The organism is Methylobacterium sp. 13MFTsu3.1M2, from assembly GCF_900112625.1.
GTDB lineage: Bacteria > Pseudomonadota > Alphaproteobacteria > Rhizobiales > Beijerinckiaceae > Methylobacterium.
Genome location: NZ_FOMM01000016.1, coordinates 110,035 through 165,871 on the forward strand (window position 1 = coordinate 110,035; position 55,837 = coordinate 165,871).

At 72.3% G+C, this 55,837-nt stretch carries 50 protein-coding genes and 1 other RNA gene (2 of these 51 running past the window's edge); 12 read left to right on the forward strand and 39 right to left on the reverse strand.

Going from position 1 to position 55,837, the window contains the following annotated elements; all coding sequences use genetic code 11:
* Positions 1-875, reverse strand: partial view of a molybdenum ABC transporter ATP-binding protein gene (gene modC / locus BM314_RS17145; RefSeq protein ID WP_020094154.1) — the 5' portion only. The gene continues 229 nt to the left of window position 1, outside the view; the window shows 875 of its 1,104 coding nt (coding positions 1-875); its start codon is at positions 873-875; its stop codon lies beyond the left edge, outside the window.
* A 62-nt stretch (positions 876-937) separates the two neighbouring features.
* On the opposite strand from modC, the gene BM314_RS17150 reads away from it, so the two are divergent.
* Positions 938-1,594, forward strand: a complete 657-nt coding sequence (locus BM314_RS17150; RefSeq protein WP_091927087.1) for a glutathione S-transferase — start codon at positions 938-940, stop codon at positions 1,592-1,594.
* Between the two features lie 30 nt (positions 1,595-1,624).
* On the opposite strand, the gene modB is transcribed toward BM314_RS17150, so the two are convergent.
* The 4 genes from modB to BM314_RS30640 form a co-directional block, all read right to left on the reverse strand.
* Positions 1,625-2,317 (reverse strand): molybdate ABC transporter permease subunit, encoded by a 693-nt coding sequence (gene modB / locus BM314_RS17155; protein WP_020094152.1) that lies wholly within the window; start codon positions 2,315-2,317, stop codon positions 1,625-1,627.
* 15 nt (positions 2,318-2,332) lie between these two features.
* Entirely contained in the window at positions 2,333-3,148 is an 816-nt protein-coding gene (gene modA / locus BM314_RS17160; RefSeq protein WP_091979166.1) for a molybdate ABC transporter substrate-binding protein, read from the reverse strand.
* 108 nt (positions 3,149-3,256) lie between these two features.
* A complete protein-coding gene (locus BM314_RS17165; protein WP_234082796.1) occupies positions 3,257-3,397 on the reverse strand; it encodes a hypothetical protein in 141 nt (46 codons plus the stop codon).
* A 213-nt stretch (positions 3,398-3,610) separates the two neighbouring features.
* Positions 3,611-3,754 (reverse strand): hypothetical protein, encoded by a 144-nt coding sequence (locus tag BM314_RS30640; RefSeq protein ID WP_020094149.1) that lies wholly within the window; start codon positions 3,752-3,754, stop codon positions 3,611-3,613.
* Positions 3,755-4,045: 291 nt separating this feature from the next.
* Between BM314_RS30640 and BM314_RS17170 the strand changes: the two genes are divergently transcribed.
* The gene (locus BM314_RS17170) at positions 4,046-4,966 is read left to right on the forward strand and encodes a 50S ribosomal protein L11 methyltransferase (protein ID WP_091979168.1); all 921 of its coding nucleotides are present in this window, start codon (positions 4,046-4,048) and stop codon (positions 4,964-4,966) included.
* Between the two features lie 50 nt (positions 4,967-5,016).
* Positions 5,017-5,205 carry a ribosome modulation factor gene (locus BM314_RS17175; protein ID WP_091979170.1) on the forward strand — a complete coding sequence of 63 codons (189 nt, stop codon included), beginning with the start codon at positions 5,017-5,019 and terminating at the stop codon, positions 5,203-5,205.
* Here BM314_RS17175 and BM314_RS17180 read toward each other — a convergent pair whose 3' ends face one another.
* Positions 5,206-5,460, reverse strand: a complete 255-nt coding sequence (locus tag BM314_RS17180) for a hypothetical protein (RefSeq protein ID WP_056534027.1) — start codon at positions 5,458-5,460, stop codon at positions 5,206-5,208.
* A 138-nt stretch (positions 5,461-5,598) separates the two neighbouring features.
* On the opposite strand from BM314_RS17180, the gene BM314_RS17185 reads away from it, so the two are divergent.
* Positions 5,599-7,437 (forward strand): aminopeptidase P family protein, encoded by a 1,839-nt coding sequence (locus BM314_RS17185; RefSeq protein WP_091979172.1) that lies wholly within the window; start codon positions 5,599-5,601, stop codon positions 7,435-7,437.
* Positions 7,438-7,592: 155 nt separating this feature from the next.
* Positions 7,593-9,749: a protein-disulfide reductase DsbD family protein gene (locus BM314_RS17190; protein WP_170868132.1), complete on the forward strand. Its 2,157-nt coding sequence runs from the start codon at positions 7,593-7,595 to the stop codon at positions 9,747-9,749.
* A gap of 179 nt (positions 9,750-9,928) precedes the next feature.
* Here the strand turns inward: BM314_RS17190 and phoB are convergent, their stop codons facing one another.
* From phoB to pstS, 6 genes are all read right to left on the reverse strand, one after another.
* Positions 9,929-10,624 (reverse strand): phosphate regulon transcriptional regulator PhoB, encoded by a 696-nt coding sequence (gene phoB, locus BM314_RS17195; protein ID WP_042671704.1) that lies wholly within the window; start codon positions 10,622-10,624, stop codon positions 9,929-9,931.
* A gap of 122 nt (positions 10,625-10,746) precedes the next feature.
* Complete coding sequence (phoU, locus tag BM314_RS17200; protein ID WP_020094142.1) at positions 10,747-11,466, reverse strand: phosphate signaling complex protein PhoU; 720 nt, start codon at positions 11,464-11,466, stop codon at positions 10,747-10,749.
* A gap of 109 nt (positions 11,467-11,575) precedes the next feature.
* Positions 11,576-12,391 (reverse strand): phosphate ABC transporter ATP-binding protein PstB, encoded by an 816-nt coding sequence (gene pstB / locus BM314_RS17205; RefSeq protein WP_020094141.1) that lies wholly within the window; start codon positions 12,389-12,391, stop codon positions 11,576-11,578.
* Between the two features lie 22 nt (positions 12,392-12,413).
* Positions 12,414-13,304, reverse strand: a complete 891-nt coding sequence (gene pstA, locus BM314_RS17210; RefSeq protein WP_091927092.1) for a phosphate ABC transporter permease PstA — start codon at positions 13,302-13,304, stop codon at positions 12,414-12,416.
* A gap of 12 nt (positions 13,305-13,316) precedes the next feature.
* Positions 13,317-14,294: a phosphate ABC transporter permease subunit PstC gene (gene pstC, locus BM314_RS17215; protein ID WP_026605081.1), complete on the reverse strand. Its 978-nt coding sequence runs from the start codon at positions 14,292-14,294 to the stop codon at positions 13,317-13,319.
* An 85-nt stretch (positions 14,295-14,379) separates the two neighbouring features.
* Positions 14,380-15,420: a phosphate ABC transporter substrate-binding protein PstS gene (gene pstS / locus BM314_RS17220; RefSeq protein ID WP_020094138.1), complete on the reverse strand. Its 1,041-nt coding sequence runs from the start codon at positions 15,418-15,420 to the stop codon at positions 14,380-14,382.
* A 278-nt stretch (positions 15,421-15,698) separates the two neighbouring features.
* On the opposite strand from pstS, the gene BM314_RS17225 reads away from it, so the two are divergent.
* Positions 15,699-15,944, forward strand: coding sequence for a hypothetical protein (locus BM314_RS17225; RefSeq protein ID WP_020094137.1), 246 nt, complete (start codon positions 15,699-15,701; stop codon positions 15,942-15,944).
* A gap of 15 nt (positions 15,945-15,959) precedes the next feature.
* Here BM314_RS17225 and BM314_RS17230 read toward each other — a convergent pair whose 3' ends face one another.
* From BM314_RS17230 to BM314_RS17285, 12 genes are all read right to left on the reverse strand, one after another.
* Positions 15,960-16,160, reverse strand: coding sequence for a hypothetical protein (locus BM314_RS17230; RefSeq protein ID WP_020094136.1), 201 nt, complete (start codon positions 16,158-16,160; stop codon positions 15,960-15,962).
* Between the two features lie 115 nt (positions 16,161-16,275).
* Positions 16,276-17,949: a DNA repair protein RecN gene (gene recN, locus BM314_RS17235; protein ID WP_056534038.1), complete on the reverse strand. Its 1,674-nt coding sequence runs from the start codon at positions 17,947-17,949 to the stop codon at positions 16,276-16,278.
* Between the two features lie 183 nt (positions 17,950-18,132).
* Entirely contained in the window at positions 18,133-19,014 is an 882-nt protein-coding gene (locus tag BM314_RS17240; RefSeq protein ID WP_091979221.1) for an outer membrane protein assembly factor BamD, read from the reverse strand.
* Positions 19,015-19,201: 187 nt separating this feature from the next.
* Positions 19,202-20,149: a UDP-3-O-acyl-N-acetylglucosamine deacetylase gene (gene lpxC / locus BM314_RS17245; RefSeq protein WP_020094133.1), complete on the reverse strand. Its 948-nt coding sequence runs from the start codon at positions 20,147-20,149 to the stop codon at positions 19,202-19,204.
* Between the two features lie 436 nt (positions 20,150-20,585).
* Complete coding sequence (gene ftsZ, locus BM314_RS17250; RefSeq protein ID WP_091979174.1) at positions 20,586-22,361, reverse strand: cell division protein FtsZ; 1,776 nt, start codon at positions 22,359-22,361, stop codon at positions 20,586-20,588.
* A 91-nt stretch (positions 22,362-22,452) separates the two neighbouring features.
* Positions 22,453-23,775 (reverse strand): cell division protein FtsA, encoded by a 1,323-nt coding sequence (gene ftsA, locus BM314_RS17255; RefSeq protein WP_012319319.1) that lies wholly within the window; start codon positions 23,773-23,775, stop codon positions 22,453-22,455.
* Positions 23,776-23,827: 52 nt separating this feature from the next.
* Positions 23,828-24,781: a cell division protein FtsQ/DivIB gene (locus tag BM314_RS17260; RefSeq protein WP_091979176.1), complete on the reverse strand. Its 954-nt coding sequence runs from the start codon at positions 24,779-24,781 to the stop codon at positions 23,828-23,830.
* Positions 24,748-25,671, reverse strand: coding sequence for a D-alanine--D-alanine ligase (locus tag BM314_RS17265; protein WP_020094130.1), 924 nt, complete (start codon positions 25,669-25,671; stop codon positions 24,748-24,750). The genes BM314_RS17260 and BM314_RS17265 overlap by 34 nt, the downstream gene beginning before the upstream one ends.
* 67 nt (positions 25,672-25,738) lie before the next feature.
* Positions 25,739-26,665, reverse strand: coding sequence for a UDP-N-acetylmuramate dehydrogenase (gene murB, locus BM314_RS17270; RefSeq protein ID WP_020094129.1), 927 nt, complete (start codon positions 26,663-26,665; stop codon positions 25,739-25,741).
* Positions 26,666-26,864: 199 nt separating this feature from the next.
* A complete protein-coding gene (murC, locus tag BM314_RS17275) occupies positions 26,865-28,271 on the reverse strand; it encodes a UDP-N-acetylmuramate--L-alanine ligase (RefSeq protein WP_091979178.1) in 1,407 nt (468 codons plus the stop codon).
* Between the two features lie 50 nt (positions 28,272-28,321).
* A complete protein-coding gene (gene murG / locus BM314_RS17280; protein ID WP_091979179.1) occupies positions 28,322-29,431 on the reverse strand; it encodes an undecaprenyldiphospho-muramoylpentapeptide beta-N-acetylglucosaminyltransferase in 1,110 nt (369 codons plus the stop codon).
* Positions 29,428-30,594, reverse strand: coding sequence for an FtsW/RodA/SpoVE family cell cycle protein (locus BM314_RS17285; protein WP_020094126.1), 1,167 nt, complete (start codon positions 30,592-30,594; stop codon positions 29,428-29,430). Before BM314_RS17285 ends, murG begins: the two co-directional genes overlap by 4 nt.
* Positions 30,595-30,879: 285 nt before the next feature.
* Between BM314_RS17285 and BM314_RS17290 the strand changes: the two genes are divergently transcribed.
* A complete protein-coding gene (locus BM314_RS17290; RefSeq protein WP_020094125.1) occupies positions 30,880-32,355 on the forward strand; it encodes a methyl-accepting chemotaxis protein in 1,476 nt (491 codons plus the stop codon).
* Between the two features lie 28 nt (positions 32,356-32,383).
* Here the strand turns inward: BM314_RS17290 and murD are convergent, their stop codons facing one another.
* The 9 genes from murD to BM314_RS17335 form a co-directional block, all read right to left on the reverse strand.
* Positions 32,384-33,748 carry a UDP-N-acetylmuramoyl-L-alanine--D-glutamate ligase gene (murD, locus tag BM314_RS17295; RefSeq protein WP_091979181.1) on the reverse strand — a complete coding sequence of 455 codons (1,365 nt, stop codon included), beginning with the start codon at positions 33,746-33,748 and terminating at the stop codon, positions 32,384-32,386.
* A gap of 205 nt (positions 33,749-33,953) precedes the next feature.
* The gene (gene mraY / locus BM314_RS17300) at positions 33,954-35,039 is read right to left on the reverse strand and encodes a phospho-N-acetylmuramoyl-pentapeptide-transferase (protein WP_020094123.1); all 1,086 of its coding nucleotides are present in this window, start codon (positions 35,037-35,039) and stop codon (positions 33,954-33,956) included.
* 68 nt (positions 35,040-35,107) lie between these two features.
* Positions 35,108-36,556 carry a UDP-N-acetylmuramoylalanyl-D-glutamyl-2,6-diaminopimelate--D-alanyl-D-alanine ligase gene (locus tag BM314_RS17305; RefSeq protein ID WP_091979183.1) on the reverse strand — a complete coding sequence of 483 codons (1,449 nt, stop codon included), beginning with the start codon at positions 36,554-36,556 and terminating at the stop codon, positions 35,108-35,110.
* Between the two features lie 19 nt (positions 36,557-36,575).
* Positions 36,576-38,033 carry a UDP-N-acetylmuramoyl-L-alanyl-D-glutamate--2,6-diaminopimelate ligase gene (locus tag BM314_RS17310; protein WP_091979184.1) on the reverse strand — a complete coding sequence of 486 codons (1,458 nt, stop codon included), beginning with the start codon at positions 38,031-38,033 and terminating at the stop codon, positions 36,576-36,578.
* A gap of 24 nt (positions 38,034-38,057) precedes the next feature.
* Positions 38,058-39,950 (reverse strand): peptidoglycan D,D-transpeptidase FtsI family protein, encoded by a 1,893-nt coding sequence (locus BM314_RS17315; RefSeq protein ID WP_020094120.1) that lies wholly within the window; start codon positions 39,948-39,950, stop codon positions 38,058-38,060.
* Between the two features lie 6 nt (positions 39,951-39,956).
* Positions 39,957-40,370, reverse strand: a complete 414-nt coding sequence (locus BM314_RS17320; protein ID WP_012319332.1) for a cell division protein FtsL — start codon at positions 40,368-40,370, stop codon at positions 39,957-39,959.
* The gene (rsmH, locus tag BM314_RS17325; RefSeq protein ID WP_091979186.1) at positions 40,367-41,431 is read right to left on the reverse strand and encodes a 16S rRNA (cytosine(1402)-N(4))-methyltransferase RsmH; all 1,065 of its coding nucleotides are present in this window, start codon (positions 41,429-41,431) and stop codon (positions 40,367-40,369) included. The genes BM314_RS17320 and rsmH overlap by 4 nt, the downstream gene beginning before the upstream one ends.
* Positions 41,432-41,858: 427 nt before the next feature.
* Positions 41,859-42,257: RNase P RNA component class A (gene rnpB, locus BM314_RS17330), an RNA gene on the reverse strand.
* A 51-nt stretch (positions 42,258-42,308) separates the two neighbouring features.
* A complete protein-coding gene (locus BM314_RS17335) occupies positions 42,309-42,749 on the reverse strand; it encodes a VOC family protein (RefSeq protein ID WP_056534063.1) in 441 nt (146 codons plus the stop codon).
* Between the two features lie 419 nt (positions 42,750-43,168).
* On the opposite strand from BM314_RS17335, the gene BM314_RS17340 reads away from it, so the two are divergent.
* From BM314_RS17340 to BM314_RS17350, 3 genes are all read left to right on the forward strand, one after another.
* Entirely contained in the window at positions 43,169-44,296 is a 1,128-nt protein-coding gene (locus BM314_RS17340; RefSeq protein ID WP_244539965.1) for an acyltransferase family protein, read from the forward strand.
* A 105-nt stretch (positions 44,297-44,401) separates the two neighbouring features.
* On the forward strand, positions 44,402-47,026 hold the full coding sequence (gene pepN / locus BM314_RS17345) for an aminopeptidase N (RefSeq protein ID WP_091979189.1): 2,625 nt from the start codon (positions 44,402-44,404) through the stop codon (positions 47,024-47,026).
* Positions 47,027-47,279: 253 nt separating this feature from the next.
* Positions 47,280-49,577: a PAS domain-containing sensor histidine kinase gene (locus tag BM314_RS17350; RefSeq protein ID WP_244539966.1), complete on the forward strand. Its 2,298-nt coding sequence runs from the start codon at positions 47,280-47,282 to the stop codon at positions 49,575-49,577.
* Positions 49,578-49,587: 10 nt separating this feature from the next.
* Here the strand turns inward: BM314_RS17350 and BM314_RS17355 are convergent, their stop codons facing one another.
* Positions 49,588-49,842 carry a hypothetical protein gene (locus BM314_RS17355; RefSeq protein ID WP_026605077.1) on the reverse strand — a complete coding sequence of 85 codons (255 nt, stop codon included), beginning with the start codon at positions 49,840-49,842 and terminating at the stop codon, positions 49,588-49,590.
* A 169-nt stretch (positions 49,843-50,011) separates the two neighbouring features.
* Between BM314_RS17355 and BM314_RS17360 the strand changes: the two genes are divergently transcribed.
* Positions 50,012-50,296 (forward strand): hypothetical protein, encoded by a 285-nt coding sequence (locus tag BM314_RS17360; RefSeq protein WP_020094113.1) that lies wholly within the window; start codon positions 50,012-50,014, stop codon positions 50,294-50,296.
* Between the two features lie 306 nt (positions 50,297-50,602).
* On the opposite strand, the gene BM314_RS17365 is transcribed toward BM314_RS17360, so the two are convergent.
* From BM314_RS17365 to BM314_RS17380, 4 genes are read right to left on the reverse strand one after another with little or no spacing between them, the layout of a single operon-like run.
* Positions 50,603-51,742, reverse strand: coding sequence for a GNAT family N-acetyltransferase (locus BM314_RS17365; RefSeq protein WP_091979192.1), 1,140 nt, complete (start codon positions 51,740-51,742; stop codon positions 50,603-50,605).
* A complete protein-coding gene (locus tag BM314_RS17370) occupies positions 51,739-53,079 on the reverse strand; it encodes a lipopolysaccharide biosynthesis protein (protein ID WP_091979194.1) in 1,341 nt (446 codons plus the stop codon). Before BM314_RS17370 ends, BM314_RS17365 begins: the two co-directional genes overlap by 4 nt.
* 56 nt (positions 53,080-53,135) lie before the next feature.
* Positions 53,136-54,008, reverse strand: coding sequence for an SGNH/GDSL hydrolase family protein (locus tag BM314_RS17375; protein ID WP_091979195.1), 873 nt, complete (start codon positions 54,006-54,008; stop codon positions 53,136-53,138).
* Entirely contained in the window at positions 53,969-55,066 is a 1,098-nt protein-coding gene (locus BM314_RS17380) for an OpgC family protein (protein ID WP_091979197.1), read from the reverse strand. Before BM314_RS17380 ends, BM314_RS17375 begins: the two co-directional genes overlap by 40 nt.
* Positions 55,067-55,235: 169 nt before the next feature.
* On the opposite strand from BM314_RS17380, the gene BM314_RS17385 reads away from it, so the two are divergent.
* Complete coding sequence (locus BM314_RS17385) at positions 55,236-55,502, forward strand: hypothetical protein (protein ID WP_020094108.1); 267 nt, start codon at positions 55,236-55,238, stop codon at positions 55,500-55,502.
* A gap of 42 nt (positions 55,503-55,544) precedes the next feature.
* Here the strand turns inward: BM314_RS17385 and rfbA are convergent, their stop codons facing one another.
* A protein-coding gene (rfbA, locus tag BM314_RS17390; protein WP_056534087.1) for a glucose-1-phosphate thymidylyltransferase RfbA crosses the window boundary here: on the reverse strand, positions 55,545-55,837 show its final stretch. 607 nt of this gene lie beyond the right edge of the window; 293 of the gene's 900 nt are visible here — the last part of the coding sequence; the start codon falls outside the window, past its right edge — the gene reads right to left on this strand; the stop codon is at positions 55,545-55,547.

The following is a 55,837-nucleotide window of genomic DNA, read 5'->3' on the forward strand; positions in this document are numbered from 1 at the left end:
CCGCGGGGAGGCTCGGTGGCGACGAGCACGTCGCGGGCGGGGATGCGCACCCGCAGCCGCGTCCCGGCCGGGCGCGACAGGCCCGGCACCAGCAGGCTCCCGGCGGCGCCCGTCAGGCGCGTGAGCCCGGTGGCGGCGTCGAGGGCCTCGACGACCATGTCGAGGAGCGCGCCGGCCTCGGCCTCGTGGATCGGCACGAGATCGGCGCGGCGCAGGATCGTCTCCGCGGGGCCGGCGGCGGCCACCCGCCCGGCCTCCAGCACGATCACCGTGTTGGCGAGCCGGGCCACCTCGGAGACGGCGTGGCTGACGTAGAGGATCGGCACGCCGGCCTCGTCGCGCAGGCGCTCGATGTAGGGAAGGATCTCGGCCTTGCGGGCCTCGTCCAGGGCCGCGAGGGGCTCGTCCATCAGCAGGAGGCGCGGCCTCGCCAGCAGCGCTCGGCCGATCGCCACCCGCTGGCGCTCGCCGCCCGAGAGACCGGCGGGCCGCCGGTCGAGGAGATGGTCGATGCCGAGCATGTCGGTCACGGCCGCGAAGGCCGCCGGGTCGGCGCGGCGCCGCGCGAAGACCCGGCCGTAGCCGAGATTGGTCCGGACGCTGAGATGCGGGAACAGCCGCGCGTCCTGGAACACCACGCCGACGTGGCGCCGGTGCGACGGCAGCACCAGGCCGGACGCGGTGTCGACCCACGGGGTGCCGCCGACGACGATCCGGCCCCGGTCCGGCCGCGCGAGGCCGGCGATCAGGTCGATCAGCGTGGTCTTCCCCGAGCCCGAGCGCCCGAACAGGGCGGTCAGCCCCGGCCCGGCCTCGAAGGCGGCCGCGAGCGCGAAGGCGCCGCGCCGGAGCTGGACGTCGACCTGGATGCTCACGCGGACAGACTCGCGTAACAGGAGCCCCGGCGCGTCCCGACGCCGGCCCGGACTTGCCCGCGATGATCACGGTCCACCACCTCGAGAACAGCCGCTCGCAGCGCGTGCTCTGGCTGCTGGAGGAACTGGAGCTGCCCTACCGCGTGATCCGCCACGCCCGCGACCCGCGGACCCTGCGCGCGCCGGCCGAACTCCTGGCCGTCCACCCGCTGGGCAAGGCGCCGGTGATCACCGACGGCGGGACGGTGGTCGCCGAGACCGGCGCGATCGTCGCCTACCTGACGGATCTGGCCGGCGCGCGGCTGGTGCCCGGGCCCGGGACGGAGGAGCGGCGGCGCTACGTCTACTGGTCGCACTACGCCGAGGGCTCGGCGATGCCGCCGCTGCTGCTGAAGCTGGTCTTCGGGCGGCTGGCGCCGGGCAGTCCCTGGCCGCTGCGGCCCCTCGTCCGGCGGATCGCCGACACGGTGCTGCGGGGCTTCGTCGATCCGGACCTGCGCCGGCACGCGGCCTTCTGGGAGACGGAACTCGCCGGCCGCCCGTATTTCTGCGGCGCCGATTTCACCGCGGCCGACATCCTGATGAGCTTCCCGCTGGAGGCCTTCGCGGCGCGCGGCACGGGCGCGGGCCCGCGCGTCGCGGACTGGCTCGCGCGCATCCACGCCCGTCCGGCCTACCAGAGGGCCCTGCAGCAGGGCGGGCCCTACGCGTATGCCTGAGCGGGCGTCCCGCCCCGGATCGGTCGCCATTCAGCCCGCCCCCAGGCGCCGACCGGCCCGCCGCGCCAGGAATTCCGACACCAGCAGGGCCGCGACCGACAGCGCGATCGAGATCAGGGTGAGGCGCAGGGCCGGCCCCTCCCCGCCCGGAACCTGCGTCAGCGTGTAGATCGCCGACGGCAGGGTCTGGGTCTCGCCCGGGATGTTCGAGACGAACGTGATGGTCGCGCCGAACTCCCCCATCGCCTTGGCGAAGGCCAGCACGGCGCCCGCGAGGCACCCGGGCAGGCTGAGGGGCAGCGTGATCGTCAGGAACACCGCGAAGGGGTTCGCGCCCAGCGTCCCGGCCGCCTGCTCCAGGCGCCGGTCCACGGCCTCGATCGACAGCCGCATCGCCCGCACCATGAGCGGGAAGCCCATCACCGCGCAGGCCAGCGCCGCCCCGGTCCAGCGGAAGGAGAAGACCACGCCGATCTCGGCGAGGGGCGCGCCGAGCGGGCCGCGCCGGCCGAAGGCCAGCAGCAGCAGGTAGCCGGTCACGACCGGGGGCAGGATCAGCGGCAGGTGGACCAGCCCGTCCAGCAGGGCGCGGCCGGGAAACCGGCGCCGCGCCAGCAGCCACGCCACGGCGAGGCCGGGCACGAGGCTCGCGAGCGTCGCCACCGTCGCCACCCGCAGGCTCAGGCCGACGGCGGTCCACTCGTCCGGCGTGAGCCCGAGCAAGGGGGCGGCGCGCCGCTACTGGCTGGCGCCGGGCTGCGCGACCACCGTGAAGCCCTGGCGCTCGAAGGAGCCCCGGGCCTCCGGGCCGCGCAGGTAGCCGAGCAGCGTCCCGGCATCCGGGTTGCGCGACTCCCGGGTCACCGCCGCCGGATAGACGATCGGCGGGTGGCTGTCGGCCGGGAAGGTCGCCACAACGTGGACGCTCGGGTCCGCGGCCGCGTCGGTGGCGTAGACGATGCCGAGCGGCGCCTCGCCCCGGGCGACCAGCAGGAGGGCGGCGCGCACGTTCTCGGCCTGGGCGACCTGCCCCTTCACGGCATCCCAGGCGCCGAGCTTCTCCAGGGCGGCCTTGCCGTACTTGCCGGCGGGAACGGCGTCGATCGTCGCCATCGCCAGCCGCCCGCCGCCGAGCATCCGCGTCAGCGTGGTGCCGAGGTTCGGCGCCAGGGCCACCTGCGGATCCGCGGCGCTGTCCTTCGGCCCCGGGGCGATCAGCACCAGGGCGTTGCGCAGGAGGTCGATCCGCGAGCCGGCCTTCAGCAGCCCGGCCCGGTCGACGTAATCCATCCACGCGAGGTCGGCCGAGATGAACAGGTCTGCCGGCGCCCCCGCCTCGATCTGCTTCGCGAGGGCGTTCGAGCCGGCGTAGGAGATCCGCGCGGTCTTGCCGGTCGCCTTCGTCCAGGCTGCCGCGGCGTCGTCGAGGGCGTTCTTGAGGCTCGCGGCCGCGAACACGACGACCGGCTCGTCCGCCCGCGCGGCCCTGTCGGTCGGCGCGAGAACCAGCGCCGCGAGCCCGCAGGCGACCAGGATCCGTCGAGGCAGGGGCATCACGCAGATCTCTCCGGTCGCGACCCGCTATATACGGCGGGGAACGACGGGGATCATAGGCGCGCGCGGGCGGTCGGCCAAGGCCCGGCCGACCCGGGTGACCGCGCGTCAGCCGAGCTTGGCCTCCGGCCGGTCCTTGGGCTCGGCCTCGGCCCGGTGGAGGCGGCTCAGCAGGACGAGGAGATGGCCCGGGAGCGGCCCGTCCGGTGCGGGACCGCCGAAGATACGCTCGCGTGGTCGGGCAGGCACGGCCGCGCCGTTGACGACCACAGGCCCGCGGGGGCCGGAACGCCGAGACTTGGTCACGCTGTACGCACCTTGCTCAATCGTGATTCACGTAAAAAGCCGGCAAAAACGCCGCGCAAGTCGGCCAGTTCCGCAGCTGCCGTACATCATTTGGTTAACGCGCGAACAACCTGCCTCATTCCTGGGCGCCCGCTCGCGCGAATCGGTGTCGCGCCGTCACCAGGTCCGGATGTCGTGCCGCTCGGTCGGGCGCGCCTCCGGCATGCCGTTCATGCCGTTCGCGACCAGCAAGGCCCAGAGCGTGGCGGCGCCAGCGGTCACGGCCGCGAAGGCGACGCTGATGAGGAGAGGCGCGGTCATGGCAGCACGATCGTCTGTCAAAACAGGCGCGCCGCTCCGGGAAGTGCGGCGCGCCCGAGTTGAGGGTCCGGCCTTGGGTAAGCCGAGATTGTTTAAGCACACGCGATGGCTGTGGACACTGGTTTGAGTCGCGCAGAAGATAAGTATTGGCGCTTGTGACCGTCCGGCAACAACGGGCGGGGCCGCCGGTCCGCTCCGCCGCCCTGCCCCGCGGCCCCACCCTTGCCGGGCCCGGATTTTTTCGCGCCAGCCCCTGGGCTGCGGCGCGCCCCGGCGTTACAGCCGGGCACCATGCTCGAAGGCCTGCCGCCCCATCGCCCGTCCCACGTCCTGCGTCTGCTGACCGACGAACGCTCGGCCCGCGCGATGACCGACCTCCTCGGAGAGATGTTCGATCCCACGGAGACCGCGGTGGCGGCCTTCGAGGACGAGGACGGGCGCACGTGGCGGCTTGAGGCCTACTTCGCGGACGCCCCCGACGAGGATTACGTCCGCGAGTTGATCCGCCCGGTCATCGGCGACGCGGCCGACGCGGCGGAGTTCCGCACGATCGACCAGCAGGACTGGGTGCGCGCGTCGCTGGAGGGCCTGAAGCCGGTCCGGGCCGGCCGGTTCCTCGTCCACGGCTCGCACGACCGCGACTCGGTCCGGGGCAACGATCTGGCCATCGAGATCGAGGCCGCCCTCGCCTTCGGGACCGGGCATCACGGAACGACGCTGGGCTGCCTCCGCGCCCTGGTCTCGGAACTCAAGCGCTGGCGCCCGGTCCACGTCCTCGACGTCGGCACGGGAACCGGGATCCTCGCCTTCGCGGCCGCCAAGGCCCTGCGGCAGCCGGTGGTGGCCGGCGACCTCGACGCGGAGGCCGTGCGCACGGCCCGCGAGAACGCCCGCGCCAACGGGCTCGGCCCCTATCTCAAGCTCTACGAGGGGCCCGGGGTCCGCCACCGCCTCGCCGACCGACCGCGCCATTTCGATCTCGTCTTCGCCAACATCCTGGCCCGGCCACTCAGGCTCCTGGCGCCGACCCTGGCGCGGGTCGTCGCCACCGAGGGTGTGTTGGTCCTGTCCGGCCTGATCGAGCGCGACGTGCCGGGCGTGCTCTCCGCCTACCGTCTCCAGGGCTTCTCCCTCGTGCGGCGCGGCGTGATCGAGGGGTGGGTCGCCCTGGTCCTGGCGCGCGGTGGTGCGGCGCAGCGTCCGCGGCGCTGACCCGCGCGGCATCGCCCCGAACTCCCCGCGCGCCGGCGTGTTGTCCGGCCATGAGCCAGACGTCGCTCCACGATCCGCCCGCTGACCCCATCGCCGAGGGCGCCCGCGCCCGGGCGCAGGGGCGGCCCAAGGATGCCTGCCCCTATCCGGCCGACTCGCCCGCGCGCCGGGCTTGGATCGAGGGCTACGACGGGGCACCCGCGGACCGGGCGCCGGACCTGCCGATCACGAACGGCTGATCAGCGCGCGGTGCGCAGCCGGCCCGGCCGGTCCGGCGCGCCCGCGGTCTCGGCCGGCGACCCCGGTGCGTCCGCCTGCGACACCGGCGCGCCGAGCGCCGCCATCAGCGCGCGCAGGCCGTCGATCCACTCTTCGAGTTCGGCGAGCGAATCGAAGCCGTCGCGGCGGACGACCGTGTCGGGCTCGATCGTCACGACGGCGTCGAAGCGGCCGTCGGGTCTGTCGCTGATCCGGTAGTAAACGCGGCGTGGCATGTCTGAGTAATAAGCGAGAATCCGCGGCGTGATAAGATTGCTAACGATCTTTAAGCACCGCAACCGACCTCCCACCAACCTCTTTCTCATGACAACAGGGTGTTGCGACGCGGGAGCGGCGGGCGCTAGGCTCGCCACATGACCGAGACCCGTCCGTCCCGACAGCGCCAGCGCTTCCAGAGCTTCGACGACCCGAGCCACCGGAAGGGCGCCGAGCGGATCGAGGCCCTCCGGGCGGCGCTGCGCGAGACCGGACTCGACGGCTTCGTCGTGCCGCGGGCCGACGAGCACCAGTCGGAATACGTTCCCGCCGACGCCGAGCGGCTGGCCTGGCTCACCGGCTTCACCGGCTCGGCCGGCACGGCCGTGATCCTGATGGAGCCCGCGGCGCTGGTCGTCGACGGGCGCTACACCCTGCAGGCGCCCGAGCAGGTCGATACCGGTCTCGTCACGGTGGTGCCGCTCGCCGAATCGACGCCGGAGGCCTGGGTCGGGGCCAACCTGCGGCGGGATCAGGTGCTCGGCTACGATCCCTGGCTGCACACCCCGGACGGTCTGGCGCGCCTGGAGCGGGCCGTGACCCGCGCCGGCGGGACCGTGCGGGCGGTGCCGAACCTCGTCGACGCGGTCTGGGCCGGTCGGCCGCGGCCGCCGGCCGGTCCGGTGGTGGTCCATCCGGACGCGCTGTGCGGCGAGGCGTCCGCCGACAAGCTCGCCCGGATCCGGGCGGCGCTCGCCGAGGGCGGCTGCGATGCCCTGGTGATCTCCGACCCGCACAACCTGGCCTGGGCCTTCAACCTGCGCGGGTCCGACGTCGCCCACACGCCCCTGGCGCTGGGTTACGCCATCCTGCCGCGCGAGGGACGGGCCCGGCTGTACCTCGTCTCTCCGAACGTTGATCCGGCCCTGCGGGCGGAACTCGCGCCGATCGCCGAGATCCTGCCGCGGGCGGACCTGGACGACGGGCTGGCATCCCTGGCGGGCGCGCGCGTCCGCCTCGACGCGGCCACCGGCGCCGTCGCCGTGAAGGAGAAGATCGAGGCTGCCGGCGGCACGGCCGATGTCGGCAAGGACCCGATAACCGGCATGAAGGCGGTCAAGAACGCCGCCGAGATCGCGGGCGCCCGCGCCGCCCATGTCCGGGACGGGGCGAGCGTCGCGCGCTTCCTCGCCTGGCTCGACGGTGCGGCCGTGGCCGGCGGCCTCACCGAGATCGCCGCCGTCGAGGCCCTAGAAGATTTCCGGGCCGCCGGCGGCGACCTGCGCGAGGTCTCGTTCCCCACGATCTCGGGTTCCGGACCGAACGGCGCGATCGTCCACTACCGGGTGAGCCGCGCCACGGACCGGGCGGTCCAGTCGGGCGAGCTGTTCCTGATCGATTCGGGAGCGCAGTACCCGGACGGCACCACCGACATCACCCGGACGGTCGCGGTCGGCGCGCCGAGCCCGGAGATGCGCGACCGGTTCACGCGGGTGCTGAAGGGGCACGTCGCCATCGCCCGGGCGGTGTTCCCGGTCGGCACGACCGGCGCCCAGATCGACGCCTTCGCGCGGGCACCGCTCTGGCAGGCGGGCCTCGACTTCGACCACGGCACCGGTCACGGCGTCGGCGCCTTCCTGTCGGTGCACGAGGGGCCGCAGCGGATCGCCAAGACCGGCACGGTGGCGCTCGAGCCCGGCATGATCCTGTCGAACGAGCCGGGCTACTACGCCCGCGGCGCCTACGGCATCCGGATCGAGAACCTCGTCCTGGTCGAGGCCCGCGCGATCGCGGGCGGGGAGCGCCCGATGCTCGGCTTCGAGACGCTGACGCTCGCTCCCTACGACCGCCGGCTGATCCGGCCGGACCTGCTCGAGCCCGGGGAGCGGGCCTGGATCGACGCCTATCATGCGAGGGTCCGCGAGACCCTGGCGCCCGGGCTCGACACCGCGACGCGCGACTGGCTCGAGCGGGCGACGGCGCCGCTCGAGGGGTGAGCCGGCCGCAGGGGATCCCGAACGCGGTCCGTGGTAAGACCCGACGCCATGGTAAGACCGGACGCCATGGTAAGACCGGACGCCATGGAAACGCCCGCGCCGAGCCCGACACGCCGCGCGTGAAACCGCGACCGCCCCGCGCGCGAAGGGACAGCATGATCCGCCGCCTCGTCCTCCTGATCCTGGCCCTCGCCGCGAGCCTCTCGGCCGCCGCGGCACAGGGGTTCCGCACGCCCGCGGACCTCGTGCGCGCGAGCCTCGTGGCCGAGTCCGCCGCGGTCGCCGGCGCGCAGCCCTTCACGCTGGCGGTGCGGATGCAGGTCAAGCCCGGCTGGCACGTCTACTGGCGCAACCCGGGCGATTCCGGCCTGCCCCCGGAGGTGACCTGGACCCTGCCGGCCGGCTTCAGCGCCGGCGCGATCCGGTGGCCGGCGCCGGAGCGCATTCCGATCGCGACTCTCATGAACTACGGCTACGAGGGTGAGGTCACGCTCCTCGTCCCGGTGACGCCGCCGCCGAGCCTCGACCCGGCCGACCCGGTGCGGATCCAGGCCAAGCTGACTTACCTCGTCTGCGAGACCGAGTGCGTGCCCGGCTCGGCCGATCTCGCCCTGACCCTGCCGGTCGGCAAGGCCGAGCCGGACCCGGCCAACGCCGCGCTGTTCGCGCGCGCCCGCGCTGCGCTCCCCGTGCCGGCGCTCTGGCCCTTGAGCCTGTCGAGCCAGGGCGACACCCTGCGCCTCGATTTCGCCGCGGCCGGCCTCAAGCCCGAGGCGGTCCGGAACGCCGCGTACTTCCCCTACGCCGAGACGGCGATCGACAACGCCGCCGCGCAGGTGATGAGCGTCGACGGGACCGGCCTGCACCTGACCCTCGCCCGGAGCAGCCCGACCGACCCGGTGCCCGCCGCGCTGCCCGGCGTCCTGACGGTCGAGGCGGTCGACGCCGCCGGGACCCGCCGGCTCGCCTTCGCGTACGGCGACGAGCCGGTCCTCCCGGCCGCCGCGGCGCCGGCCGCGACCGCGCCGCCCGCGACCGCGCCGGCCGCCGCCGACTTCGACGCGCTGACGCTGGCGACCGCCGCGGCCTTCGCCTTCCTCGGCGGCCTGATCCTCAACCTGATGCCCTGCGTCTTCCCGGTCCTGTCGATCAAGGTGCTCGGCCTCGTGCGGCACGCGGGCGAGGGGCCGGCCCGGCTGCGGCTCCACGGCCTCGCCTACACGGCCGGCGTCCTGGCGAGCTTCCTGGCGCTCGCCGCCGCGCTGATCGGCCTGAAGAGCGGCGGGGCCGCGATCGGCTGGGGGTTCCAGCTCCAGTCGCCCGCCATCGTGGCGGGGCTCGCCTACCTGCTGTTCGCGATGGGCCTGAGCCTCTCGGGCGCGGTCCATGTCGGCGGCCGGCTCGCCGGCCTCGGCGACGGCCTCACCCGGCGCGGCGGCCTGAGCGGCTCGTTCTTCACCGGCGTGCTCGCGACCCTGGTGGCGACGCCCTGCACGGCGCCGTTCATGGGCTCGGCGGTGGGCTTCGCGCTGACCCAGAGCGCCGGCGTGGCGCTCGCCGTCTTCGCGAGCCTCGGCCTCGGCCTCGCCCTGCCCTTCCTGCTCCTGACCCTCTGGCCGCCGGCCCTGCGGGCGCTGCCGCGGCCGGGCGCCTGGATGGAGACCCTCAAGCAGGTGCTGGCCTTCCCGGTCTACGCCACCGTGGCGTGGCTGATCTGGGTGCTGGCGCAGCAGGTCGACCCGCGCGGGCTGCTGACGGCGCTGATCGGCCTCGTCCTCGTGGGCTTCGCCGCCTGGGCCTGGGAGCACGGCCGCGCCGCCCCGCCGCGGGCTGGCCGGGTCGCGCAGGCCGCCGCCGCGCTGGCGCTGATCGCCGTCGGGGCCCTCGCCGTCACCCTGCCCCGGGACCGCGCCGCGCCGGCCGCGCAGGCCGCCGCCGACGGGATCGAGCCGTTCACGCAGGCGCGCCTCGACGCCCTGGTCGACGCGCACCGCCCCGTCTTCGTGGACATGACCGCCGCGTGGTGCATCACCTGCGCGGTCAACGAGGCGACCTCGCTCAACACCAAGGCCGTGCGGGCCGCGATGGCCGAGCGCGGCGTGACCTACATGAAGGGCGACTGGACCAACCAGAACCCCGAGATCACCCGCCTCCTGGAGAAGCACGGGCGCAGCGGCGTCCCGCTCTACCTGCTCTATACCGGGACGGGAGAGCCCCAGGTGCTGCCGCAGATCCTCACCGAGGGGACGGTCCTGGCGGCGCTGGAGGCGGTGCCGGCCGCCTCGGGCCGGAGCGCGGCGCTGGCGCGCTGAGTCCCTGGAGGTCGGGACGCGCGAATCTTCGCGGGCCCGTCCCAGCGTCTTTGCGAGCGGAGCGAAGCGACCCAGCAGCGCCACGCTCACAGGCGTCCCGCCGCCCTGGGTCGCTTCGCTGCGCTCGCGATGACGGTGCGCCGGAGCGAAGTCCTATCCGGACGGCCCGTGAGGCCGCCTCAGGCCTCCAGCGAGAAGGTCTCGTCGAAGGCGTAGCCCGAGCCCCGGACCGTGCGGATCGGGTCGGTCTGGCGCGGGCCGTTCAGCGCCTTGCGCAGCCGCCCGACATGGACGTCGACGGTGCGCTCGTCGATGTAGACGTCGTGGCCCCACACCCCGTCGAGGAGCTGCTCGCGGGAGAAGACCCGGCCCGGCGCCAGCATCAGGAATTCCAGGAGCCGGAACTCCGTGGGGCCCAGATGCAGCTCCTCGCCGCCGCGGCGGACGCGGTGGCCGGTGCGGTCGAGTTCCAGGTCGCCGGCCGCCAGCCGGTCCGAGACGTGGGCGGGCTTGGCCCGGCGCAGGAGAGCGCGGATCCGGGCGAGCAGCTCCGGGACCGAGAACGGCTTGACGATGTAGTCGTCGGCGCCCGTGCCGAGCCCGCGGACGCGGTCGCCCTCCTCGCCGCGGGCGGTGAGCATGATCACCGGCAGGCGCTCGGTCTCCCGGCGCGCCCGGATCCGGCGGCACAGCTCGATCCCCGAGAGGCCGGGCAGCATCCAGTCGAGCAGGACGAGGTCCGGGATCCGCTCCGCCAAGAGCAGCTCGGCGTCGTCGCCGCGCGCCGCCGAATCCACCAGGAAGCCCTCGGCCTCCAGGTTGTAGCGCAGCAGCGTGCTCAGGGCCTCCTCGTCCTCGACGATCAGGACTTGCATGCTCACGTTCGAAAACTCGTTCTGCGGGCGGTCACCGGATGGTGCAGGAGGCGCCGCCCCGCCTCAACCCGCACGGAGAGTGACCCCGGCCGCGCCCACAGGAAGGCGCCGGGGTTGGCGCCTCACGGCGCCTGCACGCCGTCCACGGTCGCGTAGTTCGACGCGTCGTTCTTCGGCCGGTCACCCGCCAGCGTCTCGCCCGTGGCGAGGTAGTGGATCGTCTCGGCGATGTTGGTGGTGTGGTCGCCGATGCGCTCGACGTTCTTCGCGCAGAACAGGAGATGCGTGCAGAACGAGATGTTGCGCGGATCCTCCATCATGTAGGTCAGGAGCTCGCGGAACAGGGAATTGTACAGGGCGTCGATCTCGCCGTCGCGCTCCCAGACGTCGTGGGCCGCCTGGACGTCGCGGCTCCCGTAGGCGTCGAGCACGTCCTTCAGCTGACCCTCGGCGAGGTCGCTCATGTGGCGCACGCCGAGCACGATCTTCTGGGCCGGCGCCTGGTCGGAGATCGCCACCACGCGCTTGGCGACGTTCTTGGCGAGGTCGCCGATCCGCTCCAGATCGCCGGAGACGCGGATCGCCGAGATGGTCTCGCGCAGGTCGATCGCCAGGGGCTGGCGCCGGGCGATCAGCAGCACGGCGCGCTCCTCGATGTCCCGCTGCAGCGCGTCGAGGCGCTTGTCGGCGAGGATCACCGCCTGGGCGAGCGTGTCGTCCCGGCGCACGAGGGCGTCGGTCGCCTCCGCGGTCATCTTCTCGGCGACGCCGCCCATCTCCGAGATCGAGCGACGCAGGTTCTCCAGGTCGGTGTCGTAGGAGGTGACGATATGGCCGGGCATGGCGGATCCTTCGATGGAGTCCCGGGGACGGCCCTCCGGGAGGCTTGCGGGACCCGCCGGCGCGCCGGAGACGCGAGCGGCGGTCCCGGGACCGGAGCGGCCCGGCAGACTAGCCGAAGCGGCCGGTGATGTAGTCCTGCGTGCGGCGTTCCGTCGGGTTCATGAACATGCGGTTGGTCGGACCGAACTCGACGAGCTGCCCCAGATACATGAAGGCGGTGAACTGCGAGATGCGCGCCGCCTGCTGCATGTTGTGGGTGACGATCACGATGGTGAACTCGTCGCGCAGCTGCTCGATCAGCTCCTCGATGCGGCCGGTCGAGATCGGGTCGAGGGCCGAGGTCGGCTCGTCGAACAGGATCACCTCCGGCTTCTGCGCCACCGTCCGGGCGATGCACAGGCGCTGCTGCTGGCCGCCCGACAGGCCGGTCCCGGGCTGCCGGAGCTTGTCCTTCACCTCGTCCCAGAGGGCGGCCTTGCGCAGGGATTCCTCGATCCGGCCGTCGAGCTCGGATTTCGGCAGCTTCTCGTAGAGGCGCAGGCCGAAGGCCACGTTGTCGTAGATCGACATCGGGAACGGCGTCGGCTTCTGGAACACCATGCCGATGCGCGAGCGCAGCTCGTTCAGGTCGACGGAGGGGCTGAGGATGTTCTCGCCGTCGAGCAGGATCTCGCCCTCCGCGCGCTGCTCCGGGTAGAGGCTGTAGATCCGGTTGAAGCAGCGCAGCAGGGTGGACTTGCCGCAGCCGGAAGGGCCGATCAGCGCCGTCACCTGCCGGTCGTGGAAGTTGAGGTTGACGTCCTTCAGCCCGTGGAAGCTGCCGTAGTAGAAGTTCAGGTCCTTGACGGCGATCCGCACGGGGCCGCCCTCTTCGGCGCGGTTGCGGTTCAGCTCGACCGTGGGGATCGCGGAGGCGGCGTTCATCGTCGTGTCCTCGAAAGGGGGCTCAGCGCGAGGCCTGCGGCTTGATCACGAGGCGCGCGATGATCGACAGCGCCAGGATGGTGGTGGTGATCAGGAGCGCGCCCGCCCAGGCCAGGCCCTGCCAGTTCGGGTAGGGCGAGAGGGCGAACTGGTAGATCATCACCGGCAGGTTCGCGACGCCGCCCATCAGGTTGGCCGAGAACCAGGAATTGTTGTTGAGCGCGGTGAACAGCAGCGGCGCGGTCTCGCCGGCGATGCGGGCGAGGGCCAGGATGATGCCGGTGACGATGCCGGCCGAGGCCGCCCGCCAGGTCACGCTCATGATCACCGTCGAGGGCGGCGCGCCGAGCGCCGCGCCGGCCTCCCGCAGGGTGCCGGGCACGAGGCGCAGCATGTCCTCGGTGGTGCGCACGATCACCGGCACGGCGATGATCGCCAGCGCCACGCCGCCGGCCCAGCCCGAGTAGGTGCCCATCGGCCGCACCATCAGCGTGTAGACGAACAGGCCGATCAGGATCGACGGCGCCGAGAGCAGGACGTCGTTGAGGAAACGGATGAGGGCGGCCAGCTTCGAGCCGCGCCCGTACTCGGCCAGGAAGGTCCCGGCCATGACGCCGACCGGCGTCGCGATCAGGATGCCGATCCCGGTCAGAACGAGGCTGCCCAGGATGGCGTTGGCGATGCCGCCGCCCTCCGAGCCCGGGCCCGGGGTCGGGTTGGTGAACAGGGTCGGCGTGAAGCCGCGCACGCCCTGGACGATCAGCATCACCAGGATCGAGCCGAGGACCAGGGCGCCGACCACCGTCGCGGCGGCGCAGGCGACGCGCAGGGTCCGGTCGGCGACACGGCGTCCCTGGCGGACGCGGCCGGGGCGGCGCTGTGCGGCCGGGGCGATCGTGCTGGAGGAAACCATCGCGCGTGCTCCTCAGGCGGCCTGGACGCGGCGCGTCAGCAGCCGGGCGATGATGAGCACCACGAAGGTGATCACGAACAGGATGCAGCCCAGAGCCATCAGCGCGTTCAGCTGGAGGCCGTCCGCCTCGTTGAACTCGTTGGCGATGCGCGACGCGATGGTCGAGCTGGGGTCGAAGATCGAGGCCGAGAGCCGGTTGGCGTTGCCGACCACGAAGGTCACCGCCATCGTCTCGCCGAGCGCCCGGCCGAGGCCGAGCATGATCGCGCCGATGATCGAGACGGCCGCCTGCGGCACCAGCACGTGGCGCACGACCTCCCAGGTGGTGCAGCCGATCCCGTAGGCGCTCTCGCGCAGCACGGTCGGGATCTGGTCGAGCATGTCGCGGGCGATCGAGGCGATGAACGGCACGATCATGATCGCCAGGATGATCCCGGCGGTGAACACGCCGACGCCCGACGGCACCCGGGCGTAGAACAGCGTGCCGACGATCGGCATGCCCTCCACGAGGTTCGAGACCGGGATCTGGACGTAGCGCGCCAGGAGCGGCGCGAACACGAACAGGCCCCACATGCCGTAGATGATGCTCGGCACGGCCGCGAGCAGCTCGATCGTCATGGCGACCGGCTTGCGGGCCCAGCCCGGGCAGAGCTGGGTGAGGTAGACCGCGATGCCCAGCGAGACGGGCACGCCGATCAGCAGGGCCAGGAAGGCGGAGGCGACGGTCCCGATCACCGCGACCAGGGCGCCGTACTGCTCGGTCCCGACGTTCCAGGCGCTGGAGGTCAGGAAGCCGAAGCCGAACTCGCGGAAGGCGGGCCAGCCGCCGTACAGGATCGAGCCGAGGATGCCGGCGAGCACGAGCAGCACCAGCAGGGCCGCGCCGTACGAGCAGGTCCGGAACAGCGTGTCGAGGCTCCGGCTCGGCGCTTTCCGCGCGGTCGCGGAACGGGTTCGGCCGAGGGCGATCGATTCGGTCAAAGCGGGCATCCGCGGTTCTCTGCGAAGGGGGGCGTGGTAGCGCGGTGCGTTCCCGGAAGCGAGGGAGGAGGTTCTCACCCCCTCCCCGCCACGCTCACATGTTGAGGACAGGCTTGCCGTCCTTGCCCTTCACGTCCTTCCACTCCTGGTGGATCAGCTCGACGACGTTGTCCGGCAGCGGGACATAGTCGAGGTCGGTGGCGAGCGTGTCGCCGTTCTTGTAGGCCCAGTCGAAGAACTTGAGCACGGCGGCGGACTTGGCCGGGTCGGCGGCGTCCTTGTGGACCAGGATGAAGGTCGCCGCCGTGATCGGCCACGCCGCCTCGCCCGGCTGGTTGGTCAGCGAGATGCCGAAGCCCGGGGTCGCCTTCCAGTCGGCGCTCGCCGCCGCGGCCTGGAACGCCTTGTCGTCGGGCTGCGGGTACTGGCCGGCCTTGTTCTGCAGCAGGGCGTAGGAGAGCTTGTTCTGCTTGGCGTAGGCCGACTCGACGTAGCCGATGGCGTTCGGAACCTGCTTCACGGTGGCGGTCACGCCCTCGTTGCCCTTGCCGCCCTGCCCGACCGGCCAGGAGATCGTCGTGGCCGCGCCGTACTCCTTCTTCCAGGGCTCGGAGACCTGGGACAGGTAGGTGGTGAAGATGTTGGTCGTGCCCGACGCGTCGGAGCGGTAGACCGGGGTGATGTTGGCGTCGGGGAGCTTCAGCCCGTCATTGAGCTTGGCGATGCGCGGGTCGCTCCACTTCGCGATCTTGCCGGCGTAGATGTCGGCCAGCACGTCGCCGGTGAGCTTGAGCTTGCCCGGCTCGATCCCGGGGATGTTCACCACCGGCACGACGCCGCCCATCACGGTCGGGAACTGGACGAGGCCGTCCTTGGCCAGCTGCTCGGGCTTCAGGGGCGCGTCGGTGGCGCCGAAATCGACCGTCTTGGCCTGGATCTGCTTGATGCCGCCGCCGGAGCCGATCGACTGGTAGTTGAGGCCCGAGCCGGTCTCCTTGCGATAGGCCTCGGCCCACTTCGAGTAGACCGGGAACGGGAAGGTGGCGCCGGCGCCGGTGATATCGGCGGCGAGCGCCGCGGACGCCAGCTGAACCGTCGCGAGGCCGACGGCGAGCGCGTAAGCGAAGGGTCTCAAAGGAATCTCCGTTGCCGTCGGGCTAGAGCCTGCGCTGCCCCGCCGGCGGGCCCGTGCCCGCGGCAGAGCCCTGCGGCCGATCTTCCGAAGAGACCCAGCGCCGGCCGCCCGATGGCCGGGCGGTTACGACAAGTAGATGACACCGGGATGACACGGGGGATGACGGGGGGACGACACGGGGACGACACCGCGCGTCGGCCGGGCGCGGCACGGTTCCGGCCTCTCGCGCGTTCCTCTCCGCCAAGAGCGGCAGCCGGCAGCAGAAGGACGCGCGGATCGTGGGCGGCGACGAGGTGGATGCGGCGACGGAATCCGATCCGGCCTGGCTGGCCCTGCACGCCGAGCGGGAGGCCGTGGAGCGGGCGCTCGCGCTGGCGCAAGCCCGGCAGAAATTCAGCCCCGACCCGGACGCGGCCTCCGCGGCGCGCGTCGAGGAGGCGGAGCTGCTGGTGAGCCTCGACCGCGTGCTGACGCTGATTCGTGCGGCCGAGTACCGTCGCCGGCCGGGGGCGCGCCGCTGGTGAGGCCGCCGCCCCGGGTCAGACCGCCCGGCGCAGCTCCCGCTCCTTCTGGCGCAAGCGCAGGAGCAGCTCGACATGCGTGTCGGTGATCGGCTGCGTGTCGACGCTGCCCTCGTAGACCGTGCGGAGCGTGAGGCCGAGCTGGCGGGTGTCGACCGCCCGCTTCAGGGGCTGTCCCGCGGGCAGAGACCCATCGGAGTCGACGACTGACGGCTTCATGGCTCCTCCCGCCCTTCGACCGCCCAACCCTGCCGCGGTACCGGGATGACAGCATTCTCACGATGAATAGTTAACGAATTATTACCTTCAACCAACGGTTAAGGTTGACGCCGGTTCACGCGTCGGCGCCCTGGAGGAGTCGCGCGGCCGCTGCCCGGGCCTCGTCGGTGACGGTGGCGCCCGCCAGCATCCGGGCGATCTCCTCGCGGCGCTCGGCGACCGGCAGGCTCGCCACCCGCGTGGCGACGCGGCCGGCCCCTTTCACGGGGGCCTTGGCGATCAGGAAATGCGTCTCCGCCCGCGCGGCGACCTGGGGCGCGTGGGTGACCGCGACCACCTGCACGGTCGCCGCCAGCCGGGCGAGCCGCATCCCGATGGCGTCCGCCACCGCGCCGCCCACGCCGGTATCGATCTCGTCGAAGATGAGCGTCGGGGCCGAGCCCTTGTCGGCCAGCACGACCTTCAGCGCCAGCATGAAGCGCGACAGCTCGCCGCCCGAGGCGACCTTCATCATCGGGCCGGGTTTGGTCCCGGGATTGGTCTGGGCCCAGAACTCGACCCGGTCGGTGCCGGCCGGGTCGCGGGAATCCGGGTCCGTGGCGATCTCGGTGATGAAGCGGGCGCGCTCCAGCTTGAGCGGCGGCAGCTCGGCCTTCACGGCCGCGTCGAGCTGCTTGGCCGCCCGGCGCCGCCCGGCGCTGAGCTTCTCGGCCGCCTCGGCGTAGGCGGCCTCCGCCGTCGCGAGCGCCTGCTCCAGCCCGGCCAGAGCCGCCTCGCCGGCATCGATCGCCGCCACGTCGCCGGCGTAGCGCTCCGCCAGGGCGGCGAGGTCGTCGGCCGCGACGTCGTACTTGCGGGACGCGGCGCGCAGGGCGAAGAGCCGCTCCTCGACGCGCTCCAGGTCGCGGGGATCGAACTCCGTCTCGGCTACCGCCGCCTCGAGGACCGCGCGGGCTTCGTCGAGGGCGACCATCGCGGCGTCGAGGACGTTCACGCACGGGTCCACCAGGGCCGGCAGCTGCGCGGCGCGCCGCTCCAGCTTGCGCAGGGCGGCCGAGAGGTGCGGCACGCCGGAATGGGGGCCGCCGACGGCCTCGAGCGCCTCGTTGAGCTCGCGCGCGACCTTCTCGGATTGCTGCATGATCGTGCGGCGCTCGGCGAGCTGGGCCTCCTCACCGGCGAGCGGCGCCAGTGCGGCGAGCTCCTCCACGGCGTGGCGCAGGAAGTCGGATTCCTTGCGGGCCGCCTCCACGCGGGCGCGGTGCTCGGCGAGTTCGGTGCGGGCATGCCGCACGGTCCGCGACGCGGCGGCGACCTTCGCGAGCTGGGTCTGGAGGCCGCCGAAGGCATCGAGGATCGCCCGGTGCGAGGCGGGGTCGGCCAGCGCCCGGTCATCGTGCTGACCGTGGATCTCCACGAGAGCCGCGCCGATCGCCCGCAGGACCTGAACGCCCACCGGCTGGTCGTTGACGAAGGCGCGGGTCCGGCCGTCCGCCATCTGGGTCCGGCGCAGGATCAGGTCGCCCTCGGTGTCGATCTCGGCCTCGGCCGCGATCCGGCGCGCCGGATGGTCGAGGGGCAGATCGAACACGGCCGTGACCGCGCCCTGGGCCTCGCCGTGGCGGACCAAGCGGCCGTCGCCGCGGCCGCCGAGCGCCAGGGCGAAGGCGTCGAGCAGGATCGATTTGCCCGCGCCCGTCTCCCCGGTCAGGACGCTGAGTCCCGATCGGAAATTCAGTTCGAGCCTGTCGATCAGGACGATGTCGCGGATCGCGAGCTGCGCCAGCATGCGGCGACGGGGATTCCTCAGGATGGGACCGCAGACATAAGGCCGCCGCGGCGCGGATTCACCCCAAAAATGCGTCGCACCACGCGGTCGGTGCAACGCGCCGGGCGCCGCAATGGGCAAGGCCCGGAGCGGCGGCTCCGGGCCTCGAGGTTTCGTGGGCGGTCCCCGCGCAGGCGCGGCGGCTTACTGGGCCGAGGCGGTCTTGCCCGTGACGGTCCGGTAGATCTTCGAGAGGAACGAGCTCTTCTCCTCGCGGGGCTCGAGACCGCCCTGCGCCAGCAGCGCGTGGGCGTCCTTGTACCAGGGGCTCTCCGGGAAGTTGTGGCCGAGCACCGCGGCGGCGTTCTGCGCCTCCTGGGTGATGCCGAGCGCCCAGTAGGCCTCGGTCAGGCGCTCGAGCGCCTCCTCGGCGTGCCGGGTGGTCTGATACTTGGCGACCACGTCGCGGAAGCGGTTGATCGCCGCCGGGAAATTGCGCTTCTCGAGGTAGAAGCGGCCGATCTCCATCTCCTTGCCGGCGAGCTGATCGCGGGTGATCTGGATCTTCGCCTTCGCGTCCGCGGCGTATTCGGAGGTCGGGTACTTCTGCACCAGCTCCTGCAGCGCGACGAGGGCCTTCTCGGAGCGCTCCTGATCGCGGGTGACGTCCGGGATCTGCTTATAGTTCGACATCGCCATCAGGTACTGCGCGTAGGCCGCATCCTTGCTGGCCGGATGGCGCTGCAGGTAGCGCTTCGAGGCGCTGATCGCGTCGTCGTACTTCTGGCCCTCGTAATTGGCGTAGGCCGTCATCAGCAGCGCCTTCCGGGACCAATCGGAGTACTGGTACTGCTTGTCCAGGCTGTCGAACTTCTTGACCGCGCCCTCGTAGTCGCTGTCCTCGAGCTTGGCGAGGCCGTCGCTGTACAGCTTGTCGGCCGGAACGTCCGGCACGACCTCGGGCTTGTACTTCTCGGCGAAGATGCTCGTCGGGTCGAAGTCGCAGCCGCCGAGGCCCAGGCCGAGGACGGCCACGAGGGGCGCCGCGAAGGCCGCTGCCCGGCGATGACGAATGGTGACAGGCATCTGGCGCTCTTTCCCGGAACCGGCGCCGTTGCGCGCCGTCATGCCATCGCGTGGGTGGATCCGGCCCGCCCCGGGCCGTGCCCGCCGTTCACGGACCGTTAAACCGTGCCGTTCGATTCGGGCACGAAAGCGGCAAGGCTGCGGCAGTCAGGATCGGTTGCGGGCTGTGGCCCGTCGGTCACAGGGGCTACAGGTCGCCCGCGAAGGCGGCGAGCCCCAGGCCGGCACCGAGTTCGGACAGCACGGTCTCGCGGCGCGAGCCCTGCGCCTCGACGATGGCGTAGTTCGCCCGGTCGGCGAACAGGGCCGACAGCACCCCGACATTCATCCGGTGGCCGCCGCAATAGGAGCGGTAGGCTCCCTGGATCGGCAGGCCCGCCAGGGCGAGGTCGCCGATGGCGTCGAGGATCTTGTGGCGGACGAACTCGTCCTGGAAGCGCAGGCCCTCGGGATTGACCACCGCGGTCTCGCCGACCGCCACGGTGTTCTCCAGGGAGGCACCGAGGGCGAAGCCCGCCTTCCAGTAGCGCTCCACGTCCCGCATCATCCCGAAGGTGCGGGCGCCGGCGATCTCGCGGCGGTAGGTCGCGGGCGACAGGTCCATCGCCTTGCGGGAACGGCCGATCACCGGGCTCTCGAAGTCGATCTCGACGTCGAGGCGGAAGCCGCGGTCGATCGGGCGCAGTTCCGCGAAGGATGTCCCGGTCTCGATGCGGACGTGGCGGAGGATCTTGAGCCAGCGCCGCGGCGTGTCGCAGGTGGCGATGCCGGTCTGGTCGATCGCCTGGACGAAGGGGAGCGCGGACCCGTCGAGGATCGGCATCTCGGGGCCGTCGATCTCGACCAGAGCGTTGTCGACGCCCAGCCCGTACAGGGCGGACATCAGGTGCTCGACGGTGGCGACCGCGCCGGTCTCGACGTCACCCAGGACGGTGCAGAGTTCGGTGGCGGAGACGAGGGCGTGATGCGCCTTGATCAGGCGGTCGTTGCCGTGGGTGGTGCCGGTGCGGAGGAAAGCGATGCCGTGATTGGCTGGAGCGGGTCGGATGGTGATCTCGGCGGGGTTGCCGGAGTGAACTCCGATCCCCGAGAGAGTCGCCGGCCCTTTGAGGGTCGTCTGTTTATGCGTTCGCATTCCTTAGCCCCCGGGCGCGATCATTTCCGCCACCCCGACTGGGGGTGAGGATAAACTGACTGATCCGTCCGCTGCTTGATGCCCTAGCCCACGCGATCAGGTTGTGTCCTGCTGCGTGTCGTCTCGATCACATGGTTTCTATAGCTGCGCCGCACAGGGCAGCCAAATCACGGATTCTTACGGTCTGTTACAGACACGCTTAGCGGTTCGTCACCACAAAGCGCTGCTCCACCAAAGGCTTAAAGGTTGGTTAATGCGTGACTAACCCGCGGCCGTTCTGTGGCGCGGATGCACCATGCGCCACGGCTCGAGAGCCGCGGCGCACAGCCTCGTCGAGCCCTATTCCTCACCGCAACAACCATGAGTTGCTTTGCTGCAGCGCGAAGGGGCCGGCGGTTTCCCGCCAGCCCCGGGCCGTGCCGGAGACCCGGCCCGGTCAGTTCGCCTGACGGCGGAGGAAGGCCGGGATTTCGAGCTGATCGTCGTCCATCATCCGCGGCTGGGGCGCGGCCCGGCCCTGACCGTCGAGGTTGCCCTGGGCCGGGCGGTACTGCGGGACCGCGGGGGCGGCCGGAGCGCGCGGGGCCGGCGGCACGTGGGGCTGGGCCATGTGGGGCTGGGCCATGTGCGACTGGGCCATATGCGGCTGCGGGGCGGCGGGCGAGGCCGGCCGGGCCGCCGGGGCGCCGTCCATGTCCTCGCGGCGGCCGCCGAAGCCCACCGTCGCGAGCCGGCGCAGCAGCGAGGTCCGCTTGGATTCCGGGGCGGCCTCCTCGGCAGCGCGGTTCGCCATGATCTGCGTCTGGGCGATCGGCGGCAGCTCGTGGATCTGCGGCATGCGCGGGGCGCGGGCGAGCGGCGTGCCCGTCGGGGCGGCCGGACGCGGCGGCACGAACGGACCGGCCTCGACGGCGGGCGCCGCCTCGACGCGCTGCGGCGCGGGGGCCGGGACGAACGGCGCCGCGGCGCGCGCCTGGACCGGGGCGAGCACGACGTCGTCGCGGGTCATCGGCGCGGCGGCCTCGATGCGGCTGTCGATCCGCGACTCGGGGCGCATCTCGGGGGCCGCGAGCGGCGCGGGGGCCGGGGCGGGCATCGGCGCCGGGGCGACCGACTCGGTGCGGATGCTCGGCACCGGCGAGGCGGCGCGCGACCGGGCCTCGGCGCGCAGGCGCTCGGCGACCTCGGCGATGCGCTGCTCGGTCTCGGCGATGGCCGGGTTGTTGGGCGAGTTCGCCGAGATCAGCGCCGGCTCGATGCCGGTGGCGACCACCGACACGCGGATGATGCCGTCGAGGCTCTCGTCGAAGGTGGCGCCCAGGATGATGTTGGCGTCCTGGTCGACCTCCTCGCGGATGCGGGTGGCGGCCTCGTCGAGCTCGTAGAGGGTCAGGTCGGAGCCGCCGGTGATCGAGATCAGCAGGCCGCGCGCGCCCTTCATCGAGACGTCGTCGAGCAGCGGGTTGGCGATGGCGGCCTCGGCGGCGCGGTTGGCGCGCTTCTCGCCGGACGCCTCGCCGGTGCCCATCATGGCCTTGCCCATGCCGCGCATGATCGCCCGGACGTCGGCGAAGTCGAGGTTGATGAGGCCTTCCTTCACCATCAGGTCGGTGATGCAGGCGACGCCCGAGTAGAGCACCTGGTCGGCCATCGCGAAGGCGTCCGCGAAGGTGGTCTTCTCGTTGGCGACCCGGAACAGGTTCTGGTTCGGGATCACGATCAGGGTGTCGACCGCGGCCTGCAGCTCCTGGATGCCGGACTCGGCGGTCCGCATGCGGCGCATGCCCTCGAACTGGAACGGCTTGGTCACGACGCCGACCGTCAGGATGCCCATGTCGCGGGCCGCCCGGGCGATGACCGGCGCGGCGCCGGTGCCGGTGCCGCCGCCCATGCCGGCGGTGATGAAGCACATGTGGGCGCCGGAGAGCTGGTCGCGGATCTCGTCGATCACCTCGTCGGCGGCGGCCGAGCCGACCTCCGGGTGCGATCCGGCGCCGAGGCCCTGGGTGACGCCCAGGCCCATCTGGATCACCCGCTCGGCCTTCGAGGAGGTGAGCGCCTGCGCGTCGGTGTTGGCCACGACGAACTCGCAGCCGAGGAGGCCCGACTCGATCATGTTGTTGACGGCGTTGCCGCCGGCGCCGCCGACGCCGAAGACGGTGATGCGGGGCTTCAGTTCCCGGATGTCCGGCGCCTGGAGGGTGATGGCCATGGTGTCGAGCCTCTCGCTAACTGTGCTGTCCGTGCGACGCCTGGGCGCCGGATCCCTTCGATCCCCCCGCGCGAGCGGGCGGGCGTGAAACCTAGAAGCTGTCCCGGAGCCAGCGGCCGACCCGGTTCAGGTAGTTGTCGGTCCCGGTCGCCGCGAAGGCGCCGTGCCCCCGCGGCTCGAAATGCTCGGCATGGGCGACCTGCGGGTAGACGAGCAGGCCGACCGCCGCCGAGAAGGCCGGACCCTTGGCGGCTTCCGGCAGGCCCCGGATGCCGAGGGGCCGTCCGATCCGCACCTGACCCTGGAGGACGCGGCGGGCGACCTCGGGCAGACCGACGAGCTGGCTGGCGCCGCCGGTGAGGACGACGCGCCGCCCGGCCTGGGCGGCGAAGCCCGCGTCGCGCAGGCGGTCCCGCACCAGCTCGACCACCTCCTCGACGCGCGGCTTGATGATCCGCACGAGCTGCGAGCGCGGGATGTGGGCCGGCGCCTCGCCCTCGTCCTCGCCGACGCCGTGCACGGCGATCATGTCGCGGTCGTCGGAGGGAGTGGAGAGGGCCGAGCCGTAGAGGGTCTTCAGCCGCTCGGCCGCCGCCATGCGGGTGGAGAGGCCGCGGGCGATGTCCATGGTGACGTGGTGGCCGCCGACCGCCAGGGCGTCCACGTGGACGAGGTGGCCGCCGGAGAACACGCCGACGCTGGTGGTGCCACCGCCCATGTCGACGACGCAGACGCCCATCTCGGCCTCGTCGTCGACCAGCGCCGAGAGGCCGGCCGCGTAGGGTGTGGCGATCACCGCCTCGACGCCGAGGTGGCAGTGCTCCACCGCCAGCATGACGTTGCGGGCGGCCGCGAGCTCGCTGGTGACGACGTGCAGGTCGACGCTGAGCGCCTCGCCGATCATGCCCGACGGGTCGATGACGGCGCCCTGCCCGTCGAGGGCGTAGCCGGTGGGCAGCGCGTGCAGCACGGCCCGGCCGGGGCTGACGCCGTGGGCGCTGGCGGTCTCGAGCACCCGCTCGACGTCGCTGCCCGTGACGGTGCCCGAGCGGACATTCACCCGCGCCTGGAAATGCTGCGAGGCGAGCCGGCCGCCCGACATGTTGACGATGACCGACTGGACCTCGACCTTGGCCATGCGCTCGGCGGCGTGGACCGCCTGACGGATCGCGCTCTCGGCCGCGGCGAGATCGACGATGGCGCCCCCCTTCAGGCCCAGGGAGCGCTGGTGCCCGATGCCGATGATGCGCGCGAGGTGCGTGCGGCCGCGGAGCGTCGTGAGCGCTTCGGCGGGCTGCAATTCGGCGATGAGGCAGACCACCTTGCTCGTACCGATGTCGAGCACCGAGAGGGTGGTCGAGCGCCGGGCGGAGAGCGGCTTCAAGCGCGGCGTGAGGCCGTGTTGGCTGTGCATTGACGCTACCGGGCGCGGGATGCGGGACGGGCGGAGATCGACAGGAAGGGCATCAGCTGGCCGCGCCCTTCTTCTTCGCCTTCTGGGCTTCCGCGCGGGCGGCGGCGGCCTCCTCGGTCAGGCGCACCACCAGGCGGTCCGGCATGCGCAGGTCCACCGCGATGACGTCCTTCTCGAGCAGGTGGGCCTCGCGCTCGAACCGGACGAGGCGGGCGAGCGCCGCGGCCGGATCGACCTCGGGCAGGCGCACGTCGATGCCGTCGAACTTGAGGGTCCAGCGCCGGCCGGACACGTAGGTGCCGGCCTTGATCCGCTCGGCGAGCGGCCCCGCGGCGGCGATGAGGGCGAGGTATTCCGGAAGCTTGGTGTTGGCGTCCTCGCCGACCACCAGGGGCAGGCTGGCGTAGCGGTCGTCGCGCATGGCGTCGATGACGGTGCCGTCGGCGGCGATCACGCTGATCTCGCCGTTCTTCTGCCAGAGGGCCGCGGGCTCGCGCTCCATCTGGGTGATGGCGATCTCGTTGGGGTAGATCTTCCGGACCGAGGCCTGCGCGATCAGCGGCACGCGGAGCAGCCGCTCGCGCACGTCGTTGACGTCGAGGAAGGGAACCGAGGAGCGCCAGTCGATCCCGGCGGCCGCCAGGACCTCGCGCTCGTACATGCGGGAGATGCCCGAGATGGTGACGCGCTCGACGCCGAAGCCGGCGACGCGCGCGGCGATGTCGAGGGGGCGGCCCTGCTCGGCCACGAACGCGTCGTAGCGGCCGCTCGCCACGAAACCGGCGAGCGCCACGGCGGCGGCGGAGACGGAGACCGCCACGATCCCGGCGCCGCGGGGCAGGCGCTCGCTCAGGCGCTGACTCGGGCGGGCCCGACGAACCGAGAGCGACCGGGACGTGCCGCGGCCGGTGAGCCGGCCCAGGATCGCGCCGGCGAGGCGCGCGGGACCGCTCCGGCCGGCGGCGTCGCCGCTCAGCGATTCAGGGAAGCGTCCTCCACCATCCATCGGACGAGCTCACCGAAACTCAGGCCCGCATGGGCCGCCATCTCCGGCACAAGGCTCGTCTGGGTCATGCCGGGTTGCGTGTTGACCTCCAGCACCACGAGCAGACCGGTTCCACCCGGTGTGTCGTCGTAGCGAAGGTCGGCACGGCTGACGCCCCGACAGCCCAGTGCTTGATGCGCCGTTAACGACAGTTCTTGGACACGCTGGTAAACATTTGGTTTAAGTTCGGCCGGGAGCACGTGCACCGAGCCCCCCGGGGCGTACTTGGCGTCGTAATCGTACCAATCGCCCGTGGCGGCCTTCACCTCGATCACTCCGAGGGCCTTGTCGCCCATCACGCCGCAGGTGAGTTCGCGGCCAGCAATGTAAGGTTCTGCAAGGACTTGCTCGCCGAACGTCCACTCCTCGGAGGCGAGGATCTGGGGCGGGTGCGAGCGGCCGTCGCGCACGATGATCACACCCACCGATGAGCCTTCCGCGATCGGTTTCACGACGTAGGGTGGCGGCAGAGGGTGTGTCCTGGCGGCCTCACGACGGTTAACGATCCGGCCCTCGGGCACGTCGACGCCGGCGGCGCGCATGACGGTCTTGGCCCGCTCCTTGTTCATCGCGAGCGCCGACGCGAGGACGCCGGAATGGGTGTAGGGGATCTTGAGGATCTCCAGCAGGCCCTGGATGGTGCCGTCCTCGCCGTCCGGCCCGTGGAGCGCGTTGAAGGCCACGTCCGGCCGGAGCGCCGTCAGCACCGCGGCGATGTCGGGGCCGACATCGACCCGGGTGACCCGGTAGCCCTCCCCTTCGAGCGCGTCGGCGCAGGCCTTGCCGGAACTGAGGGAGACCTCGCGCTCGGCGGAGGTGCCGCCCAGCAGGACGGCGACGTGCTTGGACATCAGGGCACCTCGAATAGGTCGGCTTCAATCAGGATCTGAGCGCACCGGTCCGTCCGGAACACCGCTCTCACGTCGTGCCGGCGGGGCGGCCGATGCGCCGGATCTCCCAGCGCAATGCGACCCCGCTGGTCTCCCGGACGCGGCGGCGGACCTCTTCGCCGAGCCCCTCGATATCGGCCGCGCTCGCAGTACCGGTATTGATCAAGAAGTTGCAGTGCATCTCGCTGACCTGAGCGCCGCCCCGCCTCAATCCGCGGCAGCCGGCGGCGTCGACGAGCTGCCACGCCTTGCCGCCGTCCGGGTTGGCGAAGGTCGAGCCGCCGGTCCGCTCGCGGATCGGCTGCGCGGCCTCGCGGGCGGCGGTGACCCGCTCCATCTCGGCCTCGATGGCGACCCGGTCGCCGGGCCGCCCGCGGAAGACGGCGCGCGTGAAGATCACGTCCTCCGGGGCGTCCGAGTGCCGGTAGGAGAAGCCCATGTCGGCGTGGCTGAAGGTGCGCAGTGCGCCCCCGCGGTCGATGCCGCGGGCCTCGACCAGCACGTCGGTGGTCTCGCCACCATGCGCGCCCGCGTTCATGCGCAGCGCCCCGCCGATCGAGCCGGGGATGCCCCGGTAGAAGGCGAGCCCGTCGAGCCCGGCCTCGGCGGCCGCCTTGGCGAGGCGCATGTCCGGGACCGCGGTGCCGACGGTCAGCGCGTCGCCGTCGACCGCGATGCTGCCGAAGGCCTTGCCGCCGAGGCGCACGACCACGCCCGGCACGCCGCCGTCCCGCACGATCAGGTTCGAGCCGAGCCCGATCACCGTGACCGGCACGTCCGGATCGAGAGCGGCGAGGAGGCGGGCGAGATCCTCCTCGTCGGCCGGGGTGAACAGCACCTCGGCCGGTCCGCCGACCCGGAACCAGGTGAGGTCGGCGAGCGGCTGGTCGGCGAGCAGGCGCCCGCGGAGGTCGGGCGCGGCGGCCCGGATGCGATCGTGCAGAGAGGCGGTCATCTGTGTGTCTCCCCTCGCCCCGCCCGCGGGGAGAGGGATGCGGCGATCCTGGTGTCGTCGCATCGGGGTGGCAGCGGACGCTGCGAGGCCGGGGTCCGGAGAGTCACCGCCGGGTTCATCCTTGGAGCGCAGCCCAGTGTGGACGGTCGAGGGTGCCGCCGACCCGAGAGGCCTCCCGGGGCGGGCGCGCGCACCGCGCCTACCGTCCCCGCGCGGCGAGTTCGTCCGGCAGGGCGTAGGCCCACTGGGTGATCGTGCCGGCGCCGAGGCACACCACGTAGTCGCCGGGCTTGGCGAGCTCCGCGATGATGCCCGCGAGTTCCTCCGGCCGCTCCAGGGCCCGGGCGTCGCGGTGGCCGCGGGAGCGCAGGCCGGCCACGAGGCTGTCTCGGTCGAAGCCCTCGATCGGCTGCTCGCCGGCCGCGTAGACCGGCGCGACGATGACCGTGTCGGCATCGTTGAAGCAGGTGCAGAAATCGTCGAACAGCGACTGCAGGCGGGTGTAGCGGTGCGGCTGCACGATGGCGACGACGCCGTGCTCGGTCGAGGCGCGGGCGGCCTTGAGCACCGCCTTGATCTCCACCGGATGGTGCCCGTAATCGTCGAAGATCGTCGCGCCGTTCCACTCGCCGGTGCGGGTGAAGCGCCGCTTCACGCCGCCGAAGCCCGCGAGCGCCTGGCGGATCGCGTCCGGCTTCACGCCGAGCTCGTGCGCGACGGCGAGCGCCGCGGTGGCGTTGAGGGCGTTGTGCTTGCCGGGCATCGGGAGGACGAGATCCTCCATCTCCATCCGGTAGCCGGGCCGACGGTCGCGGATCATCACCCGGAAGCGGCTCTGGCCGCCGCGCAGGTCCACGTCGATCAGGCGCACGTCGGCCTGCGGGTTCTCGCCGTAGGTGATGATCCGCCGGTCCTCGATATGGCCGACGAGATCCTGGACCACCGGGTGGTCGATGCACATCACCGCGAAGCCGTAGAACGGGATGTTGTCGATGAAGCGCCGGAACGCGTCCTTGATCGCGTCGAACGAGCCGAAATGGTCGAGATGCTCGGGATCGATGTTGGTGACGATCGCGACGTCGGCCGGCAGCTTCAGGAAGGTGCCGTCGGACTCGTCGGCCTCCACCACCATCCACTCGCCCGCCCCCATGCGGGCGTTGGTGCCGTACGCGTTGATGATGCCGCCGTTGATCACGGTCGGGTCGAGGTTGCCGGCGTCGAGCAGCGTGGCGACGAGCGACGTGGTCGTGGTCTTGCCGTGCGTGCCGGCGATCGCCACGCAGGACTTGAAGCGCATCAGCTCCGCCAGCATCTCGGCCCGTCGCACCACGGGCAGGCGTCGCTCGCGGGCGGCCTGCAGCTCGGGGTTGTCGCGCCGGATCGCGGTCGAGACGACGACGAGGGCGGCCTCCTCGACGTTCTCGGCGTCGTGGCCCACGAAGGTGCGCATGCCCTTCTCGGCGAGACGGCGGACATTGGCGTTGTCGGAGGCGTCCGAGCCCTGCACCGTGTAGCCGAGGTTGTGCATCACTTCGGCGATGCCGGACATGCCGATGCCGCCGATGCCGATGAAGTGGATGGGGCCGAGCTTGTCGGGCAGCTTCATGGGTCGAACCGTCTGGTGGCGGGACCGCCGGTGCGGAATCCCTCAAGAAATCAGGTGCGGGCGGCCGTCTCGACGACGACCTCGGCCAGCCGCTCGGCGGCGTCGTGGATGCCCGCGCTTCTGGCCGCATCGGCCGCCGCGGTCAATTTTGCCGGCGTCTCGAAGCAGGCGGTCAGCTCCGCGGCGAGCCGTTCGGGCGTGAAATCCGGCTGCTTCACCGCCAGCGCCGCGCCGATGGCGTCGAGAGTCGCGGCGTTGGCGGCCTGGTCCTGGTCGAGGGAGCCCGGCAGCGGCACGAGGATCGACGGGCGGCCGATCGCCGCGAGCTCGGAGACCGTCGAGGCGCCGGAGCGCGAGACCACGAGGTGGCTCGCGGCCATCCGCGCCGGCAGGTCCTTGAAGAACGGCGCCGCCTCGATCCCGGCGAGCCCCATGGCGAGATAGCGGTTCTGAACGGCCGTCAGGTCCTCGGGGCGGACCTGCTGGACGAGGTGCAGGCGGGCGCGCAGCGCGTCGGGCAGGCGGGCGATCGCCTCCGGCACGACCTCGCCCATGACCCGGGCGCCCTGGCTGCCGCCGAAGACCAGGAGCCGCAGGGCGTCGCCCGCGCCGAAAGCGGGATACGGGACCTTGGCCGCCTCGATCACCGCCGGGCGGAGCGGATTGCCGGTGTGGATCCGCGGGGCCTTGGCCTTGTCGGGCACGCCGCGCACGACCTTGAAGCCGGTGGCGATGGTGCGGGCGCCCCGCGCCAGGAAGGCGTTGGCCCGGCCCATCACGGCGTTCTGCTCGTGCAGGATCGTCGGCACGCGCAGGATCTGGCCGGCGAGCACCGGCGGCACGGTCGGGTAGCCGCCGAAGCCCACGATGGCGGCCGGGTTGATCCGGCGGATCTCCTTCGCGGCCACGCCGAAGCCCCGGCCGAGGGTCAGCACGGCGCCGGCCCGCTTCAGCGGCGAGCGGCCGGACGGCGTCGCCGAGGCGATGGTCACCACCTCGGAGGCCGGGAATTCGGACGCGATGGCATCGACCCGGGCGTCGGTGGCGAGCGCCACCCGGATGCCGCGGGCGCGCAGGGCGTGGGCGAGGCTCTCGGCCGGGAACAGGTGGCCGCCGGTGCCGCCCGCGCAGAGCAGGATCGTGGGGGTGAAGACGGTCACCGCATCACCCCGGCGACGGTGGCGGGCGCGGTGCCGGGGGGCTTCTGGCTGAGCATGACGGTGCGGGGCCGCTTGCGGGTCAGGGCGACGAGGAAGCCGGTGCCGAGCGCCAGCGAGATCAGCGAGGAGCCGCCGTAGGAGACGAACGGCAGCGTCATGCCCTTGGCGGGCATCAGCTGGGTGTTCACCGCCATGTTGATGCAGGCCTGCAGGCCGAACAGCGTGGTCAGGCCGGTGATCGCCAGCCGCGAGAAGGTGTCGTCGGTGCGCCGCGCGAGCTTGAGGCCGCGCAGGACGATGAAGGCGAACAGCGCCACGAGGCAGAGGCAGACGATCACGCCGAACTCCTCGCCGGTGACCGAGAAGATGAAGTCGGTATGCGCGTCCGGCAGGTGGCGCTTGGCCACGCCCTCCCCCGGCCCGGTGCCGAACCAGCCGCCCGAGCGGAACGATTCGCGCGACCAGAAATCCTGGAAGCCGCCGCCGGAATCCCGGTCGAGGAACTTGTTGAAGCGCTCGCGGACGTGGTGGAAGAACAGGTAGGCAGCGAACACACCTCCGAGGCCCAGCACGCCGAGGACGGCCACCCAGATCAGGTGGAGGCCGGCCACGAAGAACAGCGCGCACCACACCATGGTAATCAGCATGGTCTGGCCGAAATCGGGCTGGAGCAGCAGCGGCACGATGGTGATCGGCAGGAGCAGCAGCGCCAGGATGCCGCCCGGCATGTCGCGGCGCTGGGCGCCCTCCGAGAAGGCCCAGGCGGCGACGACCACGAAGGCCGGCTTCACGAACTCCGAGGGCTGCAGGCCGAAGGAGCCGAACTGGATCCAGCGATGCGCGCCCTTGATCTCGGGCCCGAACTTGCCGGCGAGCAGGCACAGGATGACGCCCAGGATCCACGTGACGAGCGCGAGCCGCCGGATGCCGCGCAGCGACAGGAACGAGACCGCGCAGATCAGCAGGATGGTCGGCGCGAGGTACATCGCCTGCCGATTGAGGAAGTAGAAGGTCGGCAGGCCGATCCGCTCGGCCACGGGCGGGCCGCCGCCCATCAGGAAGACGAGGCCCGCGACCATCAGCGCGAACAGCGCCGCGAGCAGGCCGCGGTCCACCGTCCACCACCAGTCCGTCAGGGGGGTGCGTTCCGCGCGTGACATCATGCCGGGCAACGACTCCAGGCCGCACGGATGCCGATCCGCGCGGGTCGGCCGGGATCCTCGGCAGGAATGGTAAACGGAGCCTTATGACCGACAGGTCGGGGCGCGTCGGGGCACGTCAGGACGCGCCGGCCACGCAGCCGGCGGCCCCTGGGATGCTGTATTAGGACCGCGCAATACTAGTAAAAAGACACTCTATGTTAATCTTCCCATTGCAACTTTCGGATGTATCGACCCGGCGGGTCGCGGTGCGCCGCGCCCGATCCGCCCAGCGGAAGCCGACGCGCCATGTTCTCTGCCCTGAACGTCCGTGAAGCGCATGCCAAGCTCGCGGCCCTCGACCGGGTTCAGGGCGTGATCGAGTTCGACTTGGCGGGGCGGATCCTGTCGGCGAACCGGAATTTCCTCGACGTCGTCGGGTACACGCTGCCGGAGATCGTCGGCCAGCACCACAGCATGTTCATGGAGCCCGCCCAGCGGGACGCGCCGGACTACCGGGCCTTCTGGGAACGCCTGCGCTCCGGCACCTTCGAGTCGGGCCAGTTCCAGCGGGTCGGCCGGGGCGGCCGGTCGATCTGGATCCAGGCCTCCTACAACCCGATGCTCGACGTCCGCGGCCGGCCCTACAAGGTGGTGAAGTTCGCCACCGACATCACGCAGCAGCGCACCGAGGAGGCCGACCGCGCCGGGCAGATCGCCGCGATCGACAAGGTGCAGGCGGTCATCGCCTTCGACCTCGACGGCACGGTGATCGCGGTGAACGACAATTTCCTCGCCGCGATGGGCTACAGCCGCGCCGAGGTGCTCGGGCAGCATCACAGCCTGTTCGTGGAGCCCGCCTACCGGGAGAGCGAGGCCTACCGGGCCTTCTGGGCGGCCCTGCGGAACGGCACCTATCAGGCGGCCCAGTTCCGGCGGATCGGCAAGGACGGGCGCGAAGTCTGGATCCAGGCCTCCTACAACCCGATCCTCGACGCCGCCGGCCGGCCCTACAAGGTGGTGAAATTCGCCACCGACATCAGCGATCAGGTCCGGCTGTTCGCCAACCTGCGGACCCTGATCGATCAGAACTTCGGCGAGATCGAGCAGGCGGTGACGCACTCGACCACGGCGGCCTCGCTGGCCTCGTCGGCGGCGGACTCGACCTCCGGGAACGTCCAGACCGTGGCGGCCGCCGCCGAGGAGCTGGCGGCCTCGGTGGCGGAGATGTCCCAGAGCATCGTGCGCTCCCAGAGCGCCACCGACACCGCCTATGCCTGCGTTCAGGACGCGGACGGCCACACCAAGCGGCTGGCCGAGACCGCCACCGCCATGACCGGCATCGTCGGCCTGATCCAGGACATCGCCGGCCAGATCAACCTGCTGGCGCTGAACGCCACCATCGAGGCCGCCCGCGCCGGCGCGGCGGGCCGCGGCTTCGCGGTCGTCGCCTCGGAGGTTAAGGCGCTGGCCGACCAGGCGGCGCGCGCCACCGGTCAGATCAACGGCGAGATCGCCAGCGTGCAGCGCGTCTCGCAGGAGGTCGTGCAGGCTCTCAGCTCGATCGGGTCCTCGGTCTCGGTGATGCGCGAGACCGTGGTGGCCACCGCGGCCGCCATCGAGGAGCAGAGTGCCGTGACCCGGGATCTGGCCGAGAGCATGCAGAGCGCCGCGGGGGCCGTCACGGAGATCACCGGCAATATTGGGGCGATCGTCCAGTCGGTGGCCAACGTCTCGCATGCGGTCGACACCACCCGCGACGCCGCCAAGGTTCTGGCGCGCTGAGGCTCTGGCGCGCTGAGGTGGCGCTGCCTCAGGGCAGCGCCTGCACCAGCTCGCGGAAGCGGTTGCCGCGGATCTCGAAGTTCCGGAACTGGTCGTAGGACGCGCAGGCCGGCGACAGGAGCACCACCGGCTCCGGTGCGCCCGAGGCGGCGGCGTTCTCGGCGGCCTTCGGGACGGCGTTCTCGAGGGTCTCGCAGCGCGTGTAGGGCACGGCGCCCTCCAGGGTCGCCGCGAAGGCGTCCGACGCCGCGCCGATCAGGTAGGCGTGCGCGACCCGCTCGAAATACGGCACCAGCGGGAAGATCCCGCCCTCCTTGGCCTTGCCGCCGAGGATCCAGTGGATGTCCCGGAAGGCGGTGAGGGCCTTCTCGGTGGAATCCGCGTTCGTCGCCTTGGAATCGTTGACGAACAGCACGTGGCCGCGCCGCCCGACCTCCTCCATCCGGTGCGGCAGGCCCGGGAACGAGGTCAGGCCGGCCTGGATCTGCTCCGGCGACTGGTCGAGGGCCCGCGCGACAGCCACCGCCACCGCGGCGTTCTGCCAGTTGTGCGCCCCCCGGAGCGAGCCGATCCCGTTGACGTCGGCGAGGGCCGTCCCGTCCGGCTCCCGGACGATCCCGTCGCGCACCGTCAGCGCGTCGGTGCACAGCACGTCGCCGTGGGGCACGTGGACGCGCACGAGGTCGGCGCCGCGGCGGTCCGCGATGGCGCGGCTCGGGGCGTCGTCGACGCCGACCACCGCGAGGCCGGCGCCCTGGATCAGACGCTCCTTGATGGCCGCGTACTGCTCCATCGTGCCGTGCCGGTCGAGATGGTCCGGCGTGATGTTCATCAGCACGCCGACGCTCGGGTCGAGGCTCGGCGTCAGGTCGATCTGGAACGACGACATCTCGATCACGTGGACGCGGTCGGCGGCCGGCGGCTCCAGCGACAGGATCGCGGTGCCGATGTTGCCGCCCATCTGCACGTCGCGGCCCCCCTGCGCGAGCACGTGGGCGATCAGCGCCGTGGTGGTCGACTTGCCGTTGGTCCCGGTGATCGCCACGAACGGCGCCCCCGGCGCCTGCGCCCGCCGCTCCCGGCAGAATAGCTCGATGTCGCCGATGATCTCGACGCCGGCATCCCGGGCGAGCCGGACGCTCCAGTGCGGCTCGGGATGGGTCAGCGGCACGCCCGGGCTCAGCACGAAGGCGGCGAACGCGGACCAGTCGGCCGCGCGCAGGTCCCGCGTCTCGATGCCGGCCTCCCGCGCGCGGGCGAGGCTGTCGGCATTGTCGTCCCAGGCCTGCACGCCCGCGCCACCGGCCTTCAGCGCCAGCGCCGTGGCGAGCCCCGAGCCGCCGAGCCCGAACAGGGCGACGGTCTTGTCCTGGAAGACGGTGACGGGTGTCATGCGGAACTCTGGATGCGGCGGCCGGACCCGGCCGACCCGAACCGGACCCTCCTCCCGGGCGCCCCGCCTCGGCGACCCCGAAGGCGGGCTCCCGGGATCGCGCGGCCGGCCGGGAGCCTCCTTCGAGGCTCCCCTCCGCGGCCGCGCCTCAGGACGAGGGCGAGGATCGGATCGACCTCTCAGGCCGCCCCTCTAGCACGATTTCTCAGCGCAGCTTCAGCGTCGCCAGGCCGGCCATCGCCAGGATCACCGCGATGATCCAGAAGCGGATCACGACCTGCGGCTCCTTCCAGCCCTTCTGCTCGAAATGGTGGTGGATCGGCGCCATGCGGAACACGCGCTTGCCCGTGAGCTTGAACGACGCGACCTGGATGATCACCGACATCATCTCCAGCACGAAGAGGCCGCCGACGATCGCCAGGACGATCTCGTGCTTCGTCGCCACCGCGATGGAGCCCAGCAGGCCGCCCAGCGCCAGGGAGCCGGTATCGCCCATGAAGATCTGGGCCGGCGGCGCGTTGAACCAGAGGAAGCCGAGCCCGGCGCCGATGACCGCGCCGCAGACGACGGCGAGCTCGCCCGTGTCGCGGACGTAGTTCACCTGCAGGTAGCTGGCGGTGAACGAGTTGCCGACGAGGTAGGCGATGAAGCCGAACGTGCCGCAGGCGATCATCACCGGCACGATCGCGAGGCCGTCGAGGCCGTCGGTCATGTTCACGGAATTGCCCGCCCCGACGATCACGAAGGCGCCGAACAGCGGGTAGAACCAGCCGAGATTGAGGAGCGCGTCCTTGAATACCGGGAAGGCGAGCTGGTTCTGGAGGGCGGCGGGCGAGTAGACCGCGATGGTCACGCAGGCCGCCATGGCGATCAACGCCTCGAGGGCGAGGCGGAACTTGCCCGAGAAGCCCTTGTGCGACTGCTTCGTGACCTTGAGGTAGTCGTCGTAGAAGCCGATCGCGCCGAAGCCGAGGGTGACGGTCAGCGTCACCCAGACGTAGTGGTTGCGCGGGTTGGCCCAGAGCAGGATCGCCACGACGGCGCCGGCCAGGATCATCAGGCCGCCCATGGTCGGCGTGCCGCGCTTGGTCAGCAGATGGGTCTGCGGCCCGTCCTCGCGGATCGGCTGGCCCTTGCCCTGGCGGATCCGCAGCAGCGAGATGATCCAGGGCCCGAACCAGAACACGAACAGGCCCGCCGTGAACAGCGCGCCGCCGGTGCGGAAGGTGATGTAGCGGAACACGTTGAGCGGCGTGAAGCTGCTGCTCAGGTCCGAGAGAAGGTACAGCATCCGGGCGCTCGGCCCCCTTGTTCAGGCTCAGGTTTCGGGGGACGGCGCCGCACGCGCAGGCGTGCCGGTCACGGGACGGCCTGGGTCCGCCGGGTCGGATCGACCGCGTAGCGGGCTTTCAGCGCCTCGACAATCCGGCCCATGCGGCTGCCGTTCGATCCCTTCACCATGACGGCGTCGCCGGACCGCAGGGTCCGGGCGAGCGGCTCGAGCAGGTCGGCCGCGGTGTCGGCCACCGCGCCGCGGCGGCTCACCGGCAGGGCCTCGAACAGGTGGCGCATCAGCGGACCGGCCGTGAAGACGAGGTCGACCCGGGCCGCCTCGATCGCCTCCGCCAGGCCGCGATGCAGGTCGGGCGCGGCGGCGCCGAGCTCGAGCATGTCGCCCAGCACCGCGATCCGGCGGCCGCGGGGCCCGGTCTCGATCCCCGCCAGGGTCGCCAGCGCCGCGCGGACGGCGACGGGATTGGCGTTGTAGCTCTCGTCCACGAGGTAGGCGGCACCGCCGCCGATCTCGAGGGCGGTGCGCTCGCCGCGCCCCGCCGGCGGCTTTAGCCCCCCGAGCGACAGGGCCGCGCGCGCGAGGTCGGCCCCGAGGCTGTGGACCACCGCCATGACGCCCAGGGAGTTCAGCGCCGCGTGCCGGCCGGCGGTGCCGAGCTTGTAAGTGACGGGCTGGCCCATCACCACCGCGTCGATCACCGACAGGTCGGGCCGCAGCACGATCCTCAGGGCGCGGACGTCGGCATCCGCGTGCTCGCCGAAGGTTACCACCCGGCCCGCCCGGGAGGCCTGGGCGTGGGCGGCCAGGCGGTCGAAATGCGGGGCGTCGCGGTTCAGGATGGCGACGCCGCCGGGCTGGAGCCCGGAGAAGATCTCGCCCTTCGCGTCCGCGATCGCGGCCAGCGAGGCGAAATGCTCGATATGGGCGGGCGCGATCGTGGTGATCAGCGCGATGTCCGGCCGGACCTGCGCGGTCAGCGGCACGATCTCGGCGCCGTGGTTCATGCCGATCTCGAACACGCCGTAGCGCGCGGAGCGCGGCATCCGCGTCAGGGTCAGGGGCACGCCCCAGTGGTTGTTGTAGGAGGCCGCCGAGGCGTGGGTCTCGCCCTGCTCGGACAGGACGTGGCGCAGGGCCTCCTTGGTCCCGGTCTTGCCGACCGAGCCCGTGACCGCCACGACCTGCGCGCGCGTCCGGTCCCGGGCGGCGGCACCGAGGCGCACCATCGCGGTGAGAACCGGGTCGGCGCCCCCCTCGGGCACCGCCAGGACGGGGCCGTGGACCGCGAGCGCCTCGGCGCGCGCGGCGCTCACCACGGCGGCGCCGGCGCCGCGCCCCAGGGCGTCGGGGACGAAGTCGTGGCCGTCGCGGGTGTCGCCGCGGATCGCGAAGAACAGGTCGCCGGGCTGGAGCGTGCGGGTGTCGATCGAGGCGCCGCCGATCGCGCGCCCGGCGCCGATCAACCGGCCGCCCGTCGCGGATTCCAGCTCCTCCCGCGTCCAGAGTGCGGTCATCGTCGGTCCCCCGTCGTCCTCAGGCCGCCGCGGCGATCGCGGCGCGCAGGACCGCGTGGTCCGAGAACGGCAGCGTGCGATCTCCCACGATCTGGCCGGTTTCATGACCCTTGCCGGCCACGACCAGCACGTCGCCCGGCCCGAGCCGGTCGACGGCGCTGTGAATCGCCTCCGACCGGTCGCCGATCTCCTCCGCGCCCGGCGCCGCGTCCAGGATGGCCCGGCGGATGGCGGCCGCGTCCTCGGTGCGCGGGTTGTCGTCCGTGACGATGACGACGTCGGCGAGCCGCTGCGCGATGGCGCCCATCAGCGGCCGCTTGCCCCGGTCGCGGTCGCCGCCGCAGCCGAACACCGCGATCAGCCGGCCCGACGCGAAGGGGCGGAGCGCGGCGAGCACGCTCTCCAGGGCCTCGGGCTTGTGCGCGTAGTCGACGAGGCAGAGGCCGCCCCGCGCCTCGCCGATCCGCTCCATGCGGCCCGGGACGCCGGTGAGATGGTCGAGGGCCGCGAGGACGCCGTCGGGATCGGCCGCCCCCGCCGGGGTAGCCAGCGCGAGGCCGGCCGCCACCAGGGCGTTCTCGACCTGGAACTCGCCGACGAGCGGCAGGCGCAGCTCCCGGGTCCGGCCCGCGAACAGGATCCGGGCGACCTGCGCGAACCCCTCCGTGCGGACCGCCTCGACCCGCAGGTCCCGGCCGCCCCGCCCGACCGTGCGGACCGGCCGGCCGGCGGCCTCGGCGGCGGCGATGACGCGCTCGGCGTAGGCGCCGTCGGCGTTGACGATGGCCGGGCGGCCCGCCGGCAGCAGGTCGGTGAACAGCCGCAGCTTGGCCGCGAGGTACTCCTCGAGGCTCGCGTGATAGTCGAGATGGTCTCGGCCGAGATTGGTGAAGCCGGCCGCGTCGAGGCGCACGCCGTCGAGCCGGCGCTGCTCGATCCCGTGGGAGGACGCCTCCATGGCGAGGTCGGTGACGCCGTCCGCGGCGAGTTGCGCCAGCGTCCGGTGCAGCGTCACGGGGTCCGGGGTCGTGAGGGAGCCGTAATGCGCGCCGCGTTTGGTGACGATGCCGACGGTGCCGAGGCTCGCGGAGTCGCGGCCGAGGCGCGCCAGGATCTGGCGGACGAAGTCGGCCACCGAGCTCTTCCCGGCGGTGCCGGTGACCGCCACCACGGTCTCGGGCTGCGGGCCCGCGAGGCGGGCCGCCGCGAGGGAGAGCGACCGGCGCGCGTCGGCGACCGGGATCCAGGCGACCGCGTCGGGCAGGTCGGCGGGACGAGTCCCCTCCCCGGCGACCGCGGCGGCGCCGCGCTGGGCGGCCTGCACGGCGAAACGTCGGCCGTCGGCCTTCGTGCCGGGAACGGCGACGAACACCGTGCCGGTCGCGACCTGCCGGCTGTCGGCTGTGAGGTCTGAGACGCTCAGGTCCGCGGCGGGGCCAGCAGCCTCGGGGAAGAGGTCGGCGAGCCGCGCGCTCATCGCTGCACCCTCATCGATCCGATCTCACGGGCCGCCCAGCTGGTTGACGTGGTAGGCGTTGAGCTTGACCATCTGCGGGAACGGCCTCACCGGCGGCTCGAATTGCGGCGGCAGGCCGAGGATCGGCGCCACGCGCTCGATCACCTTGCCGGTGACCACGCCGGAATTCCAGGCCGCCGTGGCGTAGCCGCCCGATTCCGGCAGGCCCTGCGGCTCGTCCATGATCGTCACGAACAGGTACTTCGGATCGTTCATCGGCGCCGCCGCCATGAAGGTCGTGAACAGGCGGTTGTGGATGTAGCGGCCGCCGATGACCTTCTCGGCGGTGCCGGTCTTGCCGCCGACGAAGTAGTACGGGACCGCCGCCTTCTTGGCCGAGCCCTCGGCCGCGTTGAGCCGCATGATGTAGCGCATCGCCTCGGAGGTCTGGCCCGAGAGGACGTGCGTGGCCCGCGCCCGCGCCGCCTCCGGTGTCGTCTTGAGGAATGTGGGCGTCATCAGGTCGCCGCCGTTGGCGATGGCCGCCACCGCGGCCGCGGCCTGGATCGGCGCCACCGCGATGCCGTGGCCGAACGCGATGGTGATGGTGTTGATCTCGGTCCAGCGCGACGGGACGATCGGCGCCGCGCTCTCCGGCAGCTCGGTGCGCAGCCGGTCGAGCAGGCCCATCTTCTTCAGGAAGGCCTTGTGGCCGGGCACGCCGACGCCGAGCGCCATCTTGGCGGAGCCGATGTTGGAGGAGTGGGTGAACACCTCCGGCATGGTGATGACGCGGTTCGTGCCGTGGTACTCGTGGATCTTCTGCCGGCCCCAGTTGAGCACGCCGCCCCGGGTGTCGAAGGTCGAGTTGACGTTGTACTTGCCGGAATCGAGCGCCATGGCGAGGGTCATCGCCTTGAAGGTCGAGCCCATCTCGTAGACGCCGACATTCATCCGGTTGATGCGGTCGGGCGAGAGCGCGTCCTTGGGGTCGTTCGGGTCGAAATCCGGCATGGAGACGAGCGCGATGACCTCGCCGGTCTTCACGTCGAGGATCATCGAGGCGCCGGCCTTGGCCTTGAAGTGGTCGATGCCCCAGGCCAGCTCGTCGCGCACGGCGAACTGCGCGCGCAGGTCGAGCGAGAGCTGCACCGGCTTCAGGTCGGCCTGCTTGTTGATCAGCCCGAAGCTGTTGAGGGCCTGCAGCCCGGTTGAGTCGATGTACTTCTCCATACCGGCGATGCCGATGCCGTCGAGGTTCGTCGCGCCCAGGATGTGGGCGGCCGCGACGCCGTTCGGGTAGACCCGCTTGTGGTCTGGCAGGAAGCCGATGCCGGGGATGCCGAGCCGGTGGACCTCGGCCTGCTGCTTCGGGGTCAGCTCGCGCTTCACCCAGACGAAGCCCGCGCCCTTCTTGTCCTTGCGCTGCGTCAGCTTGGCGCGGAGCTCGGAGGCGTTGAGTTCCGGCAGGACGGCGGTGAGCAGCTCGACCGCCTCGTCCTTGTCGTAGATGTTGCCCGGCTCGGCGAAGACCGAGACCGTGCGGATGTCGGTGGCCAGGATCTCGCCGTTGCGGTCGATGATGTCGGGCCGGAAGGCGGTCGAGGACGCGGCCGCGACCCGGTGTTCCTGGCTGGGCGGCTCCCCGAAGATCGCCATCATCAGGAGCTTGGCCGAGATCGTCCCGAACACGCCGACGAAGACCAGCCCGACCATCGCGACCCGCAGGTGCGAGCGCTCGATCGCCAGCCGGAACATGCTGCGCAGGAGCGCCTTGGCGCGGTCGGCGCGCGGCTCGGGCTCGCGCGCCTCCTCCTCCAGGGGGCGCGGCGCGCCGGCGGCATGCGCCAGCGCGGCGGCTTCGAGCAGCGCCGCCTCGTGGTCCGACACGGCGGGCTCGACCGCCGGGTCTAGGGTCTCGTCGGCGTGATCGGACACGGGGGTTTACCTCGAAGCCGTCGTCGGGGTGCGGGTCGTGGTGACGGTGCGGGTGATCGAGCCGGTCGTGCGCGGCTCGATCGCGCCCTTGTCCTTGGGCGTCGCCGTGGCGGCGAGCAGACGGCCGATCTCGTCGCCGCGCTCCGGCCGGGCGGGCAGATCCGAGAGGCGCGCCAGGTGGCTGGTGCCGATCGGCTCCAGGGCGAGATGCTTGTCGACGGCCGCCTGGAGCCGGTCGGGCCGCGTCAGGAGCTGCCACTCGGCGCGCAGCACGGCGATCGCCTGCCGCTCCTTGTGCAGGGCGGTCTGGAGCTTCGAGACCTGACCGCCCTGGTAGAGCGTGTCGTACTTGATCGAGTAGGCGTAGATCGCCGAGGCGACGAGGCCGGCCACCGCCAGCAGGTTCAGGAGGCGGATCATCGGCGATGGCCTCCGCGGGCCGCGTCGGGCAGGCTCGCCAGCGTGGTCAGCGCGGCCAGCGGTTCGGGAACGTCGGATTCGGTGCGCTCCGCGGCCCGGAGCTTGGCGGAGCGCGCGCGCGGGTTGCGGGCGGTCTCGGCCTCGCCCGGCAGGACCGGGCCCTTCGTGACGGGACGGAAGCTGCGGACGGTCTCGACCGGGCCCCCGGGCAGATGGCGGGAGCCCTGCGCGGAGCGGCCGCTGCGCGCCGCGAAGAACTGCTTGACGATGCGGTCCTCGAGCGAGTGGAACGTCACGACGGCGAGCCGGCCGCCGGGCCTGAGCACGCGCTCGGCCGCGTGCAGGGCACGGACCAGCTCGCCGAGCTCGTCGTTCACGGCGATCCGCAGGCCCTGGAAGGTCCGCGTCGCCGGGTGGATGTGGCTGCCGGGCTCGGTCCGGACCACGCCGGCGACGAGTTCGGCCAGCTGCGCGGTGGTCTCGATCCGCCCGCGGCGCCGCGCCTCGAGGATCGTCCGGGCGACCGCGCGCGAGCGCCGCTCCTCGCCAAAATGGTAGATGATGTCGGCCAGAACGGTCTCGTCGGCCTCGTTCACAAGGTCGGCGGCGCTCGGCCCGTCGCAGGCCATGCGCATGTCGAGGGGGCCGTCGCTGCGGAACGAGAAGCCCCGCTCCGGCGCGTCGAGCTGCATCGACGAGACGCCGATATCGAGGACGACCCGGTCGACCTGCGCGATGCCGGCCTCCGCGAGGAGGCTGTCGAGGTCGCCGAAGCGGCCGGAGAGGAGGCGCAGGCGCCCGCCGGACTCCGCGACGAGCGTCTGTCCGCCCGCGATGGCCGTGGGGTCACGATCGATCGCGACGACCTGCAGGGCCGGATCCGCCGCGAGGAGCGCGCGGGTGTAGCCGCCGGCACCGAACGTGCCGTCGACCGCGATCCCGCCCGCGGTGCCGAGCGCGTCGACGACTTCCGCGAGGAGGACGGGGACGTGCGGTTCAGCCGCCGCATCGCCGCCGCCGTGGCGGGGCGAACTCTCGGGGGAGGAGCGGCGCCGGCTCATGGCCGCCTCGACGCGCCGGCGCGCCGTGGCGCGCGAGGACGGGCGGATTGTCGGCGCGTCCCGGAAACCCGGGCGCGGATGCGGCTCGTGCGTCTCATGGTGCCCTGTGCCGGGCCGCGCGAGCGCGGCGCGCGTGACGGGAACGGCACCGGATGCGGAGCGCGCAAGACGCCGCGCACGGACGGGACCTGCGCGATGGCAGGGTGCGCCCGGCGATCCGATACACGCCGTTGACGGGAGGATGCCGGGTATCATGGGCCTCGGAGGATCGTCAACGCACAAGCTTGGCACTGCCGCGCGGACCGATCTGAACCCGGCAAGGTTAACCGAAGGTTTTTGCCGCCGCGGAATCTTCGGCGCGCCGGCCGTCCGCGCGGGAACGCCGGCGGGGCGATAAAGCCTTGCAGGTGCAAGTCTTATCGGGAAGTGGATCAGCCGGCCTGTAAGCCGGGTTCTGTAGGGCCGGAGCGCTCGCGCGCGCCGGCGTGGCAGCCATTCCTCTGGGACGATCGTCGCCGATCGCCTCGAGCAACCAACCCGGGCGACTGGCCTGGAGAGCCGGCCTGCCCTTCTCGCGAAGGGCGCGCCGCCCCTATTCGGTCTTGCTCCCGGTGGGGTTTGCCGTGCCGTCCGCGTTGCCGCGTCCGCGGTGCGCTCTTACCGCACCCTTTCACCCTGACCCCGGACGGATCCGGGGCGGTCTGCTCTCTGTGGCACTGTCCCTGGGGTCGCCCCCGCCGGAGGTTATCCGGCACCGTCTCTCCATGGAGCCCGGACTTTCCTCCCCGAACGCTCGCGCGTCCGGAGCGGCCGCCCGGCCGGCTGATCCGCGGGCAGATGCGCCCGCGGGGCCGTCCGGGTCAAGGGCGCGGGCCCGCTACCAGGTGCCGGTGTTCTCCATCGACTTCCACGGCTCCTGCGGCTCCTTGGCGCCGCCCTTCTGGAGGATCTCGATGGAGATGCCGTCCGGCGACTTCACGAAGGCCATATAGCCGTCGCGCGGCGGCCGGTTGATGGTGACGCCCTTCTCCTGCAACTTGGCGCAGAAGCCGTAGATGTCGTCGACCTGATAGGCGAGATGGCCGAAATTGCGCCCGCCCGAGTAGGTTTCCGGATCCCAGTTGTAGGTGAGCTCGATCAGGGGCGACTTGGTCGCCGAGGCCCGCTCGACATCGCCGGGCGCGGCGAGGAAGACGAGGGTGAAGCGGCCCTTCTCGTTCTCGACGCGGCGCACCTCCTTCAGGCCGAACGTGTCGACGTAGAAGGCGAGCGCCCGGTCGAGGTCGGCGACCCGGACCATGGTGTGCAGAAATTCCATCGGATCCTGTCCTGTTCTCATCGAAGACGGGCCACCGGTCCGCTCCGGCTGACTCGCCCCGCTAGCTAGCGGCCGGTCCGGCGGTGAGAAGGCCGTCCGATACAGACTCGGGACAATCGGGACCGGGCGTTCGCGCGGTCGGGCCCCGTCGAGCCGACCGGGCGGGCGTTTCGGTAGGCCCCGGCATCGTCGGCCCGGCGGCGGGCCTCGCGCCGCGTGCGTCCCGTCGGCCCCGCCGCGAACTCCCGATCCGCCGGAGGAGAGACCCTTCGGCCGAAAGTATGGGCGCGTCTTACCCAGCAAGATGTAGCCCGGCTGCGACAGATTGGTCTTACTCGGTGGGATGATGAGAGCGGTTTCGAACGTCGGGGGCCGTGATGAGGACGCAGGGATCCGAGGGCGGCAGGCATGATGCACAGATGATCGGTCTCGATGCGGCACGATTCCTAGCCGCAATGCTGGTCATGGTCTTTCATCTCGGCGCCTACGCGTGGCAGGCGCCGCTCTCGACTGCCGGGCGCGCCTTCGACTCCGCCGCAGCTTACCCCGGCCTGTTCGCCTGGACGTGGTTCGGATGGATCGGGGTCGAGCTGTTCTTCGTCATCTCGGGCTTCGTGATCGCCTACTCGGCCGAGCACGCGACCGCGCGCGCCTTCCTGCGCAGCCGCATCCTGCGCCTCGTGCCGGCGGTCTGGATCTGCGCCACGCTCACCGCCCTGGTCTCGCTCGCCATCGGCCGCATGGGGTCCGGTCGGCACGTGCTGCGGGCCTATCTCGACTGCGTCCTGTTCGTTCCGGTCGAGCCGTGGCTGGACGGCGTCTACTGGACCCTCGGCGTGGAGATCGCCTTCTACGCACTCGTCTTCGCGCTGCTGCGGCTCGGGCGATTCCGGAGCATCGGCCCGGTCTGCGCCGTGGTCGGCGGTGTGAGCACCCTCTTCTGGGTCGCGACCTTGGCCGTGCCGAACCTCCCCGCCCTGGCGGCGAACCGCGTGGCCGAGCTGACGCTCCTGCGCCACGGCTGCTTCTTCGCGCTCGGCGTCTTCCTGTGGTTGTCGCTCGTCAAGGGGCCGACGGCCGGTCGGCTCTGCGTGATCGCCGTCTGCGCCGTCGGGGCGCTCGTCGAGATCGGTGACGCGGCCGGATCGTTCCTGTTCCAGATGGGCCGCAGCGAGGATCCGCTCCTCCCGCGCCTCGTCTTCGCGGGCTGCGTCCTGATGATCGTGGCCAGCGTGCGCGGCAACGCGTGGCTCCGCGTGCGGCTCGGCGAGCGGGGCTGCGCGCTGGCCCGACGGATCGGACTGATGACCTACCCGCTCTACCTCCTGCACAACGTCAACGGAGCCGCCCTGATCCACCGCCTCGTCAGTGGCGGGGTTCCGCCCTACGCGGCGCTCGTGGCCGCGTGCTGCGCCATGCTCCTGCTGAGCTACGCCGTGATGCGCTGGGCCGAGCCATTCGTCCGCGCCCGCCTGTCCGCCACGCTCGACAGGGTCGGCCTCGAGCGGCCGCTCCGCGCGGAAGGCCGCCCCGCCCCCGGGCTCTGAGCCGGGCGAGGACCGCGCCACGCCGGCCGTTTCGACGGCTCCGATCGTTGCGCCGCGCGCTCCGAGGGACCAGAACGGGCCCGCCCCGCACCCGGAGTGAGCCGAATGCGCACCGAGACGCCGCCGCTGATCCGCCTCGAGGAATACCGGCCCAGCGACTACCTGATCGATCGCGTCGACCTCGACATCCGTCTCGACCCGCATGCGACCCGCGTCGACGCGACGCTGACGCTGCGGCCGAACCCGGCCGGCGTGCCGGCGGCGCCGCTCACCCTCGACGGCGACGATCTCCGGCTGGTCTCGGTCGCGCTCGACGGCGCGCCGCTGGCGCCCGACGCCTACGCGGCGACGCCGTCCGGACTGATCCTCCGCGATCCGCCGCAGCGGCCCTTCGCGCTGCGTCTCGTCACGGAGGTGGATCCGACCGCCAACACCAAGCTGATGGGCCTCTACCGGTCGAACGGCGTCTACTGCACCCAGTGCGAGGCGGACGGCTTCCGCCGGATCACCTACTTCCTCGATCGGCCGGACGTGCTGTCGGTCTACACCACGCGCATCGAGGCCGACCGGGCCGAGGCGCCGGTCCTGCTCGGCAACGGCAATCCCGTCGGGACCGGCGCGGCCGGGCCGGACCGCCACTTCGCGATCTGGCACGATCCCCACCCGAAGCCCGCCTACCTGTTCGCCCTCGTGGGCGGCCGGCTCGGGAAGGTCGAGACGCGCTTCACCACGATGGAGGGCCGCCCCGTCACCTGCGCGGTCTACGTCGAGCCCGGCAAGGAAGACCGGGCGGGCTACGCTCTCGACGCCGTCATCCGCTCCATGGCCTGGGACGAGACCGCCTTCGGCCGCGCCTACGACCTCGACGTGTTCAACGTCGTCGCGGTGTCCGACTTCAACATGGGCGCCATGGAGAACAAGGGCCTCAACATCTTCAACGACAAATACGTCCTGGCGAGTCCCGAGACCGCGACCGACGGCGACTACGCGGCGATCGAGGCGATCATCGCGCACGAGTACTTCCACAACTGGTCTGGCAACCGCGTCACGTGCCGGGACTGGTTCCAGCTCTGCCTGAAGGAGGGTCTCACGGTCTTCCGAGACCAGGAATTCTCCTCCGACATGCGCTCCCGGCCAGTGCACCGCATCGCCGAGGTGCGCTCGCTGCGGGCGCGCCAGTTCCCCGAGGATGCCGGGCCGCTGCGGCACCCGGTGCGGCCGCGGGCCTACGCGGAGATCAACAACTTCTACACGGCGACCGTCTACGACAAGGGCGCCGAGATCGTCCGGATGCTGCGGACGCTGATCGGTCCCGAGGCCTTCCGGGCCGGCATGGACCGGTACTACGCCGACAATGACGGCCGCGCCGCCACCGTCGAGGACTTCCTGGCGGCCTTCGCGGCGGTGACCGGGCGCGATCTCGGCGCCTTCGCCCGCTGGTACGAGCGTCCCGGCACGCCCCGCCTCGCCGTCGCGACCGCGTACGATCCGGCCGCCGCCCGCTACACCCTCCGGTTCGCCCAGAGCCTGCCCGGCGGCGGCGCGGAGTCCGACGGGCCGCCCCTGGTGATCCCCGTGGCCCTCGGGCTGGTCGGGGCGTCCGGGCCGCTGGCGGGCGCGACCTGCCCGGACGTGCGGGACGGCGTCTACGTGCTCGACCGCCCCGAGGCCGAGATCGTGTTCGACGCGGTCGCCGAGGAGCCGGTCCCCTCGCTCCTGCGCGACTTCTCCGCTCCGGTGCGGCTCGACCTCGCCCTGACCGACGCGCAGCGGATGCGGCTCCTCGCGCAGGACAGCGACCCGTTCAACCGCTGGCAGGCCGCGCAGGACGTCGCTTTGCGGCTGATCCTCGAGCCAGACGCCGATCGGACGGAGGCGTTCGCCGCGGCACTCGGCCAGTTCCTCGAAGACGAGGCCCTGGCCGACCCGGCCTTCGCGGCCCTGGTCCTGGCGCTGCCGAGCGAGGGCGAGGCCGCCGACGCGGTGCCGGCCGACGTGGATCCCGACGCGATCCACCGGGCGCGATTCAACCTGCGGGCGCGTCTGGGCCAGGCCCTGCGGCCGCGGCTCGAATCGATCGACGCGGCGCTCGCGCCGGTCGCCGGTGCGCCCTACAGCCCCGACGCCGCCTCGGCGGGGCGCCGGTCGCTCCGCAACGCGGCCCTCGACCTGGTCGCCGCCGGCGATCCCCGGGAGGGGGCCGCCCGCGCCGCCGCGCGGCTGGCCGAGGCCACCAACATGACCGATCGGCTCGCCGCCCTCGGCACGCTGGCGCTGATCCCGGGAGAGACCCGCGAGGCCGCCTTCGCGGAGTTCGCGGCCCGCTACGCCGACGAGCCCCTGGTCCTCGACAAGTGGTTCGCCCTCCAGGCCCAGATCCCGGAGCCCGGCACCCTCGACCGGATCGCGCGGCTGCAGGAACACCCGGCCTTCACCATGACCAACCCGAACCGCGTGCGGGCGCTGATCGGGAGCTTCGCGTTCGGCAACCCGACCCAGTTCGCCCGGCGCGACGGGGCGGGATTCGCCCGCGTGACCGAGACGGTCGCGGCGCTCGATTCGACCAACCCACAGGTGGCCGCACGGCTCCTCACGGCCTTCGGATCCTGGCGCCGGCTGGAAAAATCACGCGGTGCCAAAGCGGTCGAAATGCTGAATGGGATCAAGGCGATCCCGGGGCTTTCCCGGGACACCGCCGACATCCTCGCGCGCACCCTCGGAGGCGGCTAACCGTCTGAACCTGCGGTAGAAATCGATTCTCGGGCTCCCGGGCAACACCTGGGTTCCGTCAAGCCCTTATGGTAAAAAATCCGTGGACAAACTGCCCCCCGAAGTGATTGTATTCAGTCAGATTCGGGGGGCCTTCGGGGGCCGGGTGCCCACACCGGATCACAGTTCCCACGGGCGAGGTTCGGCCATGCCGGAGGCGGCTTCCGCTTCCTTCTCCGCGCGTGCGGATTCGAGTCTCACGATCTCGTGGCCCATGCGGAGCCGGGATCCGCGGCTCGGCCAGGCCGAGCGCTGGCTGCGCTACGCCGTGCCGGGAACGCTCGCGGTGTTTCTGGCCTGCCTCGTCGGGCTCGCCACCCTCCATATCCAGGGCCAGCGTGCCGAGATCCTGGCGGGCGCGAAGGCCGAGGTCGAAGGCTTCGCCCGTCTGGCCGCGCGGGCGGTGGATCCGGCCGGCACCGTGGCGGAGGACCTGCGCGCCCTGATGCCCGAGAGCGAGCGGCATCCCGGCCGCCGCCTGCTGGTGGTCCGCCCCGACACCCGCATCGTCGCCGCCCATCCGCCGCTGCCGGCCGACCGCACGACCCTCTCGGCGGTGCTCGGCGAGAGCGAGCCGCTCTCCGGCCTCGGCGAGCGCGCCGGCGCGATGGCCCTCGAGCTTCCCGGCGGCGAGAGCGTGCTCGCCGCGGTGCACAGCCTGCCCGGCGGCGCGGGACAGGTGGCGGTGCTCCAGCCCATCGAGCCGCTGCTGCGCGGCTGGAGCGCCCGGACCCGCGACCAGATCGTCCTGATCGCCGCCGCAGCGATCGTGATCGTCGGAGTCGGACTGGCCTACGGCCTGCAGACCCGCCAGGCCGCCCGCGCCGACCGGGCCCGCGAGCAGATCCGCGGCCGCCTGGAGACCGCCCTGCGCCGGGGCGCCTGCGGATTGTGGGACTGGGACATCGCGCGCGGCCGGATCTACTGGTCCGATTCGATGTACACGCTGCTCGGCTACAGGCGGCAGCACGAGTACCTCTCGTTCGGGGACGTCAACGGCCTCGTCCATCCCGACGACGGCGACCTGTACAGCCTCGCCCGGGGGCTCGCGGCCAACCAGACGCATATCGACCACGCCTTCCGCATGCGCGGCGCCGACGGGGCCTACGTCTGGCTGCGCGCCCGCGCCGAGGTCGTGGCGGACGCCGCCGACGGCGGCCGCCACCTCGTCGGCATCGCCAACGACATCAGCGAGCAGCGGGCCCTGGAGGAGACCAACGCCGCGGCCGACATGCGCCTGCGCGACGCCGTCGAGGCGATCTCGGAAGCCTTCGTGCTCTGGGATACCGGCAACCGCCTGGTCCTGTGCAATTCGAAATTCCGCCACCTCCACGCCCTGAGCCCCGAGGATGCGCAGGCGGGCCGGAGCTACACGGACGTGATGGGACGCGGCGTGCTGCCCCAGGTCCGGCGGGAATCGCCCGAGGCCGGGATGGCGCTGACCGACATGGCCGCCCGCACCTTCGAGGCGGAACTCGCCGACGGCCGCTGGCTGCAGATCAGCGAGCGGCGCACGAAGGACGGGGGCTACGTGTCGGTCGGGACCGACATCACCAGCCTGAAGCGCAATCAGGAGCAGCTCCTCGCCTCCGAGCGCGAGCTGATCGAGACCGTCAAGGACCTCAAACGGTCCCGCCGCACCCTCGAACTCCAGACCCAGCAGCTCGCGGATCTCGCCGAGCGCTACCTCGACCAGAAGGCGGCCGCCGAGGCGGCCAACCAGGCCAAGGCCGAGTTCCTGGCCAATATGAGCCACGAGCTGCGCACCCCGCTCAACGCCATCATCGGCTTCGCCGACGTGATGGAGAACGCGGTTCTCGGGCCGCTCGGCACCCCGCGCTACACCGAGTATTGCCGCGACATCCGCGAGAGCGGTTCGCACCTGCTGTCCATGATCGACGACATCCTCGACATGGCCCGGCTGGAGGCCCGGCGCGTGCGCCTGAGCCCCAGGGCGATCTCCGCCGAGACCGCGATCAGCGCGGCCCTCGCGCCCGTCGAGGCGGCCGCCCGCGAGAAGGCGATCACCGTCAGCGTCGACGTCGTGCCCGGCCTCGAGCTGCTGGCCGATCCGCAGGCGATCCGGCAGATCCTCGCCAACCTCGTGCAGAACGCCGTGAAGTTCACGCCCGCCGGCGGCCGCGTCGCCGTCCGGGGCCGCCGCGCCGGCGCGTGCACCCACCTCTATATCGAGGACAACGGCATCGGCATCCCGACTTCCGACCTCGCCCGCCTCGGCCGGCCCTTCACGCAGGTCGAGCGGCAGATGACCCGGTGCCACAAGGGTTCGGGCCTGGGCCTCGCCATCACCCGCTCGATGGTCGAGCTCCACGGCGGCTCGCTCCGGATCCGCTCCGAGGAGACGGTGGGCACCATCGTGCTCGTCCGCCTGCCGGCCACGCCGGCCGAGCGCCCGGAGGCCGTCGTACCGGCCGGCTCGGCCCCTTCCCCGACGGCCGATTCCACGATTGTCAGGCGCGAGGCGCCGCGGGCGGGCCGTTCCGCCGCCTGAGCGGGACCGTTCACGGACGCGGATCGAGCCCGCCGCGGCGTGCGAGGCGGCCCTGTTCCGCGTGCCAGCGCGCGTCCGCGACGGCGCGTGCCAGGCGCCGGATGCGCCAGCGCCGGTACAGCGACAGGACCGGGTTGCCGCCGAGACCGGCCTGATGCCGGCTCAGGCGTCGCAGCAGGTCCGGCAGCTGCGCCGAGGCCGCCTCGCCCGTGGCGATGTCGATGGCCCGCATTTCCGCCCGGAGCCCCGCCTTCCAGTCGTCCATGACGCCCGCCTCCGCGATCATCGCCCGCCCCCGCGGCCGGCCGGAATTCCCAACAGCCCGCCCGCCGTCTCGCCCGCGGCATGAGTACACGCCGGAAAACCCTCCGTTCCGGATCCGGGTTTGCCCCGCAGGTGGTCCGCCCGGCGGACCGGACTGGAGGATACGGCCGATGCGATCCAGGACAACGTACCGCTGCACGCTGGCGCTCCTGCTCGGGCTCGCCGCCGGGCCCGCGCTCGCGCAGAGCACGGGCTACGTCACGGGTTTCCCGGGCAAGGATCCCGCGGGTGACGAGGAGATCGGCTGGGGGCCGGCCTACCGGCCCGAGACGAGCTTCGCGCAGCCCGGCACGCCGCCGACCCCGGGCGCGATCGCCGGCCGCGCCTATCGTGCCCGAACCGGGCACGGCGTCTACGATCGGGTGCAGGGCGACGGTCTGTACCGGGGCCGGTAGCGGGCCGCACCGCGGTTTCAGGGCGCCGTGGACCCGCCGCGAGAGGATGGGGTGAGGCGCGAGAACCTGTCCCGATCGCTCTGGAACGGTTTGATAGGGCGGCGGCTCCGAACGCGACAGCCGCGCCATCGCCCCCTCTCCCGTGCGGGAGAGGGTTGGGGTGAGGGACAAGAGGCCTCTCGGTCGAGCGCGCCATTGCCGCTCGGCCAGACTGCGCTTCGTTCGGACAGACCCGATCCCTCACCCTGTCCCTCTCCCGCACGGGAGAGGGGACCAGCGCCGCGTGCGGAACGCGCTGAACCGGCCCTAGCGCCGCCGCAGGGCCCGCTTCGCGGCCGCGCGCGCGTCCCGCTCGAACCGGGCGAGCCGGAGGCGCCGCTCCAGCGAGATCACCTGTCGACCGGGCGGGACCGCGATGATCTCGGCGACCGGAACCCGGTCGCGGTAGAGACCTTCCAGCGCCGATCCTTCCAGCGTCGCCGAGTCGAGCCGGTCGGCGAAGCCGGTCTCGTGGCAGGCCCGCACGATCTCGGCCTCGAGCAGCAGGCCCGGGGCGTGGCCGCGCAGATCCTCGTCGTAGGCGGTCTTCAGCAGGGTCGCGGTGCCGCCGCTGACCAGGGCGAGGCTGACGGCGACAGGCCGGCCGTCGAGGGTCAGCGCGTCGGCCCGGACGGCGACAGGGCCCGGAACCGCGGTGAACAGCGCCTCGGCCAGCGCGGCACTCTCGGGTCGGCAGGCCATGGCGGTGCCGGCCTGTCCTTTCCAGCCGGTGCGCTCCAGGTCGAGGAAGGCCGCGACGAGGCGGGCGAGGTCCGATCCGCCCGTGGCGCACGCGTGGGCGACGGTTCCGGTCTCCGACAGGCGGCGCGCCCGGCGGCGCAGATCCTTGAAGCGCGCCCGGCCGGGATGGTCGGCGAGGAACGCCGCGTGGTCGGCGCGCCGGTCCATGACCGGGCGGTCGAAGCCCGCCACCGTGCCGATGGCCCAGCCGCGCGCGCGCATCGCCGCGAGCATCTCCGGCACGGCGCCCTCCCCGGTCGGCAGCAGCGGCCAGCGCCAGGGGCATCCGCCGGAGGCGGCCTCAAGGCCGGCCACCAGGGCCAGCGCGTGCGCGGCCCGGTCCGGACCGTCGGCGACCAGGGGAGCCGTGGCGGTCACGTAGGGCGAGAGGCAGGGCCGCAGGACCCGGCCGCCGAGGCCCGTCAGGTCCCGGGCCTCACGGTACGGGAGCAGCCCGACGAGACGGTCGCCCGCGCGGACCGTGACGTAGCGGAGGGCCGCCGGCAGCAGCCCGGCGGTCCGATGGGCCTCGATGACGTGCCGGGAGAAGTGCGGGTGCGCCGCGGCGCCCGCCGCGACCAGCGCGTCCCAGGCCTCCGGCTCCGGCGCGTCGCCGAGGGTGACGACGGCTCCGGACGGCGCGCGCAGGGGGCTCGCGGCGATCATCGGACCGCTCCGGCGGCCCAGACCGGGGTCGGCAGCCCGTGGATCCGCCCCGCGGCGCGCGCCAGCAGGGCGGCCCGGCCCACGCTCGCCACCGCGACCGCCACGGCCGCGCCGAGCGTCCCGAGCGCCGGGACCAGGGCGAGGCACAGGCCGGCGGCGGCGAGGAGACTCCCCGCCGTGATGCCGGCGCAGAGCCGCTCCCCGCCCAGCATGGTCAGCAGATCCTCGCCCGGGCCGAACAGGCTCGCCCCGACGCTGCCGGCGATCAGGATGCACAGGATCGGCACGCTGTCGCCGAGACCCGGCCCGAACATGGCCAGCAGCAGGGGGCTGACGGCCAGGATCGCGCCGCCGACCACGAGCGTCGCGGCCGCCGTCAGGCGGCCCTGGCGCCGGACCAGCTCGGCGAGGAGGAAGCGGTTGGCCTGCGCCTGGGCGGCGCTGTAGCGCTGGAGCGTCGCCGCGCTGACCGCGTAGTGCACGAACACCACGAACTGCTGGATGCGGGTCGCCGCGAAGTAGATCCCGACCTCGGCCGGGCTCACCAGGGCGCCGAGCACGATCACGTCGACGAAGGTGAAGCCGGCATTGGCGAGGTCGATCGCGGCGATCGGCAGGCCCGTGCCGAGCCACGTGCGCCACCGGTAGCGGTGCGGCCCGGCCGGCAGCTCCCGCCGGAGCCGCGCGGCGAGGAGGGCGGCCTGCAGGGCGGTCGCGACCGCGGCGGCGACCAGCATGCAGGCCATCGCGACCTCGGCCCGGGGCGGCGCGCCGAGCAGGATCGCCGCGACCATGCAGGCCATCATCAGGGTCTGGCGCAGCAGGTAGGGCGGCGCGATGGCGAGCCCGACCCAGTTCTGGCTGCGCGCCACGCCCTCGAGGTAGTCCTGGAGCGCGAAGAGCGGCATCACGCAGAGCGCGACCAGGATCGGTGCCCTGTAGGCGGGGGCGAACAGGCCCGGCTCGAGCACGAGCAGCGCCGCGCCGAGGCAGGCGACGGCGAGCGCCGCCCCGCCGGTCACGAGGGCGCCGGCCCGGATGTAGCCGCGCGCGAGGTCGAGGTCGCCCTGCGCCTGATCGCCCGGCACGAACCGGCACGCGCCCTGCGACAGGCCGAGGGTCAGGGTGTGGCCCAGCATCGCGGTCCAGACCCAGACCGACGCGAAGATCCCGTAGGCGTCCCAGCCCATCAGCCGCGCCGCGAGAACCTGGGCGCCGTAGGCGAAGCCGGCCGACCCCACGCGGATGGCGAAGACCGTCAGGGCCGCCCGCTGCGGGCCGCTGCGCAGCGCCCGGAGGTGCCGGACCGCGAGGACAGGGAGGGCCGTGGCTGACACTACGCGCTCCGCGCCAGTCCCGAACTCGGCGGGAGGCCGATCTCTGGCCGTCCGGTCTAGCCCGGGGCGCGTTGCGGCTCGGTTAAGGTCGGCTGGGCCGGGGCCGCCTTGGGCTCCTTGGGCGCGTCGGTCCGCATCAGCGAGGTGGCGATCGTCAGCGCCACGTGCTCGGCCATGCAGCGCAGGCCGAGGTCGTTGAGCCGGAACTGGCGGCCGAGCATGTGACCCTCGCCCTTGTCGCTGCGGCGCGACAGGTACTGCAGGGCCTCGTAGCGCCGGACCAGCGGCACGCCCTGCTGGGTCGCGACGCTCCGGACGGCCTCGACGATCCGGTTGTAGTCGACGTCGGCCGCCATGCTGGCCGTGTAGATCGGGTCGACCAGCACCACGTCGATCCCGTGCGACCGCATCCAGCCCACGGCCTCGGCCAGCGCGCTCGCGAAGGCGTCCACGTCGACGCGGGCGATGGCGTCGTGGGTGCCGACCTGCCAGACGACGAGGTCGGGCTCGGCCTCGGCCACCATGGTGCGCAGGCGCTCGGCGGCCCCGGAGGCGATCTCGCCCGGCAGGCCGCGGTGGTCGATCACCACGTCGACCTTCGGCAGGGCGTGTTCCAGCGCGGCCTCGAGCTTGGCCGGGTAGGAGGCCGAGGCGCCCGGCGCCGCGCTGCCGCCGATCGCCAGGATCTTGAGCGGACGGTTCTCCGCCAGCGCGGCCTTGACGGCGCCGAGCTGGGCGACGCTGTAGAGCTGCGCCCCCGGGACCCGGCATTCCTGCGACAGGGCCGGATCGTCCGCCACGGGGCCGGCGGCCTGCTCGGCCGCGGCCGCGCCGCCGGCGGGGCCCGACAGCAGGAGCACGGCCAGCGCCGCGGCGAGCCGGGCCCGCGTCATGCGCGGGGTCGCGACGATCTGCTGCGGCTGCGCCATTCGACGAACCATGCCGTAAACCCCAGCCCGACCAGGCCCGAGCCGGCGACCAGCATATCGATCAGCGCGCCGCCGCCCGTCTGGAAACGCACGAGCTGTCCGATCAGGCTCAGGATAGAGCCCATCGAGAAGACAGCCAGTGAATTCCGGCCCATCTGACTCAGATAACCGACGACGCGGCCGATTCGGGGGGCGAGCACCGCGTAAAGCGGTGCAAACGCTAACAATACCCCCAGGAAATGAACCAGTCGCGCCGGGGTCAGGTAAGTCTTCTCGAACGTGAACAGCAGGCGCGGCTCCGGAACGAGCATCGGATCCGGGCGGATCTCCGTCACGGCGAGCACGATCCCGAGGAGAACGATCACGATGCCCGCCGGGATCAGGCGCCGCGACCAGCGGCGCAGGGCGTCGGAGCGGAGGTTCCAGCCCTGCAGGACGAAGCCCAGGACGAGCAGGAGCTGCCAGCAGAGCGGATCGAAGAACCAATCGCCCTCGCCCGGCCAGGACGGGACGTTCCACCCGAAGACGAGGCTCGCGAGATAGACGCTCACGGACAGGCCCAGGGCCCCGAGCAGGCTGAAGCGGCCGACCAGGACGAAGACGGGCGCGATGCCGATCAGCAGCACGTAGAGCGGCAGGATGTTGAAGTAGCCGAGCTGGTAGGTCAGCAGCGCCATCCCGCAGACCGACTGGATCGGGTCCGCGAAGAAATTGCCGGCATTGTGCCACTCGAGGATCAGCGGGTTGTCGAGCAGCAGCGCCGCCCCCGCGATGATCGCGAGCGCCAGGAGCATCACGGTCAGCTGCGCCCGGTAGACCTCGACGGTGCGGGCGAGGAGCCGCACCACGCTCCGGCCCGGCGGCTCCGGGTTGCCGTCGCGCCCGCGGGTGGCGATCCCGATCGACCAGCCCGCCAGGAACACGAACAGCTCGGCCGCGTCCGAGATGCCGTACTGCGAGAAGGTGTAGCGCTCGAAGGTGTTGCCCGGGATGTGGTTGATGAAGATCGTGATCAGGGCGAAGCCGCGCCAGAAGTCGATCGCGTTGGGGTCCCGCATCGTCGCGGCGGCTCCGAGTTTCGACGCATCAGGATGGCGGCGGCGGGAACGCGGCCCCTGATACGGCGCCGCATCGCTTCTGCAAAGGCGAACAAAGGTGGGGATCGCGCGGCCCGATCGAACCGGACGGTCACACCCGCGTTATGGCCCGGCACGGAGTTCCGCACCCATGACCCGCCCCCTCACCGCCCTCGGCCTCGCGCTCCTCCTGCCGGTCCTGGCGACCGGCCCCGCGCTGGCTCAGGCCCAGACCGGCACCGGCGGCGGCCCCGCCTCCACGGCGACCGCCCCCAACACCTCGTCGGTCGGCCGCGTCATGCCGCCGAGCCGCGGCGCCGGTGCCGAGACGCCGGACGACCGGCGCGTGCGGACACCGCGCGAGGCGGAGAACGACAAGCTCATGCGCGGCATCTGCATCGGCTGCGCCCCCCGATAAGGGGGGCAGCGACGGGGCGGCGACCCCGCGCCGCCGGCGGCGCTACTTGCCGCGGCGCAGGCGCAGGTCGTCCTCGCTCTCGCGGGAGAGGCGCAGCAGGTTCTGCCCGTAGGCGGTCTTGGCGAACATCTCGCCGCGGGCCACGAGCTGGTCGCGGGTGATGAACTTCTGCAGGTAGGCGATCTCCTCCAGACACGCCACCTGCAGGCCCTGCCGGTTCTGCAGGGTGCGGACGAACTCGCTCGCCTCCAGCAGGCTGTCGTGGGTCCCGGTGTCGAGCCACGCGTAGCCGCGCGACATGCGTTCCACGTGCAGCTGGCCGCGCTGCAGGTAGG

What these genes read in the sequence shown, in the direction of transcription:
- rsmH (WP_091979186.1), bottom strand. Translation starts at nt 41,431, where the DNA reads ATGAGCCGGCGCCGCTCCTCCCCCGAGAGTTCGCCCCGCCACGGCGGC.
- BM314_RS17190 (WP_170868132.1), top strand. Translation starts at nt 7,593, where the DNA reads ATGATCCGCCGCCTCGTCCTCCTGATCCTGGCCCTCGCCGCGAGCCTC.
- BM314_RS17260 (WP_091979176.1), bottom strand. Translation starts at nt 24,781, where the DNA reads ATGGATGGTGGAGGACGCTTCCCTGAATCGCTGAGCGGCGACGCCGCC.
- BM314_RS17240 (WP_091979221.1), bottom strand. Translation starts at nt 19,014, where the DNA reads ATGCCTGTCACCATTCGTCATCGCCGGGCAGCGGCCTTCGCGGCGCCC.
- ftsA (WP_012319319.1), bottom strand. Translation starts at nt 23,775, where the DNA reads ATGCACAGCCAACACGGCCTCACGCCGCGCTTGAAGCCGCTCTCCGCC.
- BM314_RS30640 (WP_020094149.1), bottom strand. Translation starts at nt 3,754, where the DNA reads ATGACCGCGCCTCTCCTCATCAGCGTCGCCTTCGCGGCCGTGACCGCT.
- BM314_RS17285 (WP_020094126.1), bottom strand. Translation starts at nt 30,594, where the DNA reads ATGATGTCACGCGCGGAACGCACCCCCCTGACGGACTGGTGGTGGACG.
- BM314_RS17265 (WP_020094130.1), bottom strand. Translation starts at nt 25,671, where the DNA reads ATGTCCAAGCACGTCGCCGTCCTGCTGGGCGGCACCTCCGCCGAGCGC.
- pstB (WP_020094141.1), bottom strand. Translation starts at nt 12,391, where the DNA reads ATGAACGCCGCCTCCGCGATCCCCACGGTCGAGCTGAACCGCAACCGC.
- BM314_RS17380 (WP_091979197.1), bottom strand. Translation starts at nt 55,066, where the DNA reads ATGCGGGACCCCAACGCGATCGACTTCTGGCGCGGCTTCGCCCTGATC.
- BM314_RS17175 (WP_091979170.1), top strand. Translation starts at nt 5,017, where the DNA reads ATGAGCCAGACGTCGCTCCACGATCCGCCCGCTGACCCCATCGCCGAG.
- BM314_RS17150 (WP_091927087.1), top strand. Translation starts at nt 938, where the DNA reads ATGATCACGGTCCACCACCTCGAGAACAGCCGCTCGCAGCGCGTGCTC.
- BM314_RS17355 (WP_026605077.1), bottom strand. Translation starts at nt 49,842, where the DNA reads ATGGACGACTGGAAGGCGGGGCTCCGGGCGGAAATGCGGGCCATCGAC.
- recN (WP_056534038.1), bottom strand. Translation starts at nt 17,949, where the DNA reads ATGCTGGCGCAGCTCGCGATCCGCGACATCGTCCTGATCGACAGGCTC.
- phoB (WP_042671704.1), bottom strand. Translation starts at nt 10,624, where the DNA reads ATGCAAGTCCTGATCGTCGAGGACGAGGAGGCCCTGAGCACGCTGCTG.
- BM314_RS17365 (WP_091979192.1), bottom strand. Translation starts at nt 51,742, where the DNA reads ATGATCGCCGCGAGCCCCCTGCGCGCGCCGTCCGGAGCCGTCGTCACC.
- murC (WP_091979178.1), bottom strand. Translation starts at nt 28,271, where the DNA reads ATGAAGCTGCCCGACAAGCTCGGCCCCATCCACTTCATCGGCATCGGC.
- pstA (WP_091927092.1), bottom strand. Translation starts at nt 13,304, where the DNA reads ATGGTTTCCTCCAGCACGATCGCCCCGGCCGCACAGCGCCGCCCCGGC.
- BM314_RS17350 (WP_244539966.1), top strand. Translation starts at nt 47,280, where the DNA reads ATGCGGAGCCGGGATCCGCGGCTCGGCCAGGCCGAGCGCTGGCTGCGC.
- murB (WP_020094129.1), bottom strand. Translation starts at nt 26,665, where the DNA reads ATGACCGCCTCTCTGCACGATCGCATCCGGGCCGCCGCGCCCGACCTC.
- BM314_RS17385 (WP_020094108.1), top strand. Translation starts at nt 55,236, where the DNA reads ATGACCCGCCCCCTCACCGCCCTCGGCCTCGCGCTCCTCCTGCCGGTC.
- BM314_RS17335 (WP_056534063.1), bottom strand. Translation starts at nt 42,749, where the DNA reads ATGGAATTTCTGCACACCATGGTCCGGGTCGCCGACCTCGACCGGGCG.
- pstC (WP_026605081.1), bottom strand. Translation starts at nt 14,294, where the DNA reads ATGCCCGCTTTGACCGAATCGATCGCCCTCGGCCGAACCCGTTCCGCG.
- BM314_RS17310 (WP_091979184.1), bottom strand. Translation starts at nt 38,033, where the DNA reads ATGAGCGCGCGGCTCGCCGACCTCTTCCCCGAGGCTGCTGGCCCCGCC.
- BM314_RS17170 (WP_091979168.1), top strand. Translation starts at nt 4,046, where the DNA reads ATGCTCGAAGGCCTGCCGCCCCATCGCCCGTCCCACGTCCTGCGTCTG.
- BM314_RS17290 (WP_020094125.1), top strand. Translation starts at nt 30,880, where the DNA reads ATGTTCTCTGCCCTGAACGTCCGTGAAGCGCATGCCAAGCTCGCGGCC.
- BM314_RS17320 (WP_012319332.1), bottom strand. Translation starts at nt 40,370, where the DNA reads ATGATCCGCCTCCTGAACCTGCTGGCGGTGGCCGGCCTCGTCGCCTCG.
- murD (WP_091979181.1), bottom strand. Translation starts at nt 33,748, where the DNA reads ATGACACCCGTCACCGTCTTCCAGGACAAGACCGTCGCCCTGTTCGGG.
- BM314_RS17185 (WP_091979172.1), top strand. Translation starts at nt 5,599, where the DNA reads ATGACCGAGACCCGTCCGTCCCGACAGCGCCAGCGCTTCCAGAGCTTC.
- modA (WP_091979166.1), bottom strand. Translation starts at nt 3,148, where the DNA reads ATGCCCCTGCCTCGACGGATCCTGGTCGCCTGCGGGCTCGCGGCGCTG.
- ftsZ (WP_091979174.1), bottom strand. Translation starts at nt 22,361, where the DNA reads ATGGCCATCACCCTCCAGGCGCCGGACATCCGGGAACTGAAGCCCCGC.
- BM314_RS17230 (WP_020094136.1), bottom strand. Translation starts at nt 16,160, where the DNA reads ATGAAGCCGTCAGTCGTCGACTCCGATGGGTCTCTGCCCGCGGGACAG.
- pepN (WP_091979189.1), top strand. Translation starts at nt 44,402, where the DNA reads ATGCGCACCGAGACGCCGCCGCTGATCCGCCTCGAGGAATACCGGCCC.
- BM314_RS17360 (WP_020094113.1), top strand. Translation starts at nt 50,012, where the DNA reads ATGCGATCCAGGACAACGTACCGCTGCACGCTGGCGCTCCTGCTCGGG.
- BM314_RS17180 (WP_056534027.1), bottom strand. Translation starts at nt 5,460, where the DNA reads ATGCCACGCCGCGTTTACTACCGGATCAGCGACAGACCCGACGGCCGC.
- mraY (WP_020094123.1), bottom strand. Translation starts at nt 35,039, where the DNA reads ATGCTGTACCTTCTCTCGGACCTGAGCAGCAGCTTCACGCCGCTCAAC.
- BM314_RS17305 (WP_091979183.1), bottom strand. Translation starts at nt 36,556, where the DNA reads ATGACCGCACTCTGGACGCGGGAGGAGCTGGAATCCGCGACGGGCGGC.
- BM314_RS17340 (WP_244539965.1), top strand. Translation starts at nt 43,169, where the DNA reads ATGATCGGTCTCGATGCGGCACGATTCCTAGCCGCAATGCTGGTCATG.
- phoU (WP_020094142.1), bottom strand. Translation starts at nt 11,466, where the DNA reads ATGCCCGGCCATATCGTCACCTCCTACGACACCGACCTGGAGAACCTG.
- BM314_RS17375 (WP_091979195.1), bottom strand. Translation starts at nt 54,008, where the DNA reads ATGGCGCAGCCGCAGCAGATCGTCGCGACCCCGCGCATGACGCGGGCC.
- lpxC (WP_020094133.1), bottom strand. Translation starts at nt 20,149, where the DNA reads ATGCGAACGCATAAACAGACGACCCTCAAAGGGCCGGCGACTCTCTCG.